This window comes from Paenibacillus periandrae, from assembly GCF_022458865.1.
In the GTDB taxonomy this organism is placed as follows: domain Bacteria; phylum Bacillota; class Bacilli; order Paenibacillales; family NBRC-103111; genus Paenibacillus_S; species Paenibacillus_S periandrae.
The window spans coordinates 1-57,671 of the sequence record NZ_JAJNMU010000007.1 but is presented as its reverse complement, the minus strand read 5'-3'; the positions used below and the strand labels follow the sequence as shown (position 1 = coordinate 57,671).

Annotated in this window: 45 protein-coding genes (1 of these 45 running past the window's edge); 36 read left to right on the top strand and 9 right to left on the bottom strand. The window is 46.5% G+C overall.

Going from position 1 to position 57,671, the window contains the following annotated elements:
* Nucleotides 1–10, bottom strand: partial view of a YtrH family sporulation protein gene (locus LRL21_RS12890; protein WP_240416194.1) — the beginning only. It extends 323 nt beyond the left edge of the window; the window shows 10 of its 333 coding nt (coding positions 1–10); it begins with the start codon at nucleotides 8–10; the stop codon falls past the left edge of the window.
* 125 nt (nucleotides 11–135) lie between these two features.
* Between LRL21_RS12890 and LRL21_RS12885 the strand changes: the two genes are divergently transcribed.
* The 8 genes from LRL21_RS12885 to ppk1 all read left to right on the top strand — a co-directional run bounded on the left by LRL21_RS12885 (nucleotide 136) and on the right by ppk1 (nucleotide 12,766).
* The gene (locus LRL21_RS12885; protein ID WP_240416193.1) at nucleotides 136–3,756 is read left to right on the top strand and encodes a DNA polymerase III subunit alpha; all 3,621 of its coding nucleotides are present in this window, start codon (nucleotides 136–138) and stop codon (nucleotides 3,754–3,756) included.
* Nucleotides 3,757–3,914: 158 nt separating this feature from the next.
* A complete protein-coding gene (locus LRL21_RS12880) occupies nucleotides 3,915–5,873 on the top strand; it encodes an S-layer homology domain-containing protein (RefSeq protein WP_240416192.1) in 1,959 nt (652 codons plus the stop codon).
* Between the two features lie 179 nt (nucleotides 5,874–6,052).
* A complete protein-coding gene (locus tag LRL21_RS12875) occupies nucleotides 6,053–6,244 on the top strand; it encodes a glutamate decarboxylase (RefSeq protein ID WP_076233175.1) in 192 nt (63 codons plus the stop codon).
* A 51-nt stretch (nucleotides 6,245–6,295) separates the two neighbouring features.
* The gene (gene accD / locus LRL21_RS12870; RefSeq protein WP_240416191.1) at nucleotides 6,296–7,207 is read left to right on the top strand and encodes an acetyl-CoA carboxylase, carboxyltransferase subunit beta; all 912 of its coding nucleotides are present in this window, start codon (nucleotides 6,296–6,298) and stop codon (nucleotides 7,205–7,207) included.
* 1 nt (nucleotide 7,208) lies between these two features.
* Nucleotides 7,209–8,189, top strand: a complete 981-nt coding sequence (gene accA, locus LRL21_RS12865; RefSeq protein WP_240416190.1) for an acetyl-CoA carboxylase carboxyl transferase subunit alpha — start codon at nucleotides 7,209–7,211, stop codon at nucleotides 8,187–8,189.
* Nucleotides 8,182–9,939, top strand: a complete 1,758-nt coding sequence (gene pyk / locus LRL21_RS12860; protein ID WP_240416189.1) for a pyruvate kinase — start codon at nucleotides 8,182–8,184, stop codon at nucleotides 9,937–9,939. Before accA ends, pyk begins: the two co-directional genes overlap by 8 nt.
* 170 nt (nucleotides 9,940–10,109) lie before the next feature.
* Nucleotides 10,110–10,526: an acyl-CoA thioesterase gene (locus tag LRL21_RS12855; RefSeq protein ID WP_240416188.1), complete on the top strand. Its 417-nt coding sequence runs from the start codon at nucleotides 10,110–10,112 to the stop codon at nucleotides 10,524–10,526.
* A gap of 146 nt (nucleotides 10,527–10,672) precedes the next feature.
* Nucleotides 10,673–12,766 carry a polyphosphate kinase 1 gene (gene ppk1 / locus LRL21_RS12850; RefSeq protein WP_240416187.1) on the top strand — a complete coding sequence of 698 codons (2,094 nt, stop codon included), beginning with the start codon at nucleotides 10,673–10,675 and terminating at the stop codon, nucleotides 12,764–12,766.
* Here the strand turns inward: ppk1 and LRL21_RS12845 are convergent.
* On the bottom strand, nucleotides 12,757–14,289 hold the full coding sequence (locus tag LRL21_RS12845) for a Ppx/GppA phosphatase family protein (RefSeq protein ID WP_240416186.1): 1,533 nt from the start codon (nucleotides 14,287–14,289) through the stop codon (nucleotides 12,757–12,759). The two genes, ppk1 and LRL21_RS12845, sit on opposite strands and share 10 nt — an antisense overlap.
* A 209-nt stretch (nucleotides 14,290–14,498) precedes the next feature.
* Between LRL21_RS12845 and LRL21_RS12840 the strand changes: the two genes are divergently transcribed.
* The gene (locus LRL21_RS12840; RefSeq protein WP_240416185.1) at nucleotides 14,499–15,149 is read left to right on the top strand and encodes a glycoside hydrolase family 73 protein; all 651 of its coding nucleotides are present in this window, start codon (nucleotides 14,499–14,501) and stop codon (nucleotides 15,147–15,149) included.
* Between the two features lie 74 nt (nucleotides 15,150–15,223).
* On the opposite strand, the gene LRL21_RS12835 is transcribed toward LRL21_RS12840, so the two are convergent.
* Nucleotides 15,224–15,448, bottom strand: coding sequence for an alpha/beta-type small acid-soluble spore protein (locus LRL21_RS12835; RefSeq protein ID WP_240416184.1), 225 nt, complete (start codon nucleotides 15,446–15,448; stop codon nucleotides 15,224–15,226).
* A 103-nt stretch (nucleotides 15,449–15,551) separates the two neighbouring features.
* Between LRL21_RS12835 and LRL21_RS12830 the strand changes: the two genes are divergently transcribed.
* From LRL21_RS12830 to icd, 3 genes are all read left to right on the top strand, one after another.
* Complete coding sequence (locus tag LRL21_RS12830) at nucleotides 15,552–16,409, top strand: ATP-dependent DNA ligase (RefSeq protein ID WP_240416183.1); 858 nt, start codon at nucleotides 15,552–15,554, stop codon at nucleotides 16,407–16,409.
* Nucleotides 16,410–16,665: 256 nt separating this feature from the next.
* Nucleotides 16,666–17,778, top strand: a complete 1,113-nt coding sequence (citZ, locus tag LRL21_RS12825) for a citrate synthase (RefSeq protein WP_240416182.1) — start codon at nucleotides 16,666–16,668, stop codon at nucleotides 17,776–17,778.
* A gap of 140 nt (nucleotides 17,779–17,918) precedes the next feature.
* Entirely contained in the window at nucleotides 17,919–19,217 is a 1,299-nt protein-coding gene (gene icd / locus LRL21_RS12820) for an NADP-dependent isocitrate dehydrogenase (protein ID WP_240416181.1), read from the top strand.
* A gap of 209 nt (nucleotides 19,218–19,426) precedes the next feature.
* Here icd and LRL21_RS12815 read toward each other — a convergent pair whose 3' ends face one another.
* Nucleotides 19,427–19,594, bottom strand: coding sequence for a hypothetical protein (locus LRL21_RS12815; protein WP_240416180.1), 168 nt, complete (start codon nucleotides 19,592–19,594; stop codon nucleotides 19,427–19,429).
* A gap of 466 nt (nucleotides 19,595–20,060) precedes the next feature.
* Here LRL21_RS12815 and mdh point away from each other — a divergent pair, with 466 nt between their 5' ends.
* From mdh to LRL21_RS12745, 13 genes are all read left to right on the top strand, one after another.
* Nucleotides 20,061–21,002 carry a malate dehydrogenase gene (mdh, locus tag LRL21_RS12810; protein ID WP_076233188.1) on the top strand — a complete coding sequence of 314 codons (942 nt, stop codon included), beginning with the start codon at nucleotides 20,061–20,063 and terminating at the stop codon, nucleotides 21,000–21,002.
* Between the two features lie 296 nt (nucleotides 21,003–21,298).
* Complete coding sequence (locus LRL21_RS12805; RefSeq protein ID WP_240416179.1) at nucleotides 21,299–22,189, top strand: LysR family transcriptional regulator; 891 nt, start codon at nucleotides 21,299–21,301, stop codon at nucleotides 22,187–22,189.
* A 144-nt stretch (nucleotides 22,190–22,333) separates the two neighbouring features.
* The gene (locus tag LRL21_RS12800; protein WP_240416178.1) at nucleotides 22,334–23,350 is read left to right on the top strand and encodes an LLM class flavin-dependent oxidoreductase; all 1,017 of its coding nucleotides are present in this window, start codon (nucleotides 22,334–22,336) and stop codon (nucleotides 23,348–23,350) included.
* A 33-nt stretch (nucleotides 23,351–23,383) separates the two neighbouring features.
* Entirely contained in the window at nucleotides 23,384–24,745 is a 1,362-nt protein-coding gene (locus LRL21_RS12795; RefSeq protein ID WP_240416440.1) for an LLM class flavin-dependent oxidoreductase, read from the top strand.
* Between the two features lie 78 nt (nucleotides 24,746–24,823).
* Complete coding sequence (locus LRL21_RS12790; RefSeq protein ID WP_240416177.1) at nucleotides 24,824–25,891, top strand: LLM class flavin-dependent oxidoreductase; 1,068 nt, start codon at nucleotides 24,824–24,826, stop codon at nucleotides 25,889–25,891.
* A 291-nt stretch (nucleotides 25,892–26,182) separates the two neighbouring features.
* A complete protein-coding gene (locus LRL21_RS12785; RefSeq protein ID WP_240416176.1) occupies nucleotides 26,183–26,674 on the top strand; it encodes a DinB family protein in 492 nt (163 codons plus the stop codon).
* A gap of 52 nt (nucleotides 26,675–26,726) precedes the next feature.
* Nucleotides 26,727–28,379 (top strand): ABC transporter substrate-binding protein, encoded by a 1,653-nt coding sequence (locus LRL21_RS12780; protein WP_240416175.1) that lies wholly within the window; start codon nucleotides 26,727–26,729, stop codon nucleotides 28,377–28,379.
* 20 nt (nucleotides 28,380–28,399) lie between these two features.
* Complete coding sequence (locus LRL21_RS12775) at nucleotides 28,400–29,326, top strand: ABC transporter permease (RefSeq protein ID WP_240416174.1); 927 nt, start codon at nucleotides 28,400–28,402, stop codon at nucleotides 29,324–29,326.
* A gap of 17 nt (nucleotides 29,327–29,343) precedes the next feature.
* Nucleotides 29,344–30,228, top strand: a complete 885-nt coding sequence (locus LRL21_RS12770; RefSeq protein ID WP_240416173.1) for an ABC transporter permease — start codon at nucleotides 29,344–29,346, stop codon at nucleotides 30,226–30,228.
* 17 nt (nucleotides 30,229–30,245) lie between these two features.
* Nucleotides 30,246–32,282, top strand: coding sequence for an ABC transporter ATP-binding protein (locus LRL21_RS45640; protein ID WP_275900722.1), 2,037 nt, complete (start codon nucleotides 30,246–30,248; stop codon nucleotides 32,280–32,282).
* A gap of 76 nt (nucleotides 32,283–32,358) precedes the next feature.
* Nucleotides 32,359–33,444, top strand: a complete 1,086-nt coding sequence (locus tag LRL21_RS12755; RefSeq protein WP_240416172.1) for an LLM class flavin-dependent oxidoreductase — start codon at nucleotides 32,359–32,361, stop codon at nucleotides 33,442–33,444.
* A gap of 15 nt (nucleotides 33,445–33,459) precedes the next feature.
* Nucleotides 33,460–34,644 (top strand): amidohydrolase, encoded by a 1,185-nt coding sequence (locus LRL21_RS12750; RefSeq protein WP_240416171.1) that lies wholly within the window; start codon nucleotides 33,460–33,462, stop codon nucleotides 34,642–34,644.
* Between the two features lie 226 nt (nucleotides 34,645–34,870).
* Nucleotides 34,871–35,998: an NADH:flavin oxidoreductase gene (locus tag LRL21_RS12745; RefSeq protein WP_240416170.1), complete on the top strand. Its 1,128-nt coding sequence runs from the start codon at nucleotides 34,871–34,873 to the stop codon at nucleotides 35,996–35,998.
* Between the two features lie 113 nt (nucleotides 35,999–36,111).
* Here LRL21_RS12745 and LRL21_RS12740 read toward each other — a convergent pair whose 3' ends face one another.
* Entirely contained in the window at nucleotides 36,112–36,633 is a 522-nt protein-coding gene (locus LRL21_RS12740) for a GNAT family N-acetyltransferase (protein ID WP_240416169.1), read from the bottom strand.
* 214 nt (nucleotides 36,634–36,847) lie between these two features.
* On the opposite strand from LRL21_RS12740, the gene LRL21_RS12735 reads away from it, so the two are divergent.
* The 4 genes from LRL21_RS12735 (at nucleotide 36,848) to LRL21_RS12720 (ending at nucleotide 42,097) form a co-directional block, all read left to right on the top strand.
* Nucleotides 36,848–37,441, top strand: coding sequence for a TetR/AcrR family transcriptional regulator (locus LRL21_RS12735; protein ID WP_240416168.1), 594 nt, complete (start codon nucleotides 36,848–36,850; stop codon nucleotides 37,439–37,441).
* Nucleotides 37,438–40,614: an efflux RND transporter permease subunit gene (locus LRL21_RS12730; RefSeq protein WP_240416167.1), complete on the top strand. Its 3,177-nt coding sequence runs from the start codon at nucleotides 37,438–37,440 to the stop codon at nucleotides 40,612–40,614. Before LRL21_RS12735 ends, LRL21_RS12730 begins: the two co-directional genes overlap by 4 nt.
* Nucleotides 40,615–40,734: 120 nt before the next feature.
* Nucleotides 40,735–41,151, top strand: coding sequence for a hypothetical protein (locus tag LRL21_RS12725; RefSeq protein WP_240416166.1), 417 nt, complete (start codon nucleotides 40,735–40,737; stop codon nucleotides 41,149–41,151).
* Between the two features lie 139 nt (nucleotides 41,152–41,290).
* Entirely contained in the window at nucleotides 41,291–42,097 is an 807-nt protein-coding gene (locus tag LRL21_RS12720) for a DUF4253 domain-containing protein (protein ID WP_240416165.1), read from the top strand.
* 18 nt (nucleotides 42,098–42,115) lie between these two features.
* Here the strand turns inward: LRL21_RS12720 and yfbR are convergent, their stop codons facing one another.
* Nucleotides 42,116–42,706, bottom strand: a complete 591-nt coding sequence (gene yfbR / locus LRL21_RS12715) for a 5'-deoxynucleotidase (RefSeq protein WP_240416164.1) — start codon at nucleotides 42,704–42,706, stop codon at nucleotides 42,116–42,118.
* A gap of 202 nt (nucleotides 42,707–42,908) precedes the next feature.
* Here yfbR and LRL21_RS12710 point away from each other — a divergent pair, with 202 nt between their 5' ends.
* Nucleotides 42,909–44,444 (top strand): fumarate hydratase, encoded by a 1,536-nt coding sequence (locus LRL21_RS12710; protein WP_240416163.1) that lies wholly within the window; start codon nucleotides 42,909–42,911, stop codon nucleotides 44,442–44,444.
* Between the two features lie 80 nt (nucleotides 44,445–44,524).
* On the opposite strand, the gene LRL21_RS12705 is transcribed toward LRL21_RS12710, so the two are convergent.
* The gene (locus LRL21_RS12705; RefSeq protein ID WP_240416162.1) at nucleotides 44,525–45,058 is read right to left on the bottom strand and encodes a TetR/AcrR family transcriptional regulator; all 534 of its coding nucleotides are present in this window, start codon (nucleotides 45,056–45,058) and stop codon (nucleotides 44,525–44,527) included.
* 266 nt (nucleotides 45,059–45,324) lie between these two features.
* On the opposite strand from LRL21_RS12705, the gene LRL21_RS12700 reads away from it, so the two are divergent.
* The 4 genes from LRL21_RS12700 (at nucleotide 45,325) to LRL21_RS12685 (ending at nucleotide 50,193) form a co-directional block, all read left to right on the top strand.
* Nucleotides 45,325–46,083, top strand: coding sequence for an SDR family oxidoreductase (locus LRL21_RS12700; protein WP_240416161.1), 759 nt, complete (start codon nucleotides 45,325–45,327; stop codon nucleotides 46,081–46,083).
* A 264-nt stretch (nucleotides 46,084–46,347) separates the two neighbouring features.
* Nucleotides 46,348–48,150: a two-component system histidine kinase PnpS gene (gene pnpS / locus LRL21_RS12695; protein ID WP_240416160.1), complete on the top strand. Its 1,803-nt coding sequence runs from the start codon at nucleotides 46,348–46,350 to the stop codon at nucleotides 48,148–48,150.
* Nucleotides 48,151–48,227: 77 nt separating this feature from the next.
* Complete coding sequence (locus LRL21_RS12690; protein WP_240416159.1) at nucleotides 48,228–48,947, top strand: response regulator transcription factor; 720 nt, start codon at nucleotides 48,228–48,230, stop codon at nucleotides 48,945–48,947.
* A gap of 163 nt (nucleotides 48,948–49,110) precedes the next feature.
* On the top strand, nucleotides 49,111–50,193 hold the full coding sequence (locus LRL21_RS12685) for a Gfo/Idh/MocA family protein (RefSeq protein ID WP_240416158.1): 1,083 nt from the start codon (nucleotides 49,111–49,113) through the stop codon (nucleotides 50,191–50,193).
* 122 nt (nucleotides 50,194–50,315) lie between these two features.
* Here LRL21_RS12685 and LRL21_RS12680 read toward each other — a convergent pair whose 3' ends face one another.
* Nucleotides 50,316–51,335, bottom strand: a complete 1,020-nt coding sequence (locus LRL21_RS12680) for a cytochrome d ubiquinol oxidase subunit II (RefSeq protein ID WP_240416157.1) — start codon at nucleotides 51,333–51,335, stop codon at nucleotides 50,316–50,318.
* Nucleotides 51,332–52,687, bottom strand: coding sequence for a cytochrome ubiquinol oxidase subunit I (locus LRL21_RS12675; protein WP_240416156.1), 1,356 nt, complete (start codon nucleotides 52,685–52,687; stop codon nucleotides 51,332–51,334). The genes LRL21_RS12680 and LRL21_RS12675 overlap by 4 nt, the downstream gene beginning before the upstream one ends.
* Before the next feature lie 1,572 nt (nucleotides 52,688–54,259).
* Here LRL21_RS12675 and LRL21_RS12670 point away from each other — a divergent pair.
* Together LRL21_RS12670 and ltrA are read left to right on the top strand one after the other, a co-directional pair.
* Nucleotides 54,260–54,424 (top strand): NUDIX hydrolase, encoded by a 165-nt coding sequence (locus LRL21_RS12670; RefSeq protein ID WP_240416155.1) that lies wholly within the window; start codon nucleotides 54,260–54,262, stop codon nucleotides 54,422–54,424.
* A gap of 1,732 nt (nucleotides 54,425–56,156) precedes the next feature.
* On the top strand, nucleotides 56,157–57,326 hold the full coding sequence (gene ltrA / locus LRL21_RS12665; RefSeq protein ID WP_240416154.1) for a group II intron reverse transcriptase/maturase: 1,170 nt from the start codon (nucleotides 56,157–56,159) through the stop codon (nucleotides 57,324–57,326).
* Nucleotides 57,327–57,671: the final 345 nt, after the last annotated feature.

The window sequence follows — 57,671 nt, the reverse complement described above, 5'->3', positions numbered from 1 at the left end:
AGCTTGTCATCGTTTCTATCACCCTCTTCATCTTCGAAGCTTGTTCTCCTATTGTAAATTGTATGGTACACGTGTTCGTATTATGATAAGATATTTATATATAGGTATTCGGCACATATGAAGGGGGCGAGGCAAATGAGCGACTTTGTGCATCTGCATGTACATAGCGAATATAGCTTGCTGGACGGTGCGGCGCGTATCGACGATATGGTCGGGCAAGCGGCAGCCATGGGCATGAAATCACTTGCCTTGACTGATCACGGGGTTATGTACGGAGCGATACCTTTTTATAAAGCATGCAAACGGCACGGCATTAAACCGATTATTGGCTGCGAGATGTATTATACGGCTGGCTCCATTCGTGATAAAGGCACTCGCAAGGAGCATCCGATCTATCATCTGATATTGCTTGCAAAAAATCAGGTGGGCTATCAGAATCTGATGAAGCTGTGCTCGATTGGGCATTTGCAGGGCCATCATTATAAACCACGGATCGATCCGCAGCACCTGGCTCAATATTCGGAAGGACTCATTTGCACAAGCTCCTGTCTGGGCAGTGAGGTGTCCCAGCATCTGCTGCATGAACGATATGAGCAAGCCAAGGAAGCAGCGCTTCGCTACCGGGCCATATTCGGCGATGATTTCTTTCTGGAGCTGCAGGATCACGGTCTGCTGGAGCAGAAAAAAGTGAACCAAAGCATGCTGCGTCTGAGTGAGGATACGGGAATTCCACTAGTTGTCACCAATGATGTCCACTATGTGCGTGAGCCGGACCATGCCGTACAGGACATCCTGCTGTGCATTGGCACCGGCAAAACGGTGGATGATCCGGATCGTCTCAAGTTCCAGTCGAGCCAGCTTTATTTAAAAAGTGCTGAGGAAATGAACAGGCTGTTTCCTCACGTACCACAAGCTATTGCCAATACGTCGATTATAGCGGAACGCTGTCAGCTGGAGATCGAATTCGGCCGTTCCATTTTGCCCCGTTTCGAGCCCATTCCTGATCATTCGACCGCTGGAGAATACCTTGCCGAATTGTGCAACGAAGGACTAAGAACGCGATATGAGCATTCCGATTCCTGGAAGGACCCGAGCTTCCGCAAGCAGATCGAGGAGCGCCTTGTTTACGAGCTGTCGGTTATTGAACGAATGGGCTTTTCCGATTATTTTCTCATCGTATGGGATTTTATTCGCTTTGCGCACGAGCAGCGGATTGCAACAGGACCGGGACGGGGCTCGTCTGCAGGAAGTCTGGTTGCCTATGTGCTGCGTATTACAGATGTCGATCCGATCCGCTACAAGCTGTTGTTTGAACGGTTTTTGAATCCGGAACGGATATCGATGCCGGATATTGATATCGATTTTAGCGATTTGCGGCGGGACGAGGTTATTGACTATGTCGTTGCCAAATACGGTCCCGAGCATGTCGCGCAGATTATTACGTTTGGAACGATGGCTGCCAAGGCTGCCGTTCGTGATGTGGGCCGTGTATTAAACCTGCCTTATAATGAAGTGGACCGCGCAGCCAAAATGATTCCGCATCAGCTCGGGATGACGCTGGCGGAGGCGGTTGAAGCCAATCCTGATCTGAAAGCATTAGCAGCCAGACAGCCGAAGACGGCAGAGCTGCTGGATATGGCCATGAAGGTGGAGGGAATGCCTCGTCACGCATCGACACATGCCGCAGGTGTCGTGATTTCGCGTGAGCCGTTAACCCGGTACGTACCTTTGCAGGAAGGTAACGAGCAGACGGCATTAACGCAATATTCCATGGAGCATCTGGAGGCCATCGGGCTGTTAAAAATGGATTTTCTCGGACTGCGAACGTTATCGATCATCGAGCGGACTCTGATGTGGATCAAGGAGCAGACGGGAATTGAGCTTGACTTTCATAAGCTGTCGATCGATGACCCGGCTACCTATGAAATGCTGGGTCGAGGAGATACAACAGGCGTATTTCAAATGGAATCTCCTGGGGTTCGCAAGGTGCTTAAGGAGCTGCGACCATCGGGGTTTGAGGATATTATTTCAGTAGTCGCGCTGTACCGCCCAGGCCCAATGGAATTCATCCCGCGTTTTATACAAGGTAAGCACGGGGAAATCGAAGTGGAGTACCCGCATGCGGATCTGGAGCCGATTCTGCGCGATACGTACGGAATTATTGTGTATCAGGAGCAAATCATGCAAATTGCGTCCCAAATGGCCGGATTCAGTCTGGGTGAAGCGGATTTGCTGCGTCGGGCCGTAAGCAAGAAGAAGCGTGAGGTGCTCGACGAGGAACGTGCGCATTTTGTTAAAGGCAGCCAAACGCTTGGTTATCGTGCCGATGAGGCGAACAAGGTGTACGATATGATCGTCCGTTTCGCCGACTACGGATTTCCTCGCGCGCATGCGACTGCATATGGAGTGCTTGCTTTTCAAACAGCCTATCTTAAGGCTCATTATCCGGTTCAATTTATGGCCTCGATGCTGACAGCTGTGATGGGCAATCACAATAAAGTAGCTGAATATGTCGATGAATGCCGTCGGATGGGTATTGTTGTATTGCCGCCTGATGTCAACGAGAGCGGAATTGTCTTCACTCCGGCGAAGCAGCCGCAATCCCTTCAAGAGCCAGATAATTCCTCCAGCTTTGGAGCCATTCGGTTTGGACTAGCTGCCATCAAAAATGTCGGCACGCATGCGATTGAAACCATTATGCAGGAGCGCAGCAGCGACGAAGGCCCTTTTGAAAGCTTGATTGATCTGTGCCGTCGTGTGGATTTGCGCGTGTGCAACAAACGTGTATTGGAATCGCTCATTCAAGGCGGCGCTGCCGGATCCTTGCCGGGTCATCGTGCCCAGCAGCTGGCGATGCTTGAGGATACGATCAATGCTGCGCTCAAATGGCGAAAGGAACGCGACGATCTGCAGCTGCATTTGTTCGGTTTTGTTGAGGATGTGAATTGGGATGTCGAATATCCGCAGATTGCGCCTTACACCATGACGCAGCAGCTGGAGTTCGAAAAGGAGCTGCTGGGTCTCTATATCTCGGGCAGTCCGCTTGATGATTACGAGCAGGTGCTGAGAGAGCTGGAGATCGATCTGCTGCATTACCTGCCGGAAATGCCGGATCACAGTGAGGTCATAGTAGCAGGTCTGGTGCTCTCCAGCAAAACAATCGTGACCAAGAAGGGGCAGCCGATGGCCTTCATGGAGCTGGAGGATCGCGTTACCAAGATCGAGGTCGTACTGTTCCCGGAGGTCTGGAAGCAATTTGCCCCGCTCGTTCAAAAAGGCAAGCCAGTGCTCATTAAAGCGAAGCTGCAGCAGGGCGATGAGGAAGTGAAGCTGCTGGCAGATCAGTTATTTGCCTTAAACGATCCCGAGCTGCTTGCGAACGCAATGCGGCGTCCAACTGCTCCTATCCATAAGACTGGCAGTAAGATAGCCAGCAAGCCGGATAAAGCGAGAAGCACAGGTGAACGAGCCATGACTCCACCTGCGGTACGTGCCGTGCAGCCAAACAAAGCAGCGAGCCCCCCACCGAGCCAGCGGGTTTATATCAAAATTTCACCTGCCCATGAGCAGCAGCGCATATTATCCAGTCTGAAGGAGCTTCTGCTGCAGCATCAGGGATCGTTATCTGTTGTTCTCTATTACGAAAGCAGCCAAAAAACGCTCAGCTTAAACGATCAATTTAACGTTAAGCCTTCTCCGAAGCTGATTCAGGTTATCGAAGATTTATTGGGCAAGGATACAGCGAGAGTAAAATAACAGCGTGTGATCACAAAAAAATCCGGGAAAATGCCGGATTTTATTTTTTTAGCAGGAATTTACCATATATTGTTGAATAACAGTTATTGTGGTTCCAAAGAAATGGTTCTAAAGGCTTATTAAGTGATGGAATGTTATGAATTGAAGGAGAGAGGAAGATGGTAATGAAAAGTAAAAGGTTAGTTTGTTTAATGCTATCCTTGTTGTTGTTTCAGTGTTCTGCTTTTACCGCAGTCGCAGTTGACAATGTGCTGCAAAATCAGGCCGTCAATGGCGGAGTCATTAATCAAAATATTGTGTTCGTTGATTTGAAGACTGATCATTGGGCGTATGAGGCGATATCTGATTTGTCCAAAAAGGGATACATCAATGGTTATGAGGATGAAACGTTCAAACCAGAAAATTCGATTACCCGGGAGGAATTTGCCAAACTCATAGCGACAACGTTTTATTTGGATATTCCTTCACCCAAAGCGCCTTCCTATTATGATGTTCAAACTGACAAATGGTCGTATCCGTATGTAGAAGCAGCCAAAGACTTTTTAACCGGCTATTATCCTCCTGGAGGCAAGGCGTTCTTTAGTCCGGAAATTAAAGCTACCCGAGAAGATGTTGCGGTTGCATTAGTAAAAACCTTGGGACTCACGACGAACGATCTGACCAACAAAAACATATTGGAGCGAAAATTTAAAGATGTAAGCAAAGTTTCCTACGGAATCAGGGATTATGTGGCGATTGCTACCGAAAGATCTTTGATCAGTGGGTATGAAGATGGTACGTTTCGTCCTGACAAGCCTATCACACGCGCTGAAATCGCGACGCTTTTGTATAGAGCCATTAAATCATCAGCCAAAGATCAAGGTGATGGACCGCTGCTTAAAGTAAGTGTTCCTGAAAAAACATCAAATTCTACGGTATACATATCAGGAACAGTTAGTAACAACGCAAAGGTAACGATCAATGGCAAAGAGATTACGAAGATCATTGACGGTCAATTTAAGGAAGGGTTTAAGCTGGAGAAGGAAGGAAGCTATGAGCTAACTATCATTGCCACATTATCCAGTGGAAAAACAAACACGGTAGTCAAGAAGGTGACATATGAAATCGAAGGTCCAGAGTTAAAGATTGATGATATCCCGGAGACCACAAGCTCACAGACGATATCGATATCGGGTACGGTAACGGATAAGAACGATTCGTTTCCTACCGTCTATTTGAATGATGAGAAAATCCACGGCAGCAATTATTTTTCAAAGAGTGACATTGTGCTTGTCGAAGGTGAAAACATTCTGGTCTTCAAAGCGAAAAACAGCTTGGATAAAGTGACCACAATTACCAAAAAGATTACCTTTACAGCAGGAGGTCCGACTCTCAAGATAGATGAAATCCCCGAGACAACGAACTCACAGACCCTATCAATATCCGGTACAGTGACGGACAAGAACGACTCGTTTCCAACTGTTTATTTAAATGGTGAGAAAATCGGCGGCAGCAGTTATTTTTCGAAAAGTGATATTGTGCTGGTTGAGGGTGAGAACATTTTGGTCTTCAAAGCGAAAAACAATGTGGATAAAGTGACGACAATTACCAAAAAAATCACTTTTACAGCAGGAGGTCCGATTCTCAAGGTTGATGATATCCCGGAGACAACGAACTCACAGACAATATCCATATCAGGAACAGTGACGGATAAGAACGATTCGTTCCCTACCGTCTATTTAAATGACGAGAAGATCGGCGGGAGCAGTTATTTTTCAAAGAGTGACATCGTGCTGGCTGAGGGTGAGAACATTCTGATTTTCAAAGCGAAAAACAGCGTGGGTAAAGTGACCACAGTTACCAAAAGGATCACCTTTACAGCGGGAGGGCCTATTCTCAAGGTAGATTATATTCCTGAGAAAACCTCGTCGAGCAAGATATCGGTATCAGGAACAGTAACGGATAAGAACGATTCGTTCCCGCTTGTTTATTTAAATGATGAAAAAATTGGCGGCAGCAGCTATTTTTCCAAGTATGATATCCCTCTGAAGTCAGGTGAAAACACGTTTGTATTTAAAGCTGTTAATAACCTTGGAAAGAGCTCGACAGTGACCAAAAGCGTTTATTACCAAAAGTAATCAGGGGCTGGCAGGCATGATTTCTGTTAAGATTTGTCTTGTTTGATGGAGCATTTATACCCAAACGAGCAGTCCAGGCAGAGAGAATGTCTGCTTGTTTTCTCTCCAAAGTTAATTTCTTGCGATAAAAAGATAAGTTATGCTATCATTAGTGCATTATGTTCGGGAGGTCTTGTTTCATGTGGACCGTTATTTATATTGCGCCAACTGCCAAAATTGCAGATCGAATTAAGGAAAAGCTGACGGAAGAAGGCTTTCTTGTTCAAGTACGGGCGATTAACATGACTAAGAATCAATTTGAAATTGTGGTTCCTGAAGGTGAAGTGGAAGAGGTACAGGACGTACTCAACTCCATTTTGCATAGACATTAACGTGAGAATGAAGGACCACATTTGAACAACAACAGCAAGTGAGGTGTAGCCGTGCAATTTAAAGACTTTTTTCAGAAAAAAAAGTATGCGACCATTCCAGGCGCTAATAGAACTACAGTGCCGCGGGTCGATGAGAACGGGGAAAGTATTCCTGACGACAAGCCCAAGAGAGAGATTCCCGAGGGCTTGATGAATAAATGTCCGAAGTGTGCAACGATTCAATTTTCCAAGGAGCTGGAAAAGAATCTTAAGGTGTGCAGCACATGTGGATACCATTTCAAATTAAGTGCGGTTGAGCGGATCCAGATGGTGATGGATGAGGGCCGTTTTTTTGAATATGACAGTGAAATGATCTCCGAGGACCCACTGGAATTCCCGGATTATGTGAACAAATATCGTAAAGCTGTGGACACGACGGGCATGAACGATGCCGTTATTACCGGCGAAGGTACAATAGGTGGGTTTCCGGTTGTTGCCGCGGTGATGAGCTTCGATTTCATGGGTGGTTCCCTTGGCTCGGTTGTTGGGGAAAAAGTAACATCAGCTATTGAGCTTGCGATACAGAAGAAGTATCCGATCATCATCTTCTCCACCTCGGGTGGCGCGAGAATGCAGGAGAGTATCCTCAGTCTGATGCAGATGGCCAAAACAAGTGCTGCCTTGGCACAATTGAACGAACAGGGCGGCTTGTTTATTTCCGTGATTACGGACCCAACCTTCGGGGGCGTATCTGCTAGCTATGCTATGCTGGGAGATTATATTATTGCTGAGCCGGGTGCAGCCTTTGGATTTACGGGACGCCGTGTTATTGAACAGACCATTCGTCAAAAGCTGCCTGACAATTTCCAAACCGCTGAGTTTAACTTAAGCCACGGTCAGGTGGATATGGTAGTGGTGCGCAAGGATATGAAAAGCACGTTGAGCCGCTTGCTGGATTTGCATGTCGTAAAGGGGGATTTGTAGAATGGCAGGTGAATTACCCTTTGAACAGCCTTTGCTGGAGCTGAAGGCTAAGATTGAGGAATTGCGTAATTTCGGTTCTGAAAGACAAATGGATTTTTCCGATGAGATTGCCCGCTTGGAAAATCGCTACGAGCAATTAGCGGCCGAGCTGTACAGCAGCATGACCACATCCCAAAAAATGCAGCTGGCCCGTCATCCGCAGCGGCCGACGACGATTGATTATATTCAGCTTATTTTTACCGATTATATGGAGCTGCATGGCGACCGTGTATACGGCGATGATTTGGCTGTTGTTGGTGGCTTGGCGCGACTGGGCGGCATTCCTGTTACCGTGATCGGGCATCAAAAGGGCAAGGATACGAAGGACAATATTGCCCGCCACTTCGGCATGCCTCATCCAGATGGCCTGCGTAAAGGCTTGCGTTTGATGAAGCAGGCAAACAAATTCAAGCGGCCGATCATTACTTTTATTGATACACCGGGAGCTTATCCGGGCAGTGCAGCTGAGGAACGCGGACAAGGCGAGGCTATCGCCAGAAACCTGATGGAGATGGCTTCTTTTGGCGTGCCGATTCTATGTGTGGTCATCGGTGAAGGCGGCAGCGGCGGGGCATTAGCCCTTGGTGTCGGCAATCGCGTGTTTATGCTTGAGAATTCAATTTATTCGGTCAGCACACCGGAGGCGGCCTCCTCGATTTTGTATAAGGATGCTACAAGATCAGGTGAAGCGGCGGAAGCGATGAAAATAACTGCCGATCATATTTTGAAATTAGGGGTTATTGATGCCATTATCCCTGAGCCGCGTGGCGGGGCCCATCGGGATTTGCCTTCCCTGGCTGAGGTTATTAAAGAAACCTTAATAAATAATTTGCAGGAGTTGGCTGTTCTTTCAGAGAAAGAGCTAGTGGAAGACCGTTATAAGAAGTTCAGGAAAATCGGAAGGTTTACTTACACTCAGGAGGGTAATCACAATCATGCGTAAAACGAAAATAGTATGTACAATCGGTCCGGTAAGTGAATCACTGGAAATGTTTAAAAAGCTTATCAACGGCGGGATGAATGTATGCCGTTTAAATTTCTCGCACGGCGATTTTGAGGAGCACGGCAACCGGATCAAGAACGTTCGTCAGGCTGCTGAGGAACTGAACAAGACCGTTGCTATTCTATTGGATACCAAGGGCCCGGAAATTCGTACAGGCAAGCTGAAGGACGACCAGAAGGTTGAGCTTGTACAGGATCAGTTCATCACGCTAACGACTGAGGAAATTATCGGAGATGCTGATCGTGTGCATATCACTTATGCCGATTTGCCAAGAGATGTTAGAGTCGGCGCAACGATCTTGATCGATGATGGCTTAATCGGTTTGGAAGTTGTAGACAAAACCTTTACAGATATTAAATGCCGCGTTGTTAACGGTGGTCTATTGGGCGGTAAAAAAGGTGTTAACGTACCAGGGGTTAAAATTAATCTTCCAGGTATTACGGAAAAGGACGCTAACGATATCATCTTTGGTATCGAGCAGGGCGTTGATTTTATAGCGGCTTCTTTCGTACGTAAGGCTAGCGACGTTATCGAAATTCGTGAAATTTTGGAGCGTCACAATGCTACCCATATCCAAATCATTTCCAAAATCGAAAACCAGGAGGGTGTCGATAACCTGGATGAGATTTTGGAGGTTTCCGATGGCTTGATGGTTGCTCGTGGCGATCTCGGTGTGGAAATTCCGGCTGAAGATGTGCCAATCGTACAAAAAGCGATGATCAAGAAATGTAATCAAGCCGGCAAACCGGTTATTACAGCAACGATGATGCTGGATTCCATGCAGCGCAATCCGCGCCCAACCCGTGCGGAAGCAAGTGACGTGGCCAATGCGATTTTTGACGGAACTGATGCCGTGATGTTATCAGGTGAAACAGCAGCGGGGAAATATCCGCTTGAGTCCGTTATGATGATGGCTCGTATTGCTGAGCGTGCAGAGAGTGCCTTAGAGCACCGTGAAATTTTTATTCGTCAAAGCAATGCACAACAAAAAACAGTAACCGAAGCAATCTCGCAAGCGGTAGCCAATTCTGCATTGGATCTGGAAGCCAAAGCGATATTGACTTCTACGGAAAGCGGCTATACCGCTCGTATGGTGTCCAAGTATCGTCCGAAAGCACCGATCATTGCAGTCACTCCAATTGAGCACGTACTTCGTCGCTTATCGCTGGTGTGGGGCGTTATCCCGGTTAAGGGTGAGCATTGTGAAACGACGGACGAGCTGTTCAGCCGCGCCGTTGACAGCAGTCTGAATGCAGGACTCGTGAGTCTTGGTGATCTGGTTGTAATTACGGCAGGTGTGCCGGTTGGCCGCTCTGGAACAACGAACCTGATCAAGGTTCATCAAATTGGCGATATGATCGCTAAGGGTCAGGGCATCGGAACACAAATTGCTACAGGCACAGTAGTAACAGCCAAAAGCGCTGAAGAAGCCAATGCCAAAGCAGTTGAAGGCTGCATCCTGGTTACCGTAACAACGGACAAGGATTATATGCCAGCGATCGAAAAAGCATCCGCGATTATCACCGAAACAGGTGGAATCACCTCACATGCGGCAGTGGTGGGAATCTCGCTCAGCAAAACCGTTGTTGTTGGAGTTGAACGTGCGTTGGAGCTCATTAAAGATGGATCGGAAGTATCTATTTATCCTGAGGTTGGTGTGATTTACTCCGGAAGTGCGCGTGTTCTTTAAGGATCAGGTATTCATGTAATACAAAGAGTGAACTCGATAGCATGTCGGTTTCACTCTTTTTTTGCGGCTATTTAAGCAATTGAACGTGCTCAAATGAAAGATTGCCGCCGGAAAGAGTGAGAAGGAAGAGGAATAGGGATGATAGAAGGTAAGGGGGTCTGAATGAAATTATGGAATTCTCCGCATGGTTTGCTTATACTTTAAGAGTGCGTTACCAGGAAACGGATCAAATGGGCGTCGTTTACCATACGAACTATGTCAATTGGTTTGAAATCGGACGAACCGAGCTCATTCGTTCTATGGGCATGACATACAAAGAAATAGAAGAGAAGGGTTTATTGCTGCCACTGATTGATTTGAGCATGCAGTTTAAGCTTCCTGCCAAGTATGATGATTTGATTACGATACGAACCCGGATTGCGGAATACTCGAACGTTCGATTGCAGTTTGACTCGGAGATTAGGCGGGGAGAGGAGCTGTTGGTCAGCGGGAGCACCAGGCATGTATGGGTCAATCGGGCATGGAAACCTACGCGCATTGACAGGGCCCTACCCGAGCTATATGCTTTGATACATAACCAACCATGACAGTTTACAAATAATTAACATAAATCGCATCTTCTGTTGACATTGTCGAGCTACGATGAAAATAGCAGAATGAGAGTAGAAATAGCGCGAATGCTATCGAATTTCATTTTGAAACTGGTCGAATTCTATGGAGGGTACGCAACATTATGAGAGAGATCGCGGCGCCTAGAGAAAGAGAAGCATCGTCTAATTATATTAACCGTGATTTAAGCTGGCTTGAGTTTAATTGGCGAGTACTGCAAGAAGCACAGGATGCGGAAACGCCTTTGCTGGAAAGAGCCAAGTTTCTGGCTATCGTTGCATCCAATTTGGATGAGTTTATGAGTGTGCGGGTAGCGGGTATTAAAGATCAGATTAAAGCGGGCTACATAAAAAAAGACTTCACTGGCTACACCCCGGCAGGCTTGTTCAAACGTATTATGAAGCGGTCAGCCAAAATGGTCTCCGAGCAGTACAAATCATACCGTGATGTTTCCAGACAGCTGGCTAAAGAAGGCATTATATTTACCGATTATGAGGACCTGAATATTAGTCAGCGCAAAGCGATGGATGTTTATTTTCATGATATTGTGTTTCCGGTGCTGACACCGATGGCTGTGGATCAGAGCCGCCCGTTTCCTTTAGTACACACACAGGCTGTCTACCTCGCTGTTGTGTTGATGAAGGAGGGCGATGATCCGGAGGAGGAGCCGTATTTTGCGATTGTACAGGTCCCTTCCAATTTGGCCCGTTGTATTGAGGTGCCAGCAAGATCAAACAGCAAGAAGCATGAATTTGTATTGCTTGAGGATTTGATTGAACATCATATTAAGACTTTATTTTCCGGTTACACGCCGATTTCAGTACATGGCTTCCGCTTGACACGTAATGCCGATCTAACGCTGAATGAGGAAGGCGCCGAGGATCTGCTTGAAGAGATCGAGAAGGAGCTTCGCCGTCGTCGCTGGGGCGCGCCTGTAAGGCTTGAGGTTCAAAAGGGCATTCATGCTTACGCATTGACTCAATTGATGGACGAATTTGAGGTCACTGATAATTTTATTGAGATTGATGGTCCGTTAGATTTAAGCTTCTTAATGAAGCTGGTCTTTTCCTTAAAGGGCTACGATAATCTGAAATACAAACCGATTGAGCCGGTATATCCGTCGGAGCTGCTGGAAGTGGAGGACATATTCGGGAAGCTAAAGCAGCAGGATGTGCTGCTCTATCATCCGTATGAATCCTTTGATGCGGTAACCGATTTTGTCGTGCAGGCTGCGTATGACGCGGAAGTATTGGCTATCAAAATGACCTTATACCGGGTCAGCGGCAATTCTCCTTTGATCCAGGCATTGGCGAGAGCGGCTGAATCGGGCAAGCAGGTAACGGTAGTCGTTGAGCTTAAAGCCCGCTTTGATGAAGAACGCAATATCGCATGGGCACGAAAGCTGGAGCAGTCCGGATGCCATGTTGTTTATGGACTTGTCGGTTTAAAAACGCATGCCAAGATCACCTTGGTTGTCCGTCAGGAGCCAGATGGCTTGCGTCGTTATGTCCATGTCGGTACGGGAAATTATAATGATAGCACGGCTAAGCTCTACACGGATATTGGTCTGTTTACTTCTGATTCGATCATTGGTGAGGATGCGTCGGCTTTATTTAATGAGGTTACCGGCTATTCGGCACCCCACAACTGGAAAGCATTTGGGGTCGCGCCTACAGTGATGAAGGATCGACTGTTTGAGAAAATTCGCCGTGAAGCTCAGCACGCAGCAGAAGGCAAGCCAGCCCGTATCATTGCCAAACTGAATTCACTATCCAATCAGGAAATGATCGATGAGTTGTATGAGGCATCCAAGGCAGGTGTCAAAATCGAGCTTATTGTCCGTGGAGTGTGCTGTTTAAGGCCAGGCGTGGAGGGCTTGAGTGAAAATATTAGCGTGATTAGCATCGTGGACCGTTTTCTGGAGCATTCACGTATTATTTATTTTGAAAACGGCGGAGAGAACGAGATGTACCTGTCCAGCGCGGATTGGATGACAAGAAATTTAACGAAACGGATTGAACTGACCTGCCCGGTATTCGATCAGGATTTACGCAAGATCCTGATGCGAATACTGGAGCTGAGCTTGGGCGATAACGTGAAGGCTCGGATGCTGCAGTCCAATGGGATGTATGCAAGAGTCATCAACGAGGCACCGCCGCTAAGAAGCCAGTTTGAAGCGATGAAAATCAAAATCTGGAAAAAGAAATCTCACTCCTGATGAAAGGCTTGGAATGAGAATTTCATGTTCCATATTTTATGAAAATCTTTTTCTGCATTATCGACCTCTCTGTATTCGACAGAGGGGTTATATTTGATTGTGGCAGCAATATGAAGCTGTTTCCCCTCGACAGCTGCCGATATCGAAGCGATAGCTTGTGTTTCAGAAGCATCCAAAGCGATCGCAATTTGCAGTAAGGTGCCCAGCTTGTTGATCATGTCCACATCGGTTTCGTGCAAAACATCTTTGTACTGCTGATAGGTTTGATGAACCTTGCCTTTTGTTTTATAAGATGCAATACATGCGCATATCAGAATTTCCCGATGACTCAAGCCATTGAGAGGAGAGTGGGCAATCATATAAAAGGAGTGCTTGGCAAATTGATAGTAGTTCATTGACACGCCGATACGGTGGAGCAGAGCCGCTGTATGCAGGCATACACGCGTTCTATTATCATATTGATGAATTCCTTGAAGTGAATCGAATAATAGCACAGCATGGCTCGCCACCTGCTCCAGATGCTCGATTGGGGCGCTTGCGTGCAGTCCAAGCAGATTCGTTGTGCTTTGCTTTAGAATGCTTGGTGCTGTTAACTGTGGAGAAGTCAAATATTTTCCTTGAAAAAGCCCATCGCGAAGACCTGCGCCGCTGATCACATAGTGGCTGCACTTGGCTGCCTGAAAGATCGTATCCAAAATAAGCATACCCGGAATAATAATATCAACACGGTCCTTGGACAATCCGTCTACCTTTTTCCGCTTGTCGGTAGACAGGGATGGCAGCCACTTCACCAACTGCTCCATTTCGATACCATCCATTTTATAATTATGAGTGCGAGACAAAGAATATTTTCGTTTTTTCTGGCTGATTTTACTCAGACTGCGAATCGTACCGCCCATACCGACCAGCGGAAGCTGTGGATGCTGCTCAATCCAGGGTTCTTCTGCAATCGCAGCAAGCACCATAAGACGAATATTTTTGAGCTGCTCCTCATTCAGGCTGCCATCCGCAGTAAATTTCCGTGCTGTATTGACGGCTCCAAAAGGAAAAGACACGCTTTGCTCCAGCATGCGATTCCTAAACAGGCTGACTTCCGTACTGCCGCCCCCAATATCAACCAGTATGCCATCCTCGATATCGAGAGAATTGCTCATCCCGAGAAATCCGATCGTGGCTTCATCCTCTCCGGACAAAAGCTCAACCTCTATCCCACTTTCTAGCAGCAGCTGATCGATAATTTCTTGCGAATTGGCCGCATTGCGAATAGCTGCTGTAGCTGCTGCGCGGATCTCGGTGACCTGGTTGGTCTGACAGATCTGTTTAAACTGGATTAAAATATCAACGATATCCCGGATATCTGGCGTATGCAGTATTTGATCAGAGCCTATCCTAGAGCTTAAACGGGCAGACTGCTTGAACTCGCCGATTACCCGGTGAGCCTGATGGTGGTTGAGTTCGTAAATGGCAAGGCGAATCGAGTTGGAACCGATATCAATGATGCCGATTCTGCGATTGTTTCCCATGATGAGCCCCCATGACATTTTAGTATTGCAAACAAGTTCATTTTACCATCGTTTGCCCTCAGCGCAAGTTTTTTAAGAACCTGGCCTAGGCTAAACAACGGAACCTCCTGAAGAAAAGCAGAATTGGTATGGAGGACAATGGCGCTCAGGGCTGTTACACAATCAAGCAGGTACAAGCTGAATATGCTGTACAAAGGAGATGATGCGAGGTGAAGGCACAGGATTTCATTAACCTTCTAGCTCCTATGGCTGTATCTGAGCAGAGGCGTACCGGTATTCTGGCCAGTATTACGATTGCACAGGGCGCGCTTGAATCGGGTTGGGGTGCTGCAGCGCCTGGCAATAACCTGTTTGGGATCAAAGGCAGCGGACAGGAATTCGTAACAACAGAATATAGCAATGGTCATTTTGTCAAAATAATTGGCGGTTTCCGGACTTATGATACTTGGGAAGGCTCTGTGATCGATCATAGTGAATTTTTGATGGCAAACAGCAGGTACAAGGCGTCCGGCTTTTTTGAACGCTGCAAGGAGCTGGATTATATAGGGGCTGCTGGATGTTTGCAAAATGCGCGCTATGCGACAGATCCGAAGTACGCGGAAAAATTAATCCAGATCATTCAGGCAAACCGGCTGGACAACTATGATATTTTGGAGGTAGAGGACGATATGCCAAAGCTTGATCCAGGTGTGGCGCTGACGATGATCAATACGTTTTTAAAGCCTTCTTGGGCCGCTGCCGATGCGCAGCTCAAGGCCGCTCAGGATAGCAATAAAGCAGCGGCATGGAAGGAGCAAAGAGATTATTACGCATGGCTTGCCAACAGCCTGCGGGATGCTTCAGGTTTGCCCAGAGAATAGAACAACAACATGTACACATAACAAAGCCCTCTTTCCTTGTAAGGATTGAGGGCAATTTACTGTAAGCTCTACGATTAAAAGCGGTTACCTGAAATTTGCTGCTCTGCGATTTGAACCAACCGTCGAACCATATGTCCGCCGATTGCTCCCGTATCACGAGTAGCCATGTATCCATAGTAACCGTCTGCCGGAATTTGAATACCAAGCTCTTGTGCGACTTCATATTTCAATTGCTCCAATGCCTGTGCTGCTTGCTGCACAACTAACTGATTACTGCTTCTCGATTGACCTGCTGCCATGATAAGTCCTCCTTTTAATTTTCAACTAAACCTATATTCCCCCATCATTTCCCTGATTATTCATACCTATCAGACATGGTAAAATCGTAGCAGGGTGATGCTAATGTATATCGCGCCAATGCTATTAAACTCACGCGAGAAACCTTTTTCTGATCAGGCTTATTTATTTGAGCCCAAAATTGACGGGCACCGATTGATATTATCAAAGAGTGGGGAAGAGACCCGTTTATTTACAGAAGATCACAATGAATGCACTTCACAGTATCCCGAACTATGGGACGTCCCGATTGAGGGCGATGTGGTCCTTGATGGAGAGGTCTGCTATAGAGACCCGGAATCTGGGCAATTTCAATTTGATATGGTCAAGGAACGGCTTCAATTAACTAATAAAACTAAAATTCAGGCTTTCAGAAATCAAAATCCGGTTAGCTACGTGGTCTGGGATATACTTGTCCACAAAGGTCGAGATCTTCGACAGCTGTCCTTGATGAAGCGCCGTTCTATTCTGGAATCGGTTTTATTACCGAATGATTATTTCAGTGTGGTCACTCAGATTGAAGAGCGCGGAGAGGACTTATATGAATCGATAGTAGAGAAGTCGATGGAGGGTATTGTGGCCAAACGAAAAAGCAGCGTCTATGTGTCGCGGCGGTCCCACGATTGGCTGACGATCATGAATTATCAATATACGGATGTGTATATAGCAGGCTATCGTAAAGACGAATTTGGCTGGCTTGCCCATGTGAAGGAGAATGGGAAAATGCGGCCCGTCGGCATCATTGAGCGGGGGGTGAGTCCGTCTCATAAAAAATCCTTTGATGCCATCAGCAAGAAGCTGCAGAACGGAGAGGATCAAAATTTTGTTTATTTAGATCCGCTTATTCAGGCTAAGGTTCAATTTAGCAGCTGGACCCGTCATCGGATGCTGAGAGCACCAGGTTTTGTGGAATTTATAGTGTGAATGAAAGCTCCGGCGCTGCTGCCCGGGGCTTCTTGGTTTATCTGCTATCGAGAGATAGCTTATGTTTATGGTGCTGATAATGAACTTTTATGTCTGTATTTGTTCACTTTGTTTGGTAAATCATTTATAGTAGAATAGTAAGATTGATGAGAATGGCCATCCTGCGCTCAAGTTGCAATAGGATATGTGTTATGTGATATAGTTATCTATATCGTTATGTATAGGTTTTTGAATTGAACGTAAAGGAGAGATTGCTTTGACTGCTACCAAAGGTTTGGAAGGTATTGTCGCAACAACATCCTCAATCAGCTCCATCATTGATGGTGTCCTTACTTATCGGGGGATCGATATCGATGATTTGGCCGAGAATGCTACATTTGAAGAGGTTGCGTATTTGCTCTGGTACGGTAAATTACCCAATGCTTCCGAGTTAACGCAATTAATCGCAGATTTTAATAAGTTTGCACCCATTCCTGCTCAGGTTATCGAGCAATTGAAACTTTATCCGAAGGAAGCCAATTCGATGGCAGCACTTCGTTCAGCGGTTTCCTGTTTGGCTTTGTACGATGAAGAAGCCAACGATATGTCACCAGAGTCGAATTTGCGTAAAGCCATCAAGCTGCAGGCGCAAATTCCGACAATCATCGCTGCTTTTGCTCGTATTCGTGAAGGCAAGGAGCCTGTTGCCCCTAAACAGAGCCAATCCATCGCGGAAAGCTTTTTGTACATGCTGATTGGCACAGATCCAGATAAAGTAGCCATTCAGGCCTTGGACACAGCGTTGGTTCTTCATGCTGATCATGAATTGAACGCTTCAACTTTTGCCGCACGTGTTACTGTTGCGACCTTATCGGATATTTATTCCGGTGTGACTTCAGCAATCGGTGCATTGAAGGGTCCACTTCATGGTGGTGCGAACGAAGCTGTAATGGCGATGCTCGAAGACATTGATTCACTTGACAACGTAGACAGCTATGTTCATGACAAGCTGAACAGCAAGCAAAAGATCATGGGCTTTGGACATCGTGTTTACAAAAATGGCGACCCACGTGCCAAGCATTTGCAAAAAATGTCTCAGGAGCTGGGCAAAATTACCGGTAACCTGAAGTGGTACGAAATGTCGATCAAGATCGAGGACATTGTCACAGGAGAAAAGGGCTTGAAGCCGAATGTTGATTTTTACTCAGCATCTGTATACACTTCCCTGGAAATTCCGCGCGACTTGTTTACACCGATCTTTGCGATCAGCCGTGCATCCGGTTGGACAGCGCACATTTTGGAGCAATACGAGAATAATCGATTGATCCGTCCACGTGCTGAATACAATGGTCCTGTGAACCAAAAGTATATTCCAATCGAAAATCGTTAATCTTTTAATCAACCGGATTGCTTGCAATCAACGGGTTGTTATTGCGGGTTTTGTCCCATTCGTATGAATCCGGACAAGCGCAGTAGCTCCCGTTCAATTTTGTGTAATTATGCACCTATTCTAAGGAGGAACTAATACTCATGGCTAAATTCGAAAAATACGCACTACCAACTGAAGGCGAAAAAATTAGTATCGTTGATGGAGTTCTGAATGTACCGAACAACCCGATTATCCCTTTCATCGAAGGCGACGGCACAGGTCCTGACATTTGGGCTGCTTCCAAGCGCGTACTGGACGCTGCAGTTGAGAAAGCCTACAATGGCGAGAAAAAAATCGCTTGGTATGAAGTATTTGCTGGTCAAAAAGCATTTGATAAATTCGAAAACTGGTTGCCAAATGATACTTTAACAGCAATTCGTGAATACATAGTGGCTATTAAAGGGCCATTAACGACTCCGGTTGGCGGCGGTATCCGTTCTTTGAACGTTGCTCTTCGTCAAGAGCTGGACTTGTATGTATGCTCCCGTCCTGTTCGTTATTTTAATGGGGTTCCTTCTCCTGTAAAACGTCCTGAGCTGGTAGATATGGTTATTTTCCGTGAAAACACTGAGGATATTTATGCAGGCATCGAGTGGGAATCCGGTTCTGCAGAAGTTAAAAAGGTTATTGAGTTTCTGCAAAAAGAAATGGGTGTTAACAAAATTCGTTTCCCTGAAACTTCGGGTATCGGCGTAAAACCTGTTTCCTCTGAAGGTACAGAGCGTTTGGTGCGCGGCGCTATCGAGTACGCAATCAAACACAAACGTAAAACTTTGACATTGGTACACAAAGGCAACATCATGAAATATACAGAAGGCGCGTTCAAAAACTGGGGTTATGAGCTGGCTGAAAAAGAATTCGGCGATCAAACCTTCACATGGAATCAATACGACAGAATTAAAGCTGAAAAAGGCACAGACGCTGCTAACCAGGCGCAAAAAGAAGCAGAAGCTGCTGGCAAAATCATCGTTAAGGATGCTATCGCTGACATCGCTCTTCAACAAGTATTGACGCGTCCTACTGATTTTGACGTTATCGCAACATTGAACCTGAACGGTGACTACCTGTCCGATGCTTTGGCAGCACAAGTAGGCGGAATCGGTATCGCTCCAGGAGCTAATATCAACTATGTAACTGGGCATGCTATCTTTGAAGCGACTCATGGTACAGCTCCTAAATATGCTGGTTTGGACGTTGTTAACCCAGGTTCCGTTATTTTGTCCGGCGTTATGATGCTTGAGCACTTGGGCTGGTTGGAAGCAGCTGAGCTGATCTACAAAGGTATGGAAACTTCGATTCACAACAAAACCGTTACTTATGACTTCGCGCGTTTGATGGAAGGCGCAACTGAAGTGAAATGCTCCGAGTTCGCTAACGAAATCATTAAACATATGGCCTAAGAGGAGACATCCCCCTAAATCCCCCTTTGTAAGGGGGACCCCAGGGGTTTCGCCCCCTGGACGACGATAGAGCATCTTTCTGCGAGTGATCTCGGAGATTGGGTGTTCTAGAGTGGCTGGGGTACATGGAACGCGACTGTCAGCAGCAAGATTCGTTACACGAAGCTTGCTGCTGACTCGCTATCATGCGGGATAGCGTTGTGAGTTAGTTAAGGTGTTGGGAACGCGACCGTCTGTGGTGGCTTTGCTGCCGCAAAGCATCCCACAGACACGCTTCCAAGCGCCGCGGCTTCTTGAAGGTAGTTTAGCTGTGAAACACGTTCGTCAATGAGAGCTTCAGCTTTGCGAAGCATCGCATTGACGTACTTCCATTTCATGCTCCTACAGAATTGATGTGTGTAGCTTTTAGGTGCTTGAGCTTGCTTGAACCATCTTGGGACTGTTCTTGGACTGTTCTTGATCTTGGGCTTGTAATTGCTCAGTATTTGGTTCTAGATCTTGCTTTGCTTTTAGCGGCTCCAGACCTTGTTACGCCTCGGGTCCAATTGAGGCGAATCTTTCTACACTCAACGAGTGAAAAGGTTGATTGTGCTTGTGAACTTGACTTGACTCCAAATCGTGCGATAAGGAGTTAGGGATTGTGCCGTAGAGTTTACGCGCCGCCTTTGAAACTGTGTTCCCACCGCTTAATCTAATTACAGGAACACAGTTTCAACAGCGGCCGGAGGCACATCCCTAATCCTGAAAGCCCACTTTTGGATACTATGCCTTTAATTTTTAATCTGTAATAGAGAATCTTTAACCTCGCACTCCCAAATAAACCATTTCAGGAGGCTAACTATTATGGCAATTCAACGTAAAAAAATTACCGTTGTAGGCGCAGGTTTCACAGGGGCAACAACTGCATTCTTGGCAGCACAGAAAGAACTGGGAGACGTCGTTCTGCTGGACATCCCGCAATTGGAAAACCCGACAAAGGGTAAAGCATTGGATATGCTGGAAGCTTCTCCGGTTCAAGGCTTTGACAGCAACATCGTAGGTACTTCCAACTATGACGATACAGCTAATTCCGATATCGTAATCATCACAGCGGGTATTGCGCGCAAGCCAGGCATGAGCCGTGATGATCTCGTTAACACCAACGCAGGTATCGTAAGATCCGTTTGTGAGAATGTAAAAAGAACGAGTCCTAACTCCATCGTGATCATTTTGAGCAACCCGGTTGATGCTATGACTTATGTAGCTTACGAGGCTTTGGGCTTCCCGAAAAACCGTGTAATTGGTCAATCCGGTGTACTGGATACAGCCCGTTATTGCACATTTATCGCACAGGAATTGAATGTATCGGTTGAAGATGTTCGCGGCTTCGTATTGGGCGGCCATGGCGACGATATGGTACCTTTGGTTCGTTACTCCAATGTTGGCGGCATTCCAATCGAGAAGCTGATTCCGGCTGATCGTATTGAAGCTATTGTACAGCGTACACGTACAGGCGGCGGTGAGATCGTGAACCTGTTGGGTAACGGCAGCGCGTACTATGCACCAGCAGCTTCCCTGGTTCAAATGGCTGAAGCGATCATCAAGGACAAAAAACGGATCATTCCTGCTATCGCCTTGCTGCAAGGCGAATATGGCTATGATAACCTGTTCATGGGCGTACCAACCTTGTTGGGCGGCGATGGAATCGAGAAGATTTTCGAATTAGAGCTTCTGCCTGAAGAAAAGACAGCTCTTGATAAATCCGCAGATTCCGTTCGTAATGTAATCAAAGTGGTATCTGCTTAATTTTCATGGATGATGAATAACGCTTTACACAGCAAGCTGGCTCCGATATTTAATCGGAATCAGCTTGTTTTTTTGTACTTTAATTGGATGCAGGTTTACGATAATGGTGTGAAATACTGCATTGACATAACAGATAAGGTAATCTATATTTAAAATACACTAAACATATCGGATTAGTTATTTTATAATGAAATAACTGGAGATGCATCATTCCTCTATTGGAGGTGGATGTATCTCTGTTTATTTTTGGGGGAAGACCTCTGTATAGACTGGGTTATAAGAAAGGGGACAATGTTATGAATATCGATAATTTGGAAGCTTTTGTCTATGTAATCCATTTCAACAGCTTTAACAAAGCCGCTGACGCCTTGTTTTTATCTCAACCTTCGATTTCCGCCCGAATTCAATCCTTGGAAAGGGAGTTAAATGCTCTGCTTTTTGAAAGAGAAGGCAAACAATTCACTTTAACAGATAAGGGAAAGCAGTTTTTGCCGTACGCCCAACAAATCTTGCAATCTTATAAAAAAGGCAAGCAGCAGCTGCAGCAAAAGAGTGCATCGCTTGATGAGTTGCGGATTGGTTGCACCGTATCGGTTGCGAATTATTTGATTCCCGAGATCCTCCCTGTGCTGAAAGAGCGAATGCCGGATGTGCAAATTAAACTGACCACCGCTCCGTCTGAAGCTTTATTGGACAAACTGCTTAGCAAGGAAATTGACCTGGGACTTATTCGTAATATTACGCATCCGCATATCCATTCTATTAAATTTTTTGATGATCCTATATGTTTGTTTGTTCGTCAAGATCATGCCTTTGCAAGGATGGACAATGTTACAGTGGAGGATGTTGTTAACGAGCCAATGGTTTTTTTTGAATGCGGTTCACTTGACTGGATTAAGATTCACAGGCTGTTCGAGTCGCTGCATCTTCCGCCAAACATTGTGTATCATATCGATAATCTGGAAACAGCGAAAAAACTGGTGTTAAAAGGTGTCGGTATCAGCTTTTTGCCGAAGCTGTGTGTTCAAAAGGAAGTTCGGGATAACCTGCTGGTGCCGATAGAGCTTCCGACCTTAAGCAGCCTATCACTTCGCACCAACCTGATTTCACTGAATGGAGAAGGCCTGCAATGGCACAGCTTATTTCAGGATACAGTCAAAGGTATCAATTTCAAAGAGCTTTGCTAGCTACTAATAGAATGTTTAAATAACTGGATAGAAAGAAGCTATTGTTCTACCCGTTGACGCTGTTAATGGGCAGTGATACAGTTTTAGTAAGATATTAAACCAACAAAACCTATGGGAAATATTTTGATTGAAAGGGTGTTGAGGATGGGACTCAGGTTAAGTATCTTGGATCAAAGCCCGATAGGAGAAAGGGAGACAGCAAATCAGGCGTTTCATAATACGATTCAGCTTGCGCAAAAAGCAGAGGAGCTGGGCTATTACCGGTTCTGGGTGTCTGAGCACCATGATTCGGATAAACTGGCAGGCTCTTCGCCGGAGGTACTGATCGCTTACTTATTAGCTGTTACGAAGCAGATTCGTGTTGGATCAGGGGGTGTAATGCTGCAGCATTATAGCCCGTATAAGGTAGCGGAAAATTTTAATGTTCTGGCTGCTCTTGCTCCAGGACGTGTCGATCTTGGGATTGGCAGAGCACCTGGAGGATTGCCGCGTTCCACACGAGCACTTCAGCAGAACGAATCAGGGAACAGTCTATCGTTCGGAGAAAAGCTCGTACATTTAAAGCGATTGCTGGCTAATGAGCAGGATTCAGAGGATCCCTTGAATGGTGTCAGAGCAACGCCTCTTTCAGAGCAGCCAGCCGACTTATACTTGCTCGGTGCCGGTGTAGAAAGTGCTGAGCTGGCGGCAAGCCTCGGTATTCCTTACGTATTTTCACAGTCGATCAATGGAGAGGACAAAACGATAGCTGAAGCGTTCGGGATATATCGTTCGCATTTTCAGTCAGGGTACCTGAAGCAACCCCAAGCTATTCTTGCGTTATCCATTATTATGGCTGATTCCGATGAGGAAGCGGAGCAGCTGGCGGCAGCTAATTCGAAGATTTTCAAAATTAAGTTGAAAAACGGACGCACCTTAACGGTAAAAAATAGGGAGCAGATCGAGGAATACGGACGGCAAACCACTGAGCCTTACACCATCCAGGAAACGCAGGCAAACATCATCTACGGCTCCAAAGAAACAGTGCGCCAGAAGCTGATCGCCATTCATAATGAATATCAAATTGAGGAGATTATTGTGACAGTGGCATTAAATGAGTTTGCACAACGGCTGTATGCTTATGAGCAGCTGCAGGGGGCTTTTGCACAATTAATGGTCTAAAGATTCCTATTATACGATTGCGAGGTGCTTACCATAGGAGACTCAAGAAAGTTGAAAATTGGAGCGATGCTGCACGGACCTGGTGGTCATATGGCAGCTTGGAGACATCCTGATGCTGTGGCGGACGCAAGTGTAAATTTTGATTTTTATAAGCAGCTTGTTCACAAGGCCGAGGCGGGTAAGCTGGATTTGGTTTTTGTGGCAGACGGGTTGTATATTAACGAAATCTCGCATCCGAATTTTTTGAATCGATTTGAGCCGGTTGCCGTTTTATCGGCTTTGGCAGGAGTGAGCTCACACATAGGGCTAGTCGGGACACTCTCCACCTCTTACAGCGAGCCTTACACGGTCGCCAGACAGTTCGCTACGATTGATATGATCAGCGGCGGTCGTGCGGGATGGAACGCTGTCACTTCTCCCTTGGAGGGATCAGCTTTAAATTACAGTAAAACTGAGCATCCCTCCCATGAGCTGCGCTATCGAATTGCCGAGGAATATTTGCAGCTAACGAAGGGGCTGTGGGACTCGTGGGAGGACGATGCTTTTGTTCGCGATAAGCAATCCGGTCAATTTATAGATCCTTCCAAAATGCATCGGGTTAACCATCAGGGTGAATTTTATTCGGTGCAGGGCCCGCTCAATATAGCCAGATCCAAGCAGGGGCAGCCTTTAATCTTTCAAGCGGGATCATCGGATTCGGGCAGAGATTTGGCTGCGAAAGAAGCCGATGCCGTATTTACCGGACATGAAACGATAGAGGATGCCAAAAGCTTTTATCAGGATGTGAAAAGAAGGGCTGTCCAATTCGGGCGTTCTGCTGGTGATGTACTGATATTCCCCGGTATTAGCCCTATTGTCGGATTCACTGAGGAAGAGGCCAAAGCGAAGTATGAGCAAATTGCCAACCTTGTGGATATTGATGTCGCCTTACATTACTTGGGCCGGTATTTTAATCATTTTGATTTTAGTCAGTTTCCGCTGGACGAACCGCTGCCGGATCTTGGGAACTTGGGGAGCGAAGGATTTAAGAGCACGAGCGATTTCATTAAAAAATTGGCAAAAGAAGAAAACCTCACCTTACGTCAATTGGCGATCCGAGTAGCCTCCCCAAGAGGCGGATTTACAGGAACGCCTATACAAATCGCTGATACGATGCAACGTTGGTTCGAGGAGGGAGCAGCAGACGGGTTTATGATCGGAAGTGCCGTTCTGCCAACAGGATTAAATGATTTTATTGATCATGTTGTTCCTATCTTACAAGAAAGAGGTTTGTTCCGAACCGAATACGAAGCGGATACGCTGCGTGGCAACCTGGGTTTGCCCTTCCTGCAAAACCGTCATACCTTAGCAAGACTGAATAAACAGGAGCTTGTTGAAGCTTTGGCGGAGCAGTAATGATTCAGTTGTTAGACATCACCCGATCCTTCATAATGATTCGGTTAAGCCGCACAACGCCAAGGAGGAAAATGAAAGATGAAATTTGCATTGTTTAGCCTGATGATGAACATCCCAAACGCTGTAACCGGGGAAACCTTAACCTCACAGCAAAAAATTCAGAATGTGTTGAAGCAGGCAACTCTTGCCGAAAAGCTTGGCTATGAAGCTTATGGTGTGGGTGAGCGGCATGGCGCACCGTTCCTGTCCTCCTCACCGCCGTTGGTATTGACCGCTATCGCAGCCAATACGTCTAAGATTCGGCTGCTTACAACGGTAACGGTGCTAAGCGTACTCGATCCTGTAAGGGTGGCCGAGGACTATGCGACACTGGATCATCTCTCTGGTGGACGTTTAGAGATGATTATCGGCAAAGGGAACGACCCGCGGCACTATCCGCTTTTTGGCATTAGTGAGGAAGAACAGTGGGAATCTCTTGCCGAACGTTATGCGCTTCTCAAACAGCTATGGAATGAGGAGAATGTCAGCTGGCAAGGACGCTATCGCTCTCCGCTGAACCAAGTCACTACACAGCCGAGACCGTTTCAGAAGTCGATTCCGGTGTGGCATGGCAGCGCATCAAGTCCGCTATCCACTGAACTGGCGGCTAAATACGGAGAGCCGATTTTCTCATCCAACGGTTTTCATCCGCAGGCTAAATATAAAGCACTGATCGACAACTACCGCGAACGCTGGGCCTACTACGGGCGAGATCCCAAGGACGCAGTCGTGGGAGCAGGCGGAGGAGGCTTATACCTGGCGAATACCAACGAGGAAGCGATCAAACGTTATCGCCCCTATTACGATGCTTTTCACAATACGGCATCGGCTAAGCACAATCAATCGCCCTTCAAGGATCTTGAGGATAATATTCAGAATGGACCTACTCTCGTGGGCAGCGCTGATCGTGTAATCGAAAAAATCCTGAATTACCACGAGGCTTACGGTCATCAAGTGCTCAGCATCAGTGTGGACGGCTTGACTGAAGCCGAGCAGCTTGAGCAGGTAGAACGGTTTGCCGCTGATGTCATGCCGGTTCTAAGACGCGAAATTCCAAGTACGGTTTGGGATAACAAACCGTTGACTCTGCAGCCAGTTGCTCCTTAAGAATAGCAGGGAAACCAAGAAGAGGCTGCCGGACAACCGGAGACTTTTAGACGCTGCAGCAGCAGCGTTCTGAAAGTCTTTTGTTTGTACAGTTGCTTGCTTTCATTAGGCTGTGGATGCCGAAGTTCCCGATTTACAATCGGAATTTGTTATTAATGAATAGAAGAACTCTATTGGACGGTCGGAAGCAGTCATGGTATGTTAAGTATTAATTTAATACCAACTAAATCAATGTGATAAGTAGTAATTATGAAGCGATCATTACACAAACAATTGTAGGGAGGGACCCGAATGAGTTTAGAACAAATACCAGCATACCTGGACACGCATCGTTCATTGGTTCAAGCGATTGATGGACTTAGTCAGGAGCAAGTGAGATGGAAAGCGGTACCCGAATCATGGAGCGTAACAGAGGTCATTAACCATTTGACGGACCATCATATCGTCGTTTCGTTTCGTATTCGTGATATTCTCGCGGATACTACAGCTCAACTGCCGGCTTTTAATCAAGACGCCTGGGTTAGCGGACAGAAAGCGAACGAAAGTGATATCGGTGAAATCCTGGAAGCTTTCCGTGCTCTGCTTCAATATAACAGCTTGCTGTTCGGACGATTGACGAATAAGGATTGGGAGAAAACAGGTGTCAATTTCAAGGGTGAAACCGTGCGAATCACCGATATCGTAGCCGGATTTATCAAACATGTGCATTACCATATCGGTCAGATAGATCGGATTAAGCAGGCATCGGCGGCTGTCAATCATGCAGGAGCTGTACATTTGTAGAATATGCTGCGTAGTACGGATTGACGAGAAGACGAACACGAATAGGGGATAGATGATGAAGACTAATTTGGGATCAAAATGGATCAAATACACAGCAGTTTCCGTGGCTTTAACCTTAGTATTGGCAGGCTGCTCCACGAACAAGGGGGGGACGGAGGCTGAGAAGACGAGCGGCGACAAAACGGTAGTCAGCAGCAAGCCAGTCGAGGGCGGTACATTGACCTTTGCTTTGGCCACTTCGCCCGATAAACTGGACCCCGGTGCCAGTGGCTTTGCCGTATCACATCGGGTGTTCCGGAACATATTTGACAGCTTGATTTTCCAAATGGCTGACGGCTCGTTTCAGCCTTGGCTTGCGACCAGTTGGACCAAATCGGATGATGGTAAAACGTACACGTTCAAGCTTCGCCAAAACGTTAAATTTCAAGACGGTACACCGTTTAACGCCGCTGCGGTCAAAGCAAATTTTGATCATATCGCAGCAGTAACAGGACAAGCGCGTTCATTGCTCGGCCCTGTCTCGTCCTCGGAGGTTGTGGATGATTACACGATCAAGGTGAATCTTTCCCAGCCATTTGAAGCATTTCTTAGTGGGTTAAGCTCCGCATTTCTCGGTATATCTTCGCCGACGGCGATTCAGCAATATGGTGATCAATATGTAAAACATCCTGTCGGAACGGGCCCATTCAAATTTGTGAAGTGGACGGAGAACGATGAGATTACGCTTGAGAAAAACCCGGATTATAACTGGGGACCACCAGGTGCTGACAATAAAGGACCATCTCACCTCGACAAGCTGACATTTAAGATTGTACCGGAGGAAGCGACCCGGATCGGCAGCGTACAAAGCGGACAATTGCTTGCCGCCGAAGCTGTACCGCCGCAAAATATAGCAGCTCTCAAAAATGATCCCAAGATCAAGGTGGATCAAGCGGCCACGAACGGAACGGCTTTCTCGCTTTACTTCAATTTACGTAATGAACCGTGGAACGATCCCAAGGCACGCCAAGCGGTCCAGCTTGCGGTAGATGTAGACACGATTGTCAAAACGTTGTATTTAGGTACTTATGAGCGTGCCTGGTCCTCGTTTACACCTGGCTTACTCGGATATGATGCGACACTGGAGAATCGCATTAAGCCGGATGTAGCAAAGGCAAACCAACTGCTGGACGAACTGGGCTGGAAAAAGGGAGCCGATGGCATTCGTGAGAAGGACGGCAAGAAGCTGACCCTTCGCTATCTGGACGGATCGCCAAACCGTGAGAAGCGCAATGATATTGCTGCAATTGTCCAACAACAGATCAAGCAAATCGGCATTAATACCGTATTGAATATCACAAAGGACACGAATACACCGCTATTGGATGGTTCTTATGACCTTTGGGGTAATTCACAGGTCAAAGCCGATCCGGATGTGATTCGTAATATTTTCCGTTCGGATAGGGAGTTTTCAAAAGGAGGTACCAATTGGTCTCACTTGGCTGATCCGGAAATCGACAAGCTTCTAGATCAAGGCGCTGCCGAATCTAATCTGCAAAAACGGAAGGCGATTTATGGGCAAATCCAGCAATACCTGATCGAAAAGGCTATTATTCTTCCGATCTATGTGTTTCCTTATACGGTAGCTCATCCCAAATCAGTAGAAGGACTGAAATATGATCTGCTCGGATACCCACTGTTCTATGATGTCAGTATCCGTAAATAATTGAAAGGGAGGAAAGCTACATGACCGGAACCATCGCAACCCGCTTGTTGACCTCCTTGCTCGTTGTTGTCGGTTCGTCGATGCTGGTCTTTATCATTATGTATGTGCTGCCCGGCGACCCGGTACTTCAGATGCTGGACGGGAATGCAACAACACCGGAAGCGATCGCGGACATGCGTCATCAGATGGGTCTGGATCAACCGTTCTATGTGCAGTTTTTACACTACTTCGTTGAGCTGCTTCATGGGAACTTTGGGGTATCAAGAATCAATCATGATGAGGTGCTTCCCAAAATTTTGGCGCATGTTCCGGCGACGTTGGCCTTGACACTCGTCAGTGCGGTAGTGTCCATCGTAATCGGAATTCTGCTCGGCGTCCTCTCTGCCATACATCGCAACGGTATTATCGATATTATCGCAAGGTTCGTCGGATTGTTCGGGATCTCGATGCCTTCGTTCTGGACGGGGATTTTATTGCTGCTGCTGTTTTCCATTCAGCTGGGTTGGTTTCCGGCAATGGGCTCGGATGGTTGGGACACGCTTGTCCTTCCGGGTCTTGCTCTGGGATTGGTCGGAGCCGGCTTTATTGTCCGAATGGTCCGTAATACCATGCTGGAAGTGCTGGGGGAGCCATTCATATTGACGCTGCGTGCAAAAGGATTGGCGGAACGCGCGGTCATGTACCGACATGCCTTACGCAATTCGCTCATTCCTGCGCTTACGATGATCGGTGTCATGATCGGTGAGCTGTTGAGTGGAACTGTCGTGATTGAGACTGTGTTTGCAAGGCAGGGTATCGGACGAATCCTTGCCGATGCGATCATAGCGAAGGATATGCCTGTTGTACAAGGTGTTGTCTTTTTCACGGCGATCATCTATGTCGCTGTTAATCTGCTTGTGGATGTATCCTATACATTCGTCGATCCGCGCATTAGGCGGTCGCAATAAGATGAGGAGGAACCGGAATGAAAGAAGCAGCAGCTCTTAAACCGATGTGGAAGATCGAACGTAAAAGGATTGTGCGAAAATGGCATATTGGCGCATCGGAGCTGTTTCTGTATGCTGCGGGACTGATCGTGCTGTTCCTGATCGTGTGTGCGATCGCACCGCAGTGGATTGCGCCCTATTCCCCGACCAAGATGGATGTAGCTAATTTACTGAAGCCGCCCGGTGCGGATCACTTGTTGGGAACAGATTATTTAGGAAGGGATGTTTTCAGTCTTGTCGTGTATGGAAGCCAGGATTCACTTCTGATCGGATTTGCATCCGTCGTGGTTGGCGGGCTGTCAGGTGCCACATTAGGGGCGTTATCCGGCTATATCGGAGGATGGATTGACCAAGTCATCATGCGGATTATTGAGGTGCTAATGACGATACCGGGTATTCTGCTGGCACTTGCCATAGCAGCCGCGCTTGGGCCAAGCTTGTTCAATGTTGTGCTGGCCATAGCGGCAGCAACAATTCCTCGTTACGCCAGAGTGATGCGCGGTCAGGTTCTCAGCATCAAAAATCGGCCTTTTGTGCTCGCCTCGCGTTCAATCGGCAGCTCGGGTATCCGAATATTCTGGAAGCATGTGCTCCCTAATTCACTGGCTCCTTTTCTGGTTATGGCAACGATTGGTATTGGAACTTCAATTCTAGCCGGATCCGGGCTTAGCTTCCTGGGTCTTGGGGTTATCAAGGAAATACCGGACTGGGGGACAGTCCTGGCACAGGGACGAGGGTATTTGACCGTTGCCTGGTGGATATGCACGTTCCCGGGTCTTACCATTGCCTTGTTCGTACTGTCTGTTAACATCATCGGTGATTATATTCGGGACGTATTGGACCCGAAAAAAAGCGGCGGCTAAATCGCAGGAGGCGGCGTATGACCCAACCATTATTGACAATCGATCGGTTGACCGTGGAATTTCCGTCCTCAGGCGGCTCCATTACGCCGATTACCGACATAAGCTTTCAAATCGGTCGTGGCGAGACCGTATGTCTTGTCGGGGAGTCTGGCAGCGGCAAGACGATAACATCCAAAGCCATTATGAGACTGATTGAGTTTGATAAAGGCCGTATTGCGACAGGCAGCGTCAAGTTGGATGGTGAAGAGCTGACAATGCTGCCCCAGAGTGTACTCCGTGCTATTCGTGGCAAGAGGGTTTCGATGATTTTTCAGGAGCCAATGGCTGCGTTCGATCCGGTCTTTACCATCGGTACCCAGCTCGTTGAAACGATTCGCCGGCATGACAAGCGAAGCGTTAAGGAGGCTCGTGAGCAGGCGGTTGAATTGCTGCGTCGCGTTGGATTTCCTGAGCCCAAGCTGCGCATGAACCAGTATCCGAACGAAATGTCGGGTGGGATGCTGCAGCGGGCGATGATCGCGATGGCGCTCGCATGCGGCCCGGAGCTGCTCATCGCAGACGAGCCGACGACAGCGCTCGATGTCACGATTCAAGCGCAAATTTTACGTTTGTTGAATGATTTAAAGGCGGAGCTTGGGATGTCAATCCTGCTAATTACGCATGATCTGGGCATTGCTGCGGAGATAGCAGACCGGATGATCGTCATGTATGCGGGCAGAATTGTCGAGCAGGCACCCGCAGACCGTCTCTTTGCGCAGCCACGGCATCCTTATGCAGCCGGATTGCTGCGATCTATCACAACGATGGACAGCGACCGTAATGCTCCCTTGTATACCATTGAGGGAACACCGCCGAATGTAGCGGATTTTCCTTCGGGCTGCCGATTTCATCCGCGTTGTCCATTGGCCACAGATCAATGTCGAACTGAGGTCCCTACTCTTAGAGGGTCCGACGGTCACGAAGCAGCTTGCTGGCATACCGAAGTTTTGGTAAGTACTATGGCTCTTGGTCAGCCCGTCATAAGTCCCACTGCAACGAATACAGCCATTGAACACATCGTTCAGCCGGAGCCTGAAGATAGACTGAGCACAGCTAAGCTGCTTTTTGAGGTTCGCGGGCTTACAAAGCATTACGCGGTTAAAGGAGCTTTTGGACTTACGAAAGCTGTTATTCATGCCGTGGACGATGTGTCGTTTACGATCCGGGAAGGCGAGACGTTTGGACTTGTCGGTGAGTCAGGAAGCGGGAAGTCGACGCTTGGTCGCGTTCTTATCCAGCTGGAGAAAGCCACGGCAGGTCAAGTATTTTTTGGAGGCGAAGAGCTGACAGCCATGGAGGCGAGCAGACGGCGAGCGGTAAGACGCGATATGCAAATGATTTTCCAGGACCCGTACGGATCTGTTAACCCTCGCTGGACTGTAGGTGAAACGATCGCAGAACCGCTGGCCGTTCATGAAGCGTTAAGTCCTGCAGAACAAAAAGCCAAGGTGGAGGAGCTGCTGCACATCGTTGGCCTGAATCCTCAATGGGCTTCCAGATATCCACATGAATTTTCAGGTGGTCAACGTCAACGTATTGGAATTGCGCGTGCCATCGCACTGAACCCCCGATTTGTGCTTGCCGATGAGGCTGTATCTGCTCTTGACGTCTCGGTTCAGGCGCAAATTGTGAACTTGATGCAGGAGCTGCAAAATCGGCTCGGTTTAACCTATGTGTTTATCGCGCACGGGCTCAACATTGTCAGACACGTATCCTCACGGATTGGGGTTATGTATCTCGGCAATCTCGTTGAAGTGGCGCAGGCTGACGAGTTATTTCGTCATCCAGCCCACCCCTATACGGCTGCGCTTATCGCATCCATCCCTTGGCCTGATCCGACAAGAAAGAAAGAGTTCGCTGCTATTCAAGGAGAAATTCCTTCGCCTGCGTCACCACCATCAGGTTGTCGGTTTCATACCCGTTGCCCTGCAGTAACAGCGCGCTGCCGAGAGCAAGCGCCCAAGCTGGTTGAGATTGCAAACGGTCACTCGGTAGCCTGCCACTATCCCTTATAAGCATATATTCAAATAGTCAGATGAATTCGTTAGAAGATGTAGGAGCAGCGGTGAAAAATAAAGGAGGACAAATACAATGAAATTCGCTTTAATGAGCCTTATGTTAAACACCCCGAACGCCATCACAGGGGAAACCTTTACGACCCAACAGAAATTTCAAAACGTGCTGAAGCAGGCTGTTCTAGCCGAAGAGCTGGGCTTTGAGGCTAATGGAGTTGGTGAGCGGCATACCGCGCCATTCCTGGCTTCCTCACCGCCAGTAGTCTTAACCGCGATCGCTGCGAGAACGTCGCGTATTCGTTTGCTCACAACCGTAACGGTACTGAGTGTGCTCGACCCTGTTCGGGTTGCCGAGGATTACGCCACGCTTGATCATCTTTCAGGAGGGCGAATTGAGCTGATTATTGGTAAAGGGAATGATGCCAGTCATTATCCGCTCTTCGGCATAACTGAGGAGGAGCAGTGGGAATCACTGGCTGAGCGCTACGCACTTCTCAAGCGATTATGGAATGAGGAGAACGTCAGCTGGCAAGGTCGCTATCGTTCACCACTGAACAACGTTACGACACAGCCAAGGCCTTATCAAAAGTCGATACCTGTTTGGCATGGCAGTGCGTCAAGCACGTTCTCGACTGAATTGGCAGCCAAATACGGTGAGCCTTTATATTCCTCCAATACGATACATCGTCAATCCAAATATAAAGATCTCATCGATCATTATCGCGAGCGTTTGGCTTTTTATGGACATGATCCAAGTAAGGCAGTAGTTGGCTCAGGTGCTGGAGGCAGCATTTACTTGGCAAAAACGACAGAGGAAGCGATCAAACGCTTCCGCCCCTATTACGATGCGTTTCATGGCCGACTTAAAGCGCCTCATGACAGATCCCCCTTCAAAGATCTTGAGGATAATATCGAAAACGGCCCTATCTTGGTAGGTAGTCCGGAACGTGTGATCGAAAAGATTTTGAACTACCATTCCGTGTTCGGGAATCAAGTGCTCAGCATCAGTGTGGACGGACTGACCGAAGCGGAGCAGCGGGAGCAGGCCGAGTTCTTTGCAACCGAGGTCGCACCCGTGCTTCGACGTGAGATTCCAAGCACAGTGTGGGAAAATGAGCCGCCAGCTCCGCATAAAGACTCGATTACGGTACAGGCGGGGTAAGGAGATCCCTATACGATGACTTCTGAATGGCTTGTGAAAGAAGCAGAGCAACTGCTACCTCAGCTGATCCATATACGGCGGGAGCTGCACCGCTTTCCCGAGCTGTCGATGCAGGAGTATGAGACAACCCGTAAGGTTCGGGCTTATTTGGAGGAGCAAGGCATACGTATCCTTCCAATCGATTTGCCAGTCGGCGTATTGGCGGAAATTGAAGGCAGCGGGCCAGGACCGACGATTGCATTGCGGGCTGATCTGGACGCATTGCCTGTTAAGGAAGAAACGGGTCTCCCCTATGCCTCGACGATCGACGGCAGGATGCATGCCTGCGGCCATGATTTTCATACGGCTGCTGTACTTGGGTCGGCTATTCTGCTGCAGCGAAGCTCCGAGCAATTTCATGGCAGGGTTCGTTTGATTTTTCAGCCTTCTGAAGAGAAAGGCACCGGGGCACTGGCAATGATCAAAGCGGGAGCATTGGACGGCGTTCAGGCCATATTTGGCATGCATAACAAGCCAGAGCTGCCAGTCGGAACGATCGGATTATCTCCGGGTGCTTTGATGGCGAGTGTGGACGGATTCAGGCTTAAGGTAACTGGAAAAGGTGGTCATGCGGCGATACCGGAAAGAGCGATTGATCCAATTGTTGCCGCCAGCGCTATCGTTGGAGCCCTTCAGACGGCTGTCAGCCGCAGTATCAGTCCGTTTGACCGTGCGGTTGTCAGCGTCTGCAGCTTTCGTTCAGGTTCAACCTGGAATGTTATTCCTGACGACGCTATTCTGGAGGGTACAATTCGTACCTTTAGCCCCGCTATTAGAGAACGTTTACCGCAGCTGATTGAGCAGATTTCTAACGGAATCGCATCCGCATATGGAGCTGTGGCTGAACTCAAATGGCATACAGGGATTCCAGGTGTCCATAACGATCCTGCTATGGTACAAAGGGTGAGGCAAGCAGCAGAAGCGCTGCAGCTTAGTATTGTGGAAGCTGCTCCCAGCACAGGAGGCGAAGATTTCGCCTATTATCAAACCCAAGTGCCAGGCTGCTTTATCTGGATGGGAACAAGCGGGACGGAGGAATGGCATCATCCCAAGTTTACTTTGAATGAAGAAGCTTTGGCACCTGCTGCTTCCTTGTTCGCTTTAACTGCCATGCATACGCTCAACAGCTTAGGAGAGCACATTTTGGCAAACAAGAAATAGTTCTGGTTTCAGAGCCCAAATGGGTCAGCGCACCAACATAAAAGTTTAAAGTAGGACCTAGCCGCAGGCTAGGTTTTCTTTACTGCTCAATGTGGTAAAAGTCAATAGTAGTCGTATGTGAAAACTTGTGGTATAGTAGGTTGTATTAACTGTAATAATTGTTATGACAGTTGTTGCGGTAATTATGATTTGCACAAATATTTATATAAAACGGAGGTAATAAGGAATGAGTAATCAAGATACACAACCATCCACGAAGGTAGAGCCGTTGTTTGAACCGTTGTCGATAGGAAAATTGAAATTAAAAAACCGGATCGTCATGGCTCCAATGACTCGAGCTTTCTCTCCTGAAGGCGTGCCAGGACCTGATGTGGCTGCTTATTATCGCCGCCGTGCAGAGAATGGCGTAGGTCTCATTATTACTGAAGGTACGTTAATTAACGATCCAGCTGCGACGAATAATCCTAATATACCTAATTTCCATGGGAATGATGCATTGAAGGGTTGGGCTGAAGTTGCTGCTCAAGTTCATGAGGCGGGCGGGCTCATTATGCCACAGCTTTGGCACATCGGTACGGATCGCAAGATTGGTGCCATCCCTAACCCTGATGAAAAGCCGATTGGGCCTTCAGGTATTGACATCGCAACTGGTGAGCAAGTCAATGAGCCTATGAGCGAATCCAGAATTGCGTCCGTTATTGCAGCCTACGCACAAGCAGCGGCTGACGCCAAACGAATTGGTTTTGACGGTATCGAGCTTCATGGGGCGCACGGTTATCTGATTGATCAATTTTTCTGGGAGAAAACCAATCAACGTCATGACAGCTACGGCGGTGATTTGGTAAAACGAACTCGTTTTGCAGCTGACATCATTGCGGCATGCCGTCGTGCTGTAGGTCCGGATTTCCCTATTATTATACGTATATCGCAATGGAAATCATCGGATTACCAAGCCAAATTAGCAGAAAATCCAGATCAACTGGCACAGTTCCTTGCACCTTTAGTGGAAGCAGGCGTTGATGTGTTTCATTGCTCTACACGTCGATTCTGGGAACCGGAATTTGAAGGTTCTGAGCTTAATTTTGCGGGTTGGGTCAAGAAAATAACTGGAAAACCAACTATTACAGTAGGCTCAATAGGACTTGACAATGATTTTATATCTGCCTTTAAAGGAGAAGGGGCAGGTGCGGCCAACGTAGATACCTTGATCGAAAAGCTCAGTAAACATGAGTTTGATCTGGTTGCGGTAGGTCGTGCTTTACTGGTTGATCCAGCTTGGGCGTCCAAAATTCGCGAAGGCCGAACAGAAGAGCTGACACCGTTCACACCACAAGCCTTAGGCACATTGTTCTAATAGTCCATGCAATTCTTATAAAAAAGACCGGGAGACCCTGAATCACAGGGCGATCCCGGTCCTTTTTGCTTAAAAAGCAGTATTTTGCTGTTAAGCAATCGAACCAACTGATCTTAATTTGAATTTGTAGGGTGCAAGTGTATAACCATCAGATCATCATCCCAGTATTGTCCAAGGCTTTTCATCGCATTTCGTTCGGTTCCATACGTAGTAAAACCAATGGATTCGTAGAGCTTTTTCGCTGCGTGGTTGGTGGATACTACAGTTAAGTTGATTTGCTCGAGTCCCGGGCATTGCTTGGCTTGTTCAATTAATTCGGTTAGTAGAGCATTACCGATGCGTTGTCCACGATATTCAGGGCACACATACATAGCATAAATAGTACCTTTATGTGTAATCTTGGGATTACTTTCTCGCACAAAGGTAACGATTCCTGCCAACTCCTGAGTTTTGGTAAAGCAGCCTAACGTAAAATTCATTGCTGTACGCTGCAGATTTTGTTGGAATGCCTCAAGAGGTTTGGCCTTCTGTATGTCATAGGTCGTTAAGAAAGCTTCCGGATTTTCTTGAAGAGATCGTAAACGAAGCTGGCGATATATGTTAGTATCTGCTGGACCCAGGTAACGAATATTCATAAGATGCAGCTCCTCTCTAAACCCATTCAATTCGAAAATTGTTACAATTATACATCTGATGTACCCTATGAAACAAGACTTTCCTTTGGACGGATTTCAGGAAGGAAATGATCAACGATACAGGTTGCAGAAGCTGGATAATGATGTTAATATAAAAATGACTGATGAGTCAGTCATAAATTATTGTTCAGGTACTCAGAGGGGGAACGCACAGATGGGTGAAGATAAAAGGGAAAGTATTATAGAGGCCGCGCTGAAGCTTTTCGAGGATCAGGGATATCACACTACGAAGGTTTCAGATATTGTACATAAAGCTGGTGTAGCCCAAGGGACCTTTTACTTGTATTTTAAAAGTAAGGAGGATTTATTCCGCAGCATTGCTGAATCGTGCCTCGGTCAAATTGCCGATGCGATCAAGCAAAATTGCACAGGAGACATGAAGGAACAGGCGCTTTACCGAATGATACTGGAGTCGCTGCACGTGTATTATCATAACAAAACGATTTTGAAAATTTTAAACGGGCACGGAGCGGCTTCTACGGAGATCGCTGATATTTCAGATGCTTTTTATCGTACAATTATGCTCGTTATCAAGCAATCCTTTCTGGATTGGGGTGCTTTTCCTAATTACTCGGATGCACAGCTTGAAATTGCGGCCTATTCGAAAATAGGCATGGTAGAGCTGGTGGCGTACCAATGCTTTGTCGTTCAAAATTACGATACTACACATATTGAATCTATAGCTCAAGTACTCGCAGGTGTTAATGCGCCATGCCATTTGGAGTCGACGGAAGCGGGTGACAAATGATCACCAAATTACTGAAATACCGTAAAGTAACGCTGTTGTTCTTCGTAGTGGCGGTACTTATGGGAGTTGTGAATGTATTTACACTTAAGCAGCGGGAAAATCCGGAGATCGAGATCACAACGGCCATAGTCAAGACGATTTATCCGGGTGCCTCACCGGAGAAGGTAGAGCAGTTTGTTACCCGACCGTTAGAGCAGAAGATCAAGGAAATGAGCGATATATCGATTCTCAGCTCAACCTCCATGGCTAATGTGTCGATTATTAATGTGGAAGTCAAGCCGGAAACCGATATTAAGCGAGCCTGGGATACGCTGCGACAGAAGGTTCAATCTGCCGATAGCGAGCTTCCTGCTGAAGCCAATAAGCCTGAGGTTAATGATGATTTAGGCAAAATTGCCGAGCAAATCCTGCATTTTGTCGTTCAACAGCCAGAGCAATTAGAACCTCTGCGGCCCGTTATGGAGCAATGGAAAAAACAGCTAAGCACACTCTCGGGTGTGAGCAATGTGGACATTATCGGGCTGCCGGAGCAGGAAGTAGCCGTGATTATTGATACGGATAAGCTGGATACGTTCAAGCTGCCATGGGGTATTGTTGCACAGGCGCTCACCAATCGCCATGATCGTGTGCCGCTCGGTATGGTTGATCAAACAACGAAATCCTTTTATGTCAACATGCCTGGAGAGTGGAAGTCGGCTGAGGATGTTGCGAATACGGATATTTTGGGAATGCCTAACGGCAATACATTAAAGCTTAGAGATGTTGCTGAAATTAAGCTTCGACCTAAGAAGCAAGAGGTCAGTATTGTACATAACGGTAAACCGGCTCTCGATCTCGTTATCAACGCAGAGAAGGGCGCAGACATCCCTTCCTTGCAGAAACGTATTGATGTGAAGACAGCCGATCTGAAATCTAAATTACCAGAGCATGTGGAATTGGTGTCCTTGTTTACGCAAAAGGAGAGTCTGGATCATTTATTCAAGGATTTGGGCCAGGAGCTATTGACAGGGATCATCGTTGTTATCATAGTCTGCTCGCTGGGACTTACCTTCGGTACATCCTGGGTGGTGGCGCTGGCTATACCGATTTCGATCACAGTCGGGTTTATCCCAATCGAATTCCTGGGGATCGACTTAAATCAAATCACGGTGGTAGCGATTGTTATCGTTCTCGGAATATTGGTCGATGATGCGATTGTTGTGAATGATAATATCCAGCGGCGACTGCAGCTGGGCGATACTCCAGAGCAAGCATCACGGCTCGGAAGCCGCGATGTTGCGATATCCATCCTGACGGCTACGATTGCAACGGCTGCAGCATTTTTGCCTCTGTTATTTCTCAAGGGCAATATCGGAAGCTTCATTCGACCGCTGCCGGTTGTGATTTCCTTGACCTTGGCGGCTTCCATGGCGATGTCATTGACGGTCATTCCGATTTTTCGCCAATGGGTAGGAGAGCGTGCACTACGAAAGCAGCAAACAAAACAAATGGCTTCCAGAAGCGCGAAGAAAGCTAAAGCCGATCCCGAATCAACAGAAGCGAATAATCGCTCTGCACAAGAGGAGATCAGGCTGGTTGAAGAGCAATCACCTGGGCTGCTGGGCAAGCCGATTCAACGACTAAGCTCCTTCTATAGCAGGCAAATATACGTATTCCTGAAACGACCGCTGCTGACGGGAATTGTTGCTTTATTAGTCGGTACCAGCAGCTTCGGCCTGCTGCCGTTCCTGGGTGTTCAGTATTTCCCTCCAGCCGAAAAGGATGAGATGCTGATTGATTTCAAGCTGCCGACAGACCGCATTTTTATGGAAACTGAATTTACGATGAATAAAGCTGCTGACTGGATTCAGCATCAGCCTGGCGTGAAATTCGTTACTGCCTATTCGGGCCGAACAGCGCCCAAGTTTTATTACTCGGAGTCGGAACGTACCGGTACGAACGTAGGGCAGCTGTTTGTCAAGATTGATCCCAAGGTGATCCATACCAAAGAGGTGATAGCCAGCTGGGGGCAGGCGTTGAGGCAGCTGGTTCCTGAGGATATCGAAATTACACCGCGAGAGCTGGAGCAAGGTCCACCCGTGGGTGCACCTATCGCGATTCGTATTAGCGGGGATGATCTGGATCAATTACGTCAGCTTTCCAATAATGTTCAGGAACTATTAAAACAAATTCCCGGTACAACAAGTGTATCTGATGATGTCGGCGGGGATATGAATACTTTTGAAATGAAGGCGGATCCGGCAAAGCTGAACCTTTTTGGAGTCAGCGATAAGGATTTGACAAGGACGCTGCGAATGGCCACAGAAGGCCTGGAAATCGTCTCCATGCAGCAGGGAGAGAAGCTGATTGATGTGACCTTGTATGCCAAGGCACGCAGTGCAGATCCTATTGACACGATGAGCAAGCTGTTTGTACCTACACAAAAGGGTGGAACCATAGCGGTTCGTGAGCTTGGCGATATTCGTTCAAGCAAGATGATTAAATCGATTCATCATCGCAACCAGACCCGAACGATCATCGTCAGAAGCTACACGCAGGACCGCCTGTCTGATGACGTCATCAAGGATGTCAAAGCACAACTGAATACCCAAACGCTTCCTGCCGGTTATACCGTTGAGTATGGCGGGGAAAATGAGGAACGCAATGACGCTTTCATCGCAATTGGCAAGCTGTCGATCATTGTTTTGCTGCTGATTTATATTTTGATGGTTATGCAATTTTATTCATTATCGATTCCGTTATTGATCTTATCGACCGTGTACTTAGCCGCCGGTGGTGCTATCATCGGTCTGTATATTACGAATTCGCCTATCGGATTTATGGCTCTTATGGGCTTGGTCAGCTTGGCCGGAATTGTAGTAAGGAATGGAATCATCCTGATTGAATTTATTGAGCAGGCCAGAAAACGCGGATTGCCACTGTACGAGGCTGTGGCGGAAGCGGGAAGAGCCCGACTTCGTCCTATCCTGCTCACCATGGCAACAGCCATTGGCGGCCTGCTGCCGATGACGATTATGGGCGGCAACCTGTGGAGACCGATGGGCATCACCATTATCTCAGGCTTGATCTATTCGACGATCCTGACGTTGATTGTCGTACCTTCCTTATTCGTTATACTGGAAACGTGGCGCGAGAAGCGAGCTATCCGCAAAGGGATCGCTATTCACGAATAGTTCTTAATTAGGGCCGTAGAACGCGATAAACGAACGATAACGCCGCATTTCATTTGCTAACGCTTTGCGTAATCAGGTATACTTAATTTATATAAATTATGTATATATGGAGGTACTCTGATGGTTCAAGTGTTCGTTTTTTTACATGTACTTGCGGCTATAATGATGGGGATTTATCTGCTGCTGCCTTTCCTGTCCATGCGAATTCAAGCGCTGACAGGACAAGCACAATTCGGATTTTTGAGTGTATTGTTCGCTGTGAACCGGACCGGTCAGTTGGCGCTAGTGATTGCGCTGTTATCAGGCGGATATCTGGTCAGTAAGGTCGGAAATTCCGTTGCCTGGATGATTGTGTCTGTCGTGTTGTTCCTGGCATTGGGCGCGTTAACGGGCGTATTGGGTGGAGCTATGCGTAAAGCATTGTCAGACCCTTCCGGTTCCAAGGTCAAGGACCACCTGGGCAAGATCAAATCGATGAGCGTGATCTGTGGAATCTTGTTTTTCCTGATCGTTGGCGTTATGAAGTTTCCTTTTTAAAAAAATGGGTTGTTTACCATACAGCTAGCTAAGCCCAAAGGTTTGATGCCTTTGGGCTTTTCTGTCTAGTGGGCGGGAGCAGCTTAATCTTGGTGAATGATGTAGAATATGGGGAATGATTACAGATAGGAGGATCATCATGGAATGGATTATTTTCGGTGCGCTGCTGGGTATTATTATCATCAAATGGACTAACAGAAGAGAAAGGAAAAGAAAGCTGGCAGAGGAGAAGGAGAGGAAAAACGAGCCAAGCACACAGGAGCCGTATCGGTGGACACCTTCTGATGCGGACGCAGCAAAAGCAGAAGTTAACCAACAAAACGGGGTTCAACTTCATAAGCCGGAAGAGGTTGACCTGAATGGCCCTTTAAGTGAAGAAGCGAGCCATAAGCTGCACACACTGGATGAAGCGGGTCTGGAGCTGGAGCGGTTAAGCGGGCAAAAGCTTCTTCCGTATGCGACCATAGATTTTGGACGTGGTCAATATCCCCATAGTATATCGGTAATTGCACCTGATAAGGCCGTTGCCCTTCAATGGGTCGATGCTATGCAGAGACGTCTCGCACCAGGGCTACTATGCTATGCAGGGACTTCACAATGGTTAGGTGATGATCCCAAGTCAGGTACCGAGGTTGTTATCGGGCTTGGGGAAACTCAGCTGGATATTGTACGGCTAGCCCAAACCGATGCTTGCAATTATGATCTGGATAATGCAGCATTAATAGCCAAATTGCAGGAATTGAACAGCCGCTACGGCATTTCGATTAAAACAGCTTCCTCCGATACCGTCGGATTTGTAATTACGGCGCTTCCCGAGGACATGTCACGGCTGTGCAGCGATTTGTACGCCTTTTGTCCTGATTTGATCGACCAGGGTGTGGGCTCCATGGAAGCGTTGGAGGCGTTTTTGTTTGACAACGATTATGTGGAGCTTTGGTGGGATTAAGGATGATTACCGACAGGTCTAGTCCTCCGATAATTCGTCTAATGTTTTTTCCAGGCTTGGTGCGAGATTTTGCAGGAAATAGTCCATTTCAGGCATATTGAGCTCCTGAATCGATTGTTCGATTTGCTTCTTGGCACTGCCGAATTCCTTATTGCCAGCGGACAGCTCGGTAACACATTTCAAGTAGGCGTCGAGCAGATCGGCGCCTTTGACATATTTTTTCAATTCCGATTGGCTGCTGCTTTTCGTATCAATTAAGGGCTCATACACGTGACGCAGCGTGTCTGGAATCATATCCAGCAATCGCTCGGCTGCGAGCTGTTCGATTTCGCGGAAATTCGATAAAATTTTCGGATTGTGATGCTTAACGGGGGTCGGAATATCGCCGGTAAATACCTCTGTCGCATCATGAAAAAGCGCCATGCTGACGATTTGGTCAGTCGGAAGCTGACGACCGAATATTTCATTGCCAATCGTGCAAAGCACGTGAGTAAGCAGTGCGACGTGAAAGGAATGCTCGGCTACATTTTCCTTTACTACATTACGCATCAGACTCCAGCGTTCGATATAACGCAAACGGTACATATAAGCAAAAAAATGACTTTCCATTGATCTCATCCTATTCTTGTGAAGGCTATATATAGTACGATATTATACACGAATTGTGAACCGATAACAGTATTTGAAGCTGCCAGATTATGATATTATAGAATAGTATGTCAGGGAACCCAACCTAGCAGGCCTTTATAATGTTATTTAAAAAGTCGGCTTTTTGAGTAGGTACTTATAGCAGAGAGGAGATTTTTTATTCATGCAGCATTTTGAACAAAGTATGTATAAACTGATTTTGGAAACCTCAACGAATCTTCCGGCGGACGTACGTGAAGCGATTCAGGCGGCGAGAGAGCAGGAGGACGAGGGAACTCGTTCAGCACTGTCATTGTCGACAATTGCTGACAATATTCATATGGCGGAAACGAACGTATCGCCAATCTGCCAGGACACAGGCATGCCAACCTTTATCGTGCACTGTCCGGTAGGTGCTAATCAGATCGTAATGAAAAAACAAATACTGGCAGCAGTTGCACAAGCGACAAAGGACAGCAAGCTGCGTCCCAATTCCGTTGATTCCTTAACTGGCGCGAATAGTGGGGACAATCTGGGTCCGGGTACGCCTGTGATTCATTTTGAGCAATGGGAGAAGGAAGATGTAGAGGTCAAGCTGATCCTGAAGGGCGGCGGCTGCGAAAATAAAAATATTCAATACAGCCTGCCTATGGAGCTCGAAGGCTTGGGTAAAGCGGGACGTGACCTGGACGGTATCCGTAAATGCGTGATGCATTCGGTGTATCAAGCCCAGGGACAAGGCTGTAGCGCGGGCTTCATCGGTGTGGGAATCGGTGGAGACCGGACAACAGGCTATGAATTGGCTAAGCATCAATTGTTTCGGCATGCCGACGATGTAAACCCAAATGAAGAGCTTCGCAAGCTTGAAGAATATGTCATGGAGCATGCTAACCAGCTCGGCATTGGCACGATGGGCTTTGGCGGTCAAGTTTCACTGCTGGGCTGTAAGGTTGGCGTTATGAACCGTTTGCCTGCCAGCTTTTTCGTATCCGTTGCCTACAATTGCTGGGCATTCCGCCGTCAAGGGGTTCTCTTGGATGCAAGCTCGGGTGAGATTAAGGAATGGGTATACCGCACTGGGGATACACAACCGATGACCCAAACTGAGCAGCCGAAGACGGCCGTGGCATCGGAGCGCCGCGAGGTTGTCCTGCAAACGCCTATCAGTGAAGAGCAGATTCGCAGTCTGCGTGTAGGGGATGTAGTCATTATTAACGGGATTATGCATACCGGACGTGATGCGCTGCACCATCATTTGATGAATCATGATGCACCTGTTGATTTGAATGGGGCTGCTATATACCATTGTGGACCCGTTATGTCCAAAGATGAAAGCGGCGAATGGCATGTAAGAGCGGCAGGTCCAACCACAAGTATTCGTGAGGAGCCTTACCAGGGCCATATCATTAAAAAGTTCGGAATTCGTGCTGTTATCGGTAAAGGCGGTATGGGTGCCAAAACGCTTGCAGCTTTGCAGGAGCACGGTGCTGTATACTTGAATGCGATCGGTGGAGCCGCACAATATTACGCAGAATGCTTTAAAAAGGTCGAAGGTGTCGACCATATGGAATTTGGTATTCCGGAGGCGATGTGGCATTTGCAAACGGAAGGCTTCGCGGCGATTGTTACGATGGATTCACATGGCAACAGCCTACACGCTGAAGTGGAAAAGGATTCTTTTGCCAAGCTCTCGCAATTTAAAGAGCCTGTGTTTGTATAAGCTTAGTTAAGCTTGCTAGAAATCAGATGGGTCCGCGCAGCCTTTGGGTCGTGCGGGCTTTTTTTGCAATCAATCTGCAATTAGTTGACATTTTTATTTATTTTAAACGTATGGTTGCTGGGATTACTATTAATAATTTCTAAGAGCTGTTCAGCCATATAGGCAGCGCTGTATGTAAATCCCCCGTTTACCCACTCTATAATCATACCGAAGATCGCATGTGCTTGATAACTGGAATACAGATCTATGTTGATTTTGTGGTTAGTCTGGTAATTTTCAAAATCCTCCAACGGTAATTTTTTTAACTCATGACATATTCTGTTTTGAAAACCGGGCAATCCATTCGACTTCAGAATTAGCGTATAAATGCTGGAATAATTAGCAACATGCTCAAATATTTTGATCACTGAAGTAGTGAGATCGTTAACGATAAAAGTATCCGAGCTTTTATATGGTTCCCGGTACGATACGATTAAATCAGCTATCACATCGTCCATGATCTCTTCCAGTAATTCCTCTTTGTACTGATAATGCTTATAAAATGTACCACGATTAAGGTCTGCCAGGTCGACAATGTCCGTTATTGAGATGTCCTTTAAATCTTTAGTTTGCATTAAGGAGATTAAAGCATTCTGTAAAGCTTTTTTGGATTTTTTTATTCTTCTGTCTGTATGAGACATAGTAATAGACATCGTAATCATCCTTTGTTGGTTATGATTCCATTATTGAACATTTATGAGACTTAATGTTGGTTAATCAACAAAAAGGTAACTATTTACTGATTGAATACCGCTTCTTAAATTAATTATACTATAGAGGAAGTTAATTAATAAACATCTGTTCAATATGGTTAACAATTCAAATAATTGGGGGGATTTCAATGAAATTAAAGGATAAGGTTGCCATAGTCACAGGTGCAGCATCAGGTATGGGGAAACAAATTGCTGTACTTTATGCGAAAGAAGGGGCAAAGGTTGTTGTATCCGATTTAAATCTTGATGGCGCACACGCTACGGTAGCAGAAATCCAAGCAAATGGCGGCGTGGCTTTGGCTATTAAAACAAATGTAGCCTTGGAAGAAGATATTCAGCAATTAATCGACACGACAGTTCGTACATATGGCACGGTCGATATCCTTGTCAATAATGCGGGTATTATGGATAACTTTGAGCCTGCAGCCGATATTGAGGATTCAAATTGGGAACGAATTTTTGCCATTAACACAACAAGTGTCATGCGTTCGACCCGAAAGGTTATACCGATCTTTATTGAAAAACAAAAGGGTGTTATCATCAATGTTGCTTCTGCTGGCGGGTTATATGGTGCTCGTGCAGGAGCGGCATACACGGCGTCTAAACATGCAGTAGTTGGTTTTACCAAAAATACCGGTTTTATGTATGCGGAGAAAGGCATTCGTTGTAATGCGATTGCACCGGGTGGAGTTGAAACAAATATTGGCGCTTCGATGACTAAAATTAATCAATTTGGTGCTTCTCGACAACAATTGGGGATGGCTATTAACCCACGTACTGGCAAGCCCGAAGAAATTGCGAAAGTCGCTCTGTTCCTGGCTTCTGATGATTCAAGCTTTGTTAATGGTACCGTCATTACAGCTGATGCGGGCTGGAGTGCATATTAACCCATACACAACGAATAATTATCAAAAACAATGTGCACCTCTTGAACTAGACATGAGAACCCCGACTTGGGCTTTTCTGTGCTATTTTCAGGGGTGCTTTTTATTTTGTTGGAACGTTGAGCAAGATAACGTACAGGATGGTAAAATTCATATTTACAAATAATTTACTAGCAATTCAAGTGTGAAAAAGATACGATAAGGTGTAATGCAGTCAGTTGGTTACTTATCATAATGCCTATGTCGATGATGGAGGGACAACCCTATATGCACAAATTCCGTGCCCGATTAACGTTGATTTTTATAGTGTTGATTGGCTCTTCGGTCCTCATTGCCGGACTATTCATGGCACAGGTCCTCAGGGAATCACATATTGAAGCTTTGAAAACTAATATGCAGCGGGAGCTGCGGATTATTCTCACAACGATGGACTGGAACAAGGGCGGTACCGAAGCTGAGCAGCTTGCTTACTATGGGGAACAGGTGAACCGGCTTCGAAGTTCAGCGGATGCCCGTGTGACCTTTATACGATCAGATGGCAAGGTGCTGGGGGATTCCGATCATAATCCCAATGATATGGACAATCATTTGCAGCGTAAAGAAATCATTGAGGCGGAGCAAACCGGTGTGGTGGGCTCCGATATCCGATACAGCGCGACGATTCAACGCAATATGCTCTATGTGGTGGTTCCTGTCAAGAATGGCACCATAACGAATGGGTATGTCCGCTTGTCGATGAGCCTTGAGCAGGTTGATGCTTCAATCCTTCGTGTTTGGTATGTTTTATTATTTGGTCTGCTAGCTGTGTTTATCATAGCGACTTTAATTAGTTATCGTGTGGCTTGGGGCATTACAAGACCGATTGAGATGATTACGAAGGTTGCACGGCAAATTACGAATATGGATTATAAAGCAAGAGTTAATGTGAAAAAGAAGGATGAGATCGGTCAGCTTGGTCAGGCTCTCAACCGAATGGCGGACAGCTTACAGCTGCAAATGGATCGCATCCAGGAGGATGAAAGCCGCCTGAAGAGCGTATTGGACAATATGATCAGCGGTGTGATGATGATTGATCGTGACAGCAAGATTGTCTTATTAAACCGTTCAGCTGAAGATATATTGGGCTTCTCCGTGCAGGAGCTGCTCGGCAAAAAATTCGACGAGGCCAAGCAGCAGTTTGAATTTACGCAGCTGATTCAGGAATGTATTGATCTGCGTGAGCATATCCGCGATGAGATGATTTTTTACTATCCCTCCGAGCGAATTCTGGAGATTAATCTCAGTCCGATTTCATTAAATGAAAATGAATGGGCCGGTGTACTGATCGTGCTGCATGATATTACGGCAGTTCGCCGATTGGAACGGATGAGAAGCGAATTTGTCGCCAATGTATCCCATGAGCTCAAGACGCCTATTGCTGCAGTCAAAGGGTTTGCAGAAACGCTGCTGGCAGGTGCACTGAACGATAAAGAAACGGCAAAATCATTTTTGCAGATTATATTTGATGAAAGTGAACGATTGAATCGTCTGATCGGAGATATATTGGAGCTGTCCAAAATTGAATCGAAACGCATTCCGCTGCAGTTCTCACCTGTCTCGGTTAATACATTTGTGAACAATTGTGTTCATGTGATGACTTCGGAAGCGAAAAAGAAGTCGATTGAGCTCGAAATGCACGTAGAAGAAGATCTCTACATCGAAGCGGACGAGGATCGGCTGCGGCAAATTCTGATTAATTTACTTTCCAACGGAATTAATTATACACCGGAAGGCGGTAAGGTGAAGATCAAGGTCGAGTCGATCTTCCACGGTGCGGAGGGCATGGACAACGAACGTATACGCATGACGATTACGGATACAGGTATTGGCATTCCCAAAAAAGATTTGCCGCGCATCTTTGAACGGTTTTATCGGGTGGATAAGGCTCGCTCGCGCAGCTCCGGCGGTACAGGTCTTGGATTGTCGATTGTTAAACATCTGGTTGAGCTGCACAAGGGCTCGATACGTGTGGAAAGCGAAGTCGGGATGGGTACTAAATTTTATATAGAATTGCCAGTCATTCAATATTAGGACATAAAGCATATTAATGATGTATGATATTATGCTATGATAAGGTTGATCTATAGAAATGGATACGGGGGATTCCCATGGCACAACAAATTTTGGTTATTGAAGATGAGCCTACATTGGCCAGACTGCTTTCCTATAATTTATCGCAAGAGGGATATGAGACCAAAGTAATCGATCATGGCAGCGAAGGGCTGCAGGCTGCTCTGCAGCACGCATATGATTTGATTATACTGGATATTATGCTTCCTGGACTGAATGGCTTTGAGATTCTATCCAAGCTGCGTCAGAAGGGAAACAAGACACCTGTCATTATACTGACGGCCCGCAACGCAGAGGAAGAGGTTGTGCAAGGCTTGAAATATGGTGCGGACGATTATATTACAAAGCCGTTCGGTGTTGCCGAGCTGTTGGCCAGAGTATCGGCAGTACTACGCAGAACCTTGTCAGATGAGCAGCTTCAGGATAAGCAAGCAGCAGGTGAGAAGGTCATCACTGCAGGCGATTTGTTTATTTACCCGGAGAAATACGAGGTACTGCTGGGTGGAGAGTCGATTCCACTCAGACCTAAGGAGTTCGAGGTTCTGCTGTACCTGGTGCAGCGTCCGAGTGTGGTCGTTACCAGAGACGACCTGATGAATATTGTTTGGGGCTTTGATTACATCGGTGGTCAAAGAACTGTGGATGTTCATGTCAGCTCTTTGCGCAAAAAGCTGGAAATGAACCAGCAAAGCGTACAGATCGAGTCCATTCGAGGTGTTGGCTATAAATTAGTCACAGCTCCTGTCAAAAAGTCATAGGTTATAGGGTATGGCAAAGCTCCTGATATCAGGGAGCTTTTTTTTATTTCCCAGGAAATTCGAAATAGCCAAATCGGATAAAAGATGGACCAAATTAGTCATATCTTTTTGGTAAAAGCTTGACTATACTTGACTTAAACTTATGAGGGGGATGACTCTAATCATGTCGAAAACGTACAGAATTGGAATTATTGGCTGCGGAGGAATTGCAAATGGCAAGCATATGCCCGCTTTGCAAAATCAGCCGAATGCAGAAATGGTAGCTTTTTGTGATATTGTGGTAGAAAAAGCTTATGAGGCTGCTCATAAATTTGGTTCCGAGGGCGCGAAGGTATACAGCGATTTTAGAGAAATGCTGCAGGACGGGTCGATTGATATTATACACGTGTGTACGCCAAATGATTCACATGCAGAGATTACGATTGCCGCTTTGGAGTCGGATAAACATGTGATGTGTGAGAAGCCGATGGCCAAAACAGCAGCCGATGCCCGTCGTATGGTGGAAGCGGCCAAGCGTTCAGGTAAGAAGCTGACGATTGGATACCAAAATCGTTTCCGTTCGGACAGCCAGTATTTGAAAAAAATATGTGGCGAAGGTGATCTGGGCGAGGTTTATTATGCCAAAGCCCACGCAATTCGTCGTCGTGCCGTACCGACCTGGGGCGTGTTTCTTGATGAAGAAAAACAAGGCGGCGGACCGCTAATTGATATTGGTACCCATGCACTGGATCTGACCTTATGGATGATGGATAATTATAAGCCGAAAGCAGTTTTGGGCACAGCCTTCCACAAGCTGTCCTCCAAGAAGGACGCAGCTAATGCATGGGGTTCCTGGGACCCGGATAAATTTACAGTTGAGGATTCGGCATTTGGCATGATTACGATGCAGAATGGCGCAACTATTGTTCTGGAATCAAGCTGGGCGATCAATATGCTGCAAACCGGCGAAGCCAAAACGACCTTGTGCGGAACCGAAGGCGGTGCGGATATGCAGGATGGACTGCGTATTAACGGTGAAAAACACAGCCGGTTGTTCATGAATGAAATTCAACTGTCGGCTAAAGGTGTCGATTTCTACGACGGCAAGCAGGAATCGCCTGCTGATCTGGAGGCTCGTCTGTGGCTGAAAGCCATTGAAGAGGACACAGATCCCGTTGTTACGCCTGAACAGGCCTGCGTCGTATCAGAAATTTTGGAGGCTATCTATGAGTCGTCCAAAACCGGCAAAGCGGTATATTTTGAATAATAGCACTTTAAAATATATTATGGAACACAACAACCTCCAAGCCACGAAACGGTTTTGGAGGTTGTTTGTTGTGTGGATTATGTGATAGCTGTGAGTGAGTATCTGTCTAATCTGTATGGCATTCACTTTTTCTGCAAACCCTGCACATAATTTGCATCGAACAGAAAGAGACGCATCAGTAGAATCAGTGAAGGGATGAGCAGGCATAAGCCTGCGATAAAAGCTCCGATCAAGGCAATTCCCATTTCCGGACTGGTGACACTTTCGTGTATTGAAACCATGGGATAAATAATATAAGGTAAATGTGCCGCGCCATATCCGAAAAAAGCGAAGGCAAACTGCAGCATCACGAATAAAAAAGCGAGACCAAGACGCTTGCGGTTCCATATCAGATAGGTAGCAATCATAAAGCAAAGCAAGGATACAACGAACATCCAGGACAGCTTCAGCATGTTGTCAAAATGCACCGGATTGTGACGCTGAATAGCGAAAAATACGAATAAGCTCGCTAATATTGTCGGACCGCTCCAACCGATTGCAAATCTCCGCAAAATTTCTGTAGCTTTGGTATCCTTGGCCTTGTTAGCATAATAGGTTAAGAAAGCTGCAGAAATATAGAGCACACTGACAAGCGACAGGACGACAACCGACCAGGCATAAGAGCTGGTAAACAGCTTGTAGAAGAGCAATGTGACATCATTGCCGCTTTCTTCTATATATCCGCCTTCCGATATCGTCAGTACGATGGATAGTGAAGCGGGAATCAATAGACCACTACCCCCATAAAGCAGCTTGTACAGATGGCTTTCCTTGGAACCGTAGGTGCTGAAAGCATAGTAGGAGCCGCGGATGGCGATCAGCACAATAGCGATACTGCCGGGAATTAATAAAGTGGTGCCGAGATAATAAGCGGTGTCCGGGAAAAAACCGACCATTCCGATCATGAAGAAGATCAGAAACACATTTGTGACTTCCCAAACAGGCGATAAATAGCGTTCGATAATGCCATGCACCATATTTTGACGCCCGGTTATCATCGTGTAGTAGCTAAAGAAGCCAGCCCCAAAATCAATCGAAGCTACAATTAAATAACCGTAAAGAAAAACCCAGAGCACTGTGATTCCGATGACTTCAATACTCATTGGTGCTCACCTCCTTGATCAGCCCGCAATGCCAATTCCTCTTCAGGGGTATTCGTCTTGAACATACGGCGGAGTACCGTCCATGCGCCAAACCCAAGTACGATGTAGAGGATTGAGAACATCAGCAGCATCCAGTCCACATTGGTAGCAGTCGTTGCCCCATGTGCCGTTTTCATATAGCCGCGTAAAATCCATGGCTGTCTTCCGGCTTCAGCAAATATCCATCCGGATTCAATTGCCAGCATCGCAAGCGGGCCTGAGAAAGTAATGGAGCGAAGCAGCCAGCGCGGCACTTCTTTTCCTTGTTGACGCCGCCTTTTCCTGTTCAAATATAAATATACGATACAGAGCACAATCATCAAGCTTCCGATCGCCACCATGGCATCAAAGAAATAATGGATATAGAGCGGTGGACGTTCATCCACAGGGATATCATTCAAGCCTTTTACAACGGCATTCGGATCGGCAAATGCCAATATACTCAGCGCATAAGGAAGCTTCAAGCCGTAGTGAACGTTGTGTTCTTTATCAATATAGCCTGCAAATACAAGCGGTGCCTGAGCTGTTGTTTCAAAATGCCATTCGGCCGCGGCAAGCTTCTCCGGCTGGTATTCGGCAAGAAATTTACCGGACAAATCCCCGATGAACGCGGTGGACAAGGAGAAGATCAGTCCGCAAATCATCGTCAGCTTGAGTGCCTTTTGGTAATATACATGCTTTTTACCTGCCAATAAAGCTAATGCGGCTATGGTAGCGAGCACAAATGCGCTTGTCATATAGGCTGATGAAATTACGTGCGCGGTCTTGGTAGGTGTGGCCGGATTAAACATTGCGACCATGGGATCTATGTCGATAATGGTTCGACCGGACAGCTTAAAGCCTTGTGGCGTATTCATAAAGGCGTTAACAATCGTAATAAAAAATGCGGATAACGTCGATCCAATGATAATGGGAATGGAGATTGCAAAGTGCGTCCAAGGATTTTTCCAGCGATCCCACGTATACAAGTAAATCCCGAGAAATATCGCCTCAAAGAAGAAAGCGAAGGTTTCCATAAACAAAGGCAGAGAAATCGCCTGACCCGCAATTTGCATAAAGCTTGGCCACAGCAAGTTCAACTGCAAGCCAATTGATGTACCGGTAACGACACCGACTGCCACAGTGATGACGAATCCACGTGCCCAGCGACGTGCGAGCAGTGTATAATGTGGATCTTTGCGCTTGATTCCCAGAAACTCGGCAATGGCAATCATGACAGGCAGTCCTACACCTATTGTTGCAAAAATAATGTGAAACCCGAGCGTTAGACCTGTCAATATACGGCTGTAAAATACCGGGTCGTAATTCATCATCCCAAAGCACACTCCTTTTGAACATTATGCTCTTATTTACCACTTATTATAGCTTATGTATGTGATTTATTTCACAAAAACTATGTTCAATTGATGACTTATACGTTACGAAATGATGAAAACTCTCGTTTTGTGTGGCGTCATAATTATTGAGAAAAATTTCAGAATTAGTGAGACTGGATTTTCGGAATTAATGAGAAATGTATATAATTATGCATCATCATACATTTAATAACGAGCTCATACGAAATAATGAAGCGGTTGTATCTCCCATCTAACCTTCTTCAATCGATTTTTAGTACACATAAGATATGATAACAAGAAGCCATTTTCAACCACCTTGCGGGTGGGTGGATGAAGTTCAAGAATCTATCAAACTTGTGGTTAAGGTTCGAAACAAGGTAGGCAATGTCTCGATTCGGTTGGGACATCAAAGGACCGTCTAAACGAAGAAAACAGAGTCTGCATTCCAAATTGGATGCACCCTCTGTTTTTACATTTTGCAAGGTAAGTATTAATACACCACATAGATAAGCTTGTTAAACTCTCTGGTTAGTTCATCAATCAGCACATCTTGAATCAAATGATAAAAATTTGGTGACTGATAGATCTGATTGTATTCTTGTAGCTTGTTGTATACTCCCTGTGATGCATCTAGACTCCACCGCCCTGTATGAACGCATTATCTACACGTTCCTGAATCAGAGGTTCTACATAGCTCAAGCGACGAACTAATCTTGATAAGTCTCTATTAAATCGCCAGAGAGAGCTCCCAGAAAATTTTGAAAAATATATATTATTAACCCCTTTGTGGTATTTATGAACCGACTGCATGTTTGCCGTTTATTGTCAAAGGGGACTCTGTCACTGAATGTTACACGGATATATTCGTGAATCCCAGTACAGACAATTTCGACATGTTCTGGCATTAGAAGCAGGCTAAAACATTTTACAAACGAGAGCGACATTGAAGTGACAGGACAAGCACATCTCGTTTATGGTGTTGAAAAATACTATTTCTTAAGGAGGTAATAACATTAATGAGCTTCGCATTAAAAGAATCAATCGCAAGAGTAATAGATAGTCCAGATGTAGTTAAATATTTAAATGCAATATGGAACGAGCTGGAATTAGCTACACCTCTTACTTGAAGTGTAGACCAAGACCAATGAAGTGATGCAATTATTTCAGTTTTTTTGTCTATAACTGATTACTTGATTCAAAAGTGAGTGGGGCAAACACTTTTGTCAAAATATTTTGTATATGCTTGTCTAAAGACCAACCATTGTAGGAAAGAATAATGATTCCAACATTAAATGAAAGGTAAGATCATAATGAAGTTATTGGTTAGTTATTATCCTTACGCAGATGAAACTTTTTATAGCTATTTACTCCGTCAAGCTTTAGGAAATGGCTACAATTCTGCAATTGATATATACCGGTAACGAGGGAGATAGTTGAAAAACTCGCCTTTTACACACGAACGTATATTCGATATCCTGATATTATGATTTCCATATTTAAGGAGAAGTATCAAGTTTCATATTTTCGTGAAAATGATAGGGAGAGAAAATGACGAAAACTGGAATCGTTTTAGTTGCTAGCGTATCTATAATTCGAGAAAACAAAGTTTTGATAATAAAAGAAAATAAACCTTCTGTCAGGAACAAATGGAATTTTCCGGGCGGAAGGATAGAACCTGGTGAAGATATCCTAGATGCTGCACGCAGGAAGTAAAAGAAGAAACCGGATATGATGTCAAACTAACCGGAACAACAGGCATCTATAATTTTATTAGCAACACAAACAATCAAGTCATTATGTTTCATTTTACTGGCGAAATCATTGGAGGTTCTCTTCAATTAGATGATATTGAGATTAATGAATGCAAGTATGTAGTCATTACGGGTACGATAGCTGAATATAAAAATCAAAAAGTCGGTAATCATTAAAAGGAAAATCGGCTTTTCTTTTGGTGAAAACTGTATTAGCGTGGGTTTACGTTATTTGGTTGGCGGTACCCCTCGTTGAAAGTAAAAAAGTGAAAGGGTCACAATCAGGAATTAATTTCCAGAATGTGATCCATTTTTACACATATCTAGGTCGTACCCCATTTAGAGAAAACCTTTTTCAAACGGAGCCGGAGAAATAACCGTCGAGCTGGAAAGGTGCATGGTAGCAGGTGACCCTATTCACATATCAGTCATCATTCTCAGTAGTCATATTCACTCGTTGATAGCCTCAACATTGAGGCAGCTAGCCATGAAGAAACTTGCTTTTTATCGGTGCGTGAAGGAATTTGAATAGATAGCGAGGGAGCTAATTGAATTACAAACAGACAATCAATGATGGTAGGGCGAATTTTCGAAAGAATGACCAACTCTACCTTCGCTGCTATGTATGTGATCCAAAAGACGGTCGTGAGAATTACTTGCCAATAGTAGCAACCGGACAGTGCGCTTGGAAGGAGAATAACGTCGAAGGACATAATATGGATGAATGATTTTTACAAGCTGAAAGTATGCTTATTGACGCTGATCTGGCTCGAGTGATCGGTCGTGCCGAAATCATCTTGAGGAACTATTTATAGCAATATGGGTACTCTGAAGTCGAGCTTCGGGAGCTGATCCGAAAACGGGTATTGCAAAATCGTTAAATCAACGTTCGGCCCATCCTGCTATGAGTACGAATCTGAAGTATGGAATTATAAATTCGATGGCGAAGAAACCGCTGAAAGCTCAATCGCTGCACTAAGTTGATCCGTTCGATGATAACGCTGCAACTGCCGGGAGCCTACCCGGCAGTTTTTTTGGTGCGGCGTGCCCAGCCAAGCACGCATCTTCTAGCCGGTGTAAGTCCGGTCACGGGAGGGGCCAAGCCCCCGTGTAGCTAGGATACCTGCGTTCGGCGAAATCTGTACGTAGAAGCGTATCGACGGAAGCACCTGTCAGAGACAGGGCGAGCGACATACCAGGCCGTAACATAAAGTGAATCCTGCCGCGTCGTCAAAAAGGCCTCGCAAGAGGGAAAAGGGGAAGCCGAGTCTCGCGCACTTGGACGAAGGCCACGGAAGCTGTAAAGACCTTGGAGCAACAGTAAAGAATCCCCCGGCGTAGAGGGATCGGCATGGTATGAAAGAGGATGCAGTGAACTGGGGAGACCCTCCTCTGCACGGTTTTTTTTTTTACGGATCGTAAAGAGACGCTCTATAAGCCCGGAAGGTGAAGTGAGTGATCTGCAGGAAGGGAGTCCGAGGGGCTCATAGTACCAAGGAGCGCAGGACAACACAACCTGCGGGAGGGAAGGAGCCCTGCTTTGTTCATGTTTCTTAAGGAGGTACGAGTCAGTGAATGTCAAACGGCTAACAACACCAAAGGTAAACGTTCAACAACTCCAAGAGAAACTAGGTCATGCGGCCAAGGAAAGCAAGAAGCGCAGATTCCACGCGTTATACGACAAGGTCTACCGAATGGACATCTTATGGGAAGCGTGGCGAAGAGTAAAGGCCAACAAAGGATCAGCTGGGATCGATGGTGAGACGTTATCGGACATCGAAAAGCAAGGCGAGCCCTTCTTCCTCTACGAATGCCATAGACTCCTGAAGGAAGGTAATTACCACCCACAGCCTGTTAAGCGGCAGTACATCCCGAAGAAGGATGGGAAGCTAAGACCGCTGGGCATTCCCACAGTCCGAGACCGCGTCATACAAATGGCAACGAAACTGGTCATGGAACCGATCTTTGAAGCGGACTTTCAAGAATCCTCCTTTGGATTCCGACCCAAACGAAGCGCGAAGCAAGCACTCGATCGTATCCGAAAAGCAGGCAACCGAAAAGGTAATTGGGCGGTCGACGTCGACATCCAAGGCTACTTCGACAATATTAACCAAGAGAAGCTCATGAAACTGGTTGAAATGCGAATCAGCGACAGGCGTATTTTGAAGTTAATACGGAAGTGGTTAAACGCAGGAGTCATGGAGGAAGGAATGGTTCGCCGTTCAGATTTAGGCACACCGCAAGGTGGGGTCATTTCGCCGCTCTTGGCGAACATCTATCTCAACTACTTCGATATCCTGTGGGAACGACATGGTAGCGGATTCGGGGAATTAACGCGTTATGCGGATGACTTCGTAGTCGTGTGTAAGACGAAGAAAGATGCAGAAAGGGCACACAAACTCATTCATGCCATCATGGATCGTCTTGAACTGACGTTACACCCGACCAAAACGCGAATCGTCGGACTTTGGACAGGAAAGGAAGGCTTCGATTTTCTCGGGATGCACCATCGTAGAACAAAAGCAGAGACTTCTCAAGGAAAAGTGTACTACACAACCCAACAATGGTTAGCCCGGAAAGCTGAAGAACGCATACGGGAAGTCGTAAAAGAACGCCTAGCCCCTCCGAACATGAGGCACCAAGCATTCCTCGACCACGTGGAATGGCTGAATCCAAAAATTCAGGGCTGGAAGAATTATTACTACACGGCCTATAGCCAATTAAAGTTGGCCAAGTTGGACTGGTACATTTTGCAAAGGCTCACAAGATGGTACGCCAAGAAAAGGCAACGCGCAAGGTGGATGAACTCACTTCGTGAAGTCAGATTCCTAGCCAATCAATGTGGACTAAAAACGCTCTTGTGATCTGCATGCACATGAATGACGAACATCGGAAAGCCGTATGAGGGAAAACCTCATGTACGGTTTGATGAGGAGGGGCTGAAATTTATCAGCCCTTTACTCTAGCCTCACAGTCGCACAATCTAAGTGGTTCAAATCCACTCGGTAACTTTACCCTTTAAAGTGCCGTAGCCGAAGTAGAGGTCCGACTCCAGAGGGGTAGGATTGGCAGGGTGTCCCTTGCGAGAGGGAATTCGAAGGGCCTGCAGGCAAAGTCCAGCCCGGAATGCAGTGAACCAGAGGTGGCGGCGATGTTGGGTGACCCGCCCGCAAAACGGGGAAACCTATACGGTTAAGTATATCTTGCAG

Excerpts from the sequence above, each read along its gene's own strand:
- pnpS (WP_240416160.1), top strand. The coding sequence starts at position 46,348 with ATGCACAAATTCCGTGCCCGATTAACGTTGATTTTTATAGTGTTGATT.
- LRL21_RS12730 (WP_240416167.1), top strand. The coding sequence starts at position 37,438 with ATGATCACCAAATTACTGAAATACCGTAAAGTAACGCTGTTGTTCTTC.
- LRL21_RS45640 (WP_275900722.1), top strand. The coding sequence starts at position 30,246 with ATGACCCAACCATTATTGACAATCGATCGGTTGACCGTGGAATTTCCG.
- LRL21_RS12800 (WP_240416178.1), top strand. The coding sequence starts at position 22,334 with ATGGGACTCAGGTTAAGTATCTTGGATCAAAGCCCGATAGGAGAAAGG.
- LRL21_RS12700 (WP_240416161.1), top strand. The coding sequence starts at position 45,325 with ATGAAATTAAAGGATAAGGTTGCCATAGTCACAGGTGCAGCATCAGGT.
- LRL21_RS12745 (WP_240416170.1), top strand. The coding sequence starts at position 34,871 with ATGAGTAATCAAGATACACAACCATCCACGAAGGTAGAGCCGTTGTTT.
- LRL21_RS12885 (WP_240416193.1), top strand. The coding sequence starts at position 136 with ATGAGCGACTTTGTGCATCTGCATGTACATAGCGAATATAGCTTGCTG.
- LRL21_RS12710 (WP_240416163.1), top strand. The coding sequence starts at position 42,909 with ATGCAGCATTTTGAACAAAGTATGTATAAACTGATTTTGGAAACCTCA.
- mdh (WP_076233188.1), top strand. The coding sequence starts at position 20,061 with ATGGCAATTCAACGTAAAAAAATTACCGTTGTAGGCGCAGGTTTCACA.
- LRL21_RS12780 (WP_240416175.1), top strand. The coding sequence starts at position 26,727 with ATGATGAAGACTAATTTGGGATCAAAATGGATCAAATACACAGCAGTT.
- yfbR (WP_240416164.1), bottom strand. The coding sequence starts at position 42,706 with ATGGAAAGTCATTTTTTTGCTTATATGTACCGTTTGCGTTATATCGAA.
- LRL21_RS12735 (WP_240416168.1), top strand. The coding sequence starts at position 36,848 with ATGGGTGAAGATAAAAGGGAAAGTATTATAGAGGCCGCGCTGAAGCTT.
- LRL21_RS12880 (WP_240416192.1), top strand. The coding sequence starts at position 3,915 with ATGGTAATGAAAAGTAAAAGGTTAGTTTGTTTAATGCTATCCTTGTTG.
- accA (WP_240416190.1), top strand. The coding sequence starts at position 7,209 with ATGGCAGGTGAATTACCCTTTGAACAGCCTTTGCTGGAGCTGAAGGCT.
- LRL21_RS12705 (WP_240416162.1), bottom strand. The coding sequence starts at position 45,058 with ATGCAAACTAAAGATTTAAAGGACATCTCAATAACGGACATTGTCGAC.
- LRL21_RS12740 (WP_240416169.1), bottom strand. The coding sequence starts at position 36,633 with ATGAATATTCGTTACCTGGGTCCAGCAGATACTAACATATATCGCCAG.
- LRL21_RS12805 (WP_240416179.1), top strand. The coding sequence starts at position 21,299 with ATGAATATCGATAATTTGGAAGCTTTTGTCTATGTAATCCATTTCAAC.
- LRL21_RS12690 (WP_240416159.1), top strand. The coding sequence starts at position 48,228 with ATGGCACAACAAATTTTGGTTATTGAAGATGAGCCTACATTGGCCAGA.
- LRL21_RS12680 (WP_240416157.1), bottom strand. The coding sequence starts at position 51,335 with ATGAGTATTGAAGTCATCGGAATCACAGTGCTCTGGGTTTTTCTTTAC.
- LRL21_RS12755 (WP_240416172.1), top strand. The coding sequence starts at position 32,359 with ATGAAATTCGCTTTAATGAGCCTTATGTTAAACACCCCGAACGCCATC.
- pyk (WP_240416189.1), top strand. The coding sequence starts at position 8,182 with ATGCGTAAAACGAAAATAGTATGTACAATCGGTCCGGTAAGTGAATCA.
- LRL21_RS12785 (WP_240416176.1), top strand. The coding sequence starts at position 26,183 with ATGAGTTTAGAACAAATACCAGCATACCTGGACACGCATCGTTCATTG.
- LRL21_RS12830 (WP_240416183.1), top strand. The coding sequence starts at position 15,552 with ATGTATATCGCGCCAATGCTATTAAACTCACGCGAGAAACCTTTTTCT.
- LRL21_RS12725 (WP_240416166.1), top strand. The coding sequence starts at position 40,735 with ATGGTTCAAGTGTTCGTTTTTTTACATGTACTTGCGGCTATAATGATG.
- LRL21_RS12815 (WP_240416180.1), bottom strand. The coding sequence starts at position 19,594 with ATGAAATGGAAGTACGTCAATGCGATGCTTCGCAAAGCTGAAGCTCTC.
- LRL21_RS12670 (WP_240416155.1), top strand. The coding sequence starts at position 54,260 with ATGACGAAAACTGGAATCGTTTTAGTTGCTAGCGTATCTATAATTCGA.
- LRL21_RS12790 (WP_240416177.1), top strand. The coding sequence starts at position 24,824 with ATGAAATTTGCATTGTTTAGCCTGATGATGAACATCCCAAACGCTGTA.
- LRL21_RS12855 (WP_240416188.1), top strand. The coding sequence starts at position 10,110 with ATGGAATTCTCCGCATGGTTTGCTTATACTTTAAGAGTGCGTTACCAG.
- LRL21_RS12675 (WP_240416156.1), bottom strand. The coding sequence starts at position 52,687 with ATGATGAATTACGACCCGGTATTTTACAGCCGTATATTGACAGGTCTA.
- ltrA (WP_240416154.1), top strand. The coding sequence starts at position 56,157 with ATGGACATCTTATGGGAAGCGTGGCGAAGAGTAAAGGCCAACAAAGGA.
- LRL21_RS12875 (WP_076233175.1), top strand. The coding sequence starts at position 6,053 with ATGTGGACCGTTATTTATATTGCGCCAACTGCCAAAATTGCAGATCGA.
- LRL21_RS12750 (WP_240416171.1), top strand. The coding sequence starts at position 33,460 with ATGACTTCTGAATGGCTTGTGAAAGAAGCAGAGCAACTGCTACCTCAG.
- LRL21_RS12835 (WP_240416184.1), bottom strand. The coding sequence starts at position 15,448 with ATGGCAGCAGGTCAATCGAGAAGCAGTAATCAGTTAGTTGTGCAGCAA.
- LRL21_RS12770 (WP_240416173.1), top strand. The coding sequence starts at position 29,344 with ATGAAAGAAGCAGCAGCTCTTAAACCGATGTGGAAGATCGAACGTAAA.
- LRL21_RS12720 (WP_240416165.1), top strand. The coding sequence starts at position 41,291 with ATGGAATGGATTATTTTCGGTGCGCTGCTGGGTATTATTATCATCAAA.
- icd (WP_240416181.1), top strand. The coding sequence starts at position 17,919 with ATGGCTAAATTCGAAAAATACGCACTACCAACTGAAGGCGAAAAAATT.
- ppk1 (WP_240416187.1), top strand. The coding sequence starts at position 10,673 with ATGAGAGAGATCGCGGCGCCTAGAGAAAGAGAAGCATCGTCTAATTAT.
- LRL21_RS12685 (WP_240416158.1), top strand. The coding sequence starts at position 49,111 with ATGTCGAAAACGTACAGAATTGGAATTATTGGCTGCGGAGGAATTGCA.
- LRL21_RS12845 (WP_240416186.1), bottom strand. The coding sequence starts at position 14,289 with ATGGGAAACAATCGCAGAATCGGCATCATTGATATCGGTTCCAACTCG.
- LRL21_RS12775 (WP_240416174.1), top strand. The coding sequence starts at position 28,400 with ATGACCGGAACCATCGCAACCCGCTTGTTGACCTCCTTGCTCGTTGTT.